The organism is Amycolatopsis alba DSM 44262, assembly GCF_000384215.1.
Lineage (GTDB): Bacteria > Actinomycetota > Actinomycetes > Mycobacteriales > Pseudonocardiaceae > Amycolatopsis > Amycolatopsis alba.
In genome coordinates this window covers 860368-916838 of sequence record NZ_KB913032.1, presented here as the reverse complement: position 1 = coordinate 916838, position 56471 = coordinate 860368, and the positions used below count along the sequence as shown (strand labels likewise).

The following is a 56471-nucleotide window of genomic DNA, read 5'->3' as shown; positions in this document are numbered from 1 at the left end:
ACGCTCGCGTTCGCCGCGTTACTGCTCACCGCGGGCGCGTTGTCCGACCGGCTGGGCGCCAAACGGTTGTTCCTGGCCAGTTCCGCGGCCTTCGCGCTGATCTCGGCGTTGTCGATCTTCGCGCAGAACACCGGCACACTGGTCACGCTGCGGGTCCTGCTCGGCATCGTCGGCGCCGGATTGCTGCCCACCTCGATGGCGCTGTTCGTCAACGGCTATCCCGATCCTGCCCGCCGCGCCAAGGCGATGGGCGTCTGGGCGGCCATCACCGGCGTCGCGCTCGCGGCCGGACCGCTGGTCGGCGGGCTGCTCACCGACACCCTCGGCTGGCAGGCGATTTTCGCGATCAACATCCCGGTCGCCGTGCTCAGTATCGCGCTCACCAGGAAGTACGCGCCGCCGACGGCGCCGAACCGCGCGCGAAGCCTCGACCTGCCGGGGCAGTTCACGGCCGTGGCGGCGCTGGCGTTGCTCACCTACGGGCTCATCGCCAGCGGCACCAGCGGATTCGGTGATCCGGTCGTGTACGGCTCGCTGGCCGCGGCTGTTCTCTCGGGTGTCGCGTTCGTCCTGATCGAGAAGCGGCGCCAGGCGCGCGGAGACGATGCGATGCTGCCGATGTCCTTGTTCAAGGCACCCGTGTTCTCCGCCGGGCTGTTCGCCGGTCTGCTGGTCAATTTCGGGTTGTCCGGGGCGATGTTCGTGCTGTCGCTGTTCTTCCAGACGGTCAACAAGGCCAGCGCGATCGAAACCGGGTTGCTGTTCCTGCCACTGACTCTGCCGACGGCGTTCAACGGCGCGTACGCGGGCCGTCTCGTCGCGAAGATCGGGCCGCGTGTCCCGGCCACGCTCGGATTCGTGCTGATGGGTGCCGGAACAGCCGTCCAGGTGCCGTTCATGCATGCCTCGGCGCCGATCGTGGTGACGATGGCGGGGCTGCTCCTGCTCGGATTCGGGATCTCCTTCGCGATGCCGTCGCTCATCACCGCGGTGATCGGCTCCGTGCCCAAGGAACGGGCGGGGATCGGCGGCGGCGCGCTCAACGCGTTCCGGCAGACCGGCGCGGTGCTCGGCGTGGCCATCCTCGGCGCGATGATCGGTTCGAGCGCCGACGCGGCGGAGAACTACGGTCCCGCCATGGCGATCGCCGCGGCCCTGCTGTTCATCGGCGCGCTGGTCGTCGCCGGCTACGTCGGCCGGAAGACCGCGAAATCGTGACAGGCAGCTGGATCCGCCGGTTCCATCCGAACCAGGGCGCCGAAGCGAGGGTCGTGTGCCTGCCGCACGCGGGCGGCTCGGCGAACTTCTTCCACGGCCTGTCCGGTGCCCTCGCTCCGGCCGTGGAGGTGCTCGCCGTCCAGTACCCCGGCAGGCTGGACCGCAGCCGTGAGCCGCTCGTCGACGACATCGGGGTGCTCGCGGACGAGATCACGGCCGCACTGGGGGAGTGGGCCCAGAGTCCGCTGACCCTGTTCGGGCACAGCATGGGCGCGACCGTCGGCTTCGAGGTGGTGAGGCGCCTGGAGCGTGACGGCGGTCAGGTGCGAGGCCTGTTCGCCTCCGGGCGGCGGGCGCCGTCCTGCGGGCACGAAACGCCGCTGCATCCGGGTTCGGACGCGGAAATGCTGGACTCCCTCGTCGCCCTCGGCGGGATCGAACCGGAGCTGCTCGATTTCGAGGATCTGGTCGCCATGGTCGTTCCGGTGCTCCGCAACGACTATCGCGCGATCGAGCGCTACCGGGCGGACCCTGGCGCGACCGTGCGGTGCCCGCTGACGGTGCTCACCGGCGACAGCGATCCCGCCGTGGACGACGAACAGGCCCAAGCGTGGGCGCTGCATGCCACCGGTGGCTTTACCAGGCGGACGTTCCCCGGCGGGCATTTCTACCTGAAGGACCACTGGCCCGAGATCGCCGGGATCCTGACCGGGCACGTTCGCGCCGCGGCGGTGGGATCGTGAATTCGGCACTCGACGATCCCGAGCTGACGCGTGTTCTCGACAAGATCTACGCGCGGTCTTGGCGAAGCGACGCACGGGTGATGCGCCGGGCCCGTGCGGCGTCGCGGCGCTCGACCCCGAGCGCCGCCCAGTTCGCCGAACTCTGCGGTGACGCCGCGCTGCCGGTCGACAGAGAGGTCGGCAGGCTGCTGTACACCCTGGTCCGCACCGCACGGCCGTCCACCGTCGTGGAGTTCGGCACTTCCTTCGGCGCCTCGACGATCTATCTGGGTGCCGCCGTCCGGGACAACCAGGCGGGCCGGGTCCTCGGCGTGGAACTGAACGCGGGCAAGGTCACCGCCGCCCGCCGGAACCTCGCCGACGCCGGGCTGGCGGAATTCGCCCAGATCGTGGAGGGCGACGCACGGGAAGTGCTGGCCGACGTCACCGGTCCGGTCGACTTCGTGCTGCTGGACGGCTGGAAGGAACTGTATCTCCCGGTTCTCCGGCTCCTCGAACCGAAAATGCCGTCCGGTGCCCTCGTGGTCGCCGACAACCTGCCGATGCTTCCCCCGGAGTACACCGACTGGGTGCGAGACCCGTCCAACGGGTACACGTCGGTCACCAAGGACTGCGGCGGCGGAATCGAACTCTCCGTGCGTTCGGCCGGGTGACCGCCCGGCTCAGGAACTGCCGAAACAGACGAAAGGCATCAACGGCTCGCCGGCAAGGGCGTCCGCCAGGGCACGTGGCGCCACGACCCCGCGAGCCAGCGATCGATGGTAGGCGTCCATGACCTCGACGGCCGCGTGGTCGTCGACCCTGGCGACACTGGACACCACCGTTTTACAGCCGCTGTAAAGAAGTGCGGCGGTGAACCCGAGTATCTCGTCGCCCGCCCGGACGACGGCTTGCCCGACATCGCAAGCGGACAGGACGACGTGCTCCGGAACTGATTCGAGCCGATGGACGTCGTAGGCGATCAACGGACCGTCCGCCAGGTCGAGCCGGGAGAAGAGCACGTTCTCCTGCTCGTGATGACCGTGCGCCGCGAAATGCGCGATGGTCGATTGATCGATCGCTTTCAGTGTCGCTTCCACGGTGGCGTCCCGGCCGTGCAGAACGATTCCGTCCGGATAGATCGACGCGAGCCGTTCGGCTTCTTCCTTCGCGTGGTCGAGCGCGGGCCCGGCGACCACGAGCGCGCGTCCGTCGCGTGCCGGTTCACGACTCCAGGCTTGCCTGGCCGCGAGCCAGGCCGAGGGGGACGGAGTCACCGTCACCGGACGGCCGCGCAGCAGGGGGAACAGTCCCCACGGGACCGAGGTCAGGATCCCGGTGGGTACCAGGACCACGTCGAGATCGCCGAGCATCGGCAGCAAGGGACGCACCAGCTGCTGCTCCAGCACGGCCAGCTGCCGCTGGATCGAAGCGCGGATCACCTGATCGAGCGCGGACGGCAGGACACGCCCGCACGAGGCGTTCAGGTCGCCGCGCAAGCGGGCGAGTGCTTCGGAGACCGTCGCGAGGTCACCCAGGCGCAGCAACGAGTGCGAGCCGCCGCCGGTGACCAGTCCCCGGATTTCGCCGCGGTCCACGAGAAAGCTGACCATGACACTGTCCGCGTCGGACAGCTCGGACAGCACCTCGTCGTAAGTGGCCTCGTGGTGGAACTCGCCGGTGCCGTCGGTCTGCCAGTCCTTGGCCTTGATTTCTCGTTCCAGTTCGGCACACCGACGCAGGGTCACCGGGTCGCCGCGGCCCGCCAGCTCCGCGATCCGGGCCTGGTGCGTGAGGTGGCGGAGTTCGGCGACGGCGTCCAGCGTCCCGTCGTCGGCTCGCGCGTGCGCGGGTCGGACCCGGAAGGCTTGCGCGCGCGATCGGTCCACCCAGCGCAGAATGACCCGCGCGTTCCCGGTCTCCATCGCCGCGGCGAGGCCGATGCCTGCGAGTTCCCCGCCGAGCGAGGTCATACCGGTTCGCAGGTCGAGGCTGCCGAATTGACCGCGGTGGCCACGAAGGAGCGCCAAACCGGCTTGGGCCTGTGCGAACGCCTTGCGCCGGTTGCCTTGCGCGGCACCGAGTTCGGCCTGCACCAGGCGTCGCAGCAACCGGGTCATCAGCGGTGCGCCGGGCCGCTCGCCCCGCGTCAGCTGGCTCGTGGCCGTGCCGTGGTCGTGCAGGGAGATGTGCGCCGACGCCGACAGCAGCAAGGCGACGTCGGCGTCGTTGTACAGCCCGAGCACGCGCAGTCGTTTGTCGAGCGCGGCCCCTGTCGCGGCGACGGCCGCCAGGCCCCTGCCGGTTTCGAGATCGGCGCGCAGCACCGTCAAAGTGGCGATCGCGGCCCAGGTCTCGTTCCTGCGCCGGTGAAAGTGGCGCTTGGCCCGCATCGCCCATTTGCGGGCCTCCTCGTGCTCACCGGCCGCCAGCGCCGCGCACGCGCGGGTGAGTTCGGCTTCGGCGTGTTCCTGGTCCATTCGCGACGCGGCGAACCGGGTCAACGCGGAGTCGAGTTCGACGGCGGCGTCGCTCGGCAGGCCGACAGCCAGCAGCGCCCGTGCCTTGTCCACCGCGAGCGGGGCCAGCATGCCGTCGGATACACGCTCGTAGGCACGCCCTGCCGCGTCGAAGTCACGCAACGCTCCGGGGATGTCTCCGGTGAGCACCTTGCACTGACCGCGACCGTGCAGGGCTTTCGCGACGAGGCCACGTTCGGACTCGTGGTGCCGGGCGATTTCCGTGCACCGGTCGAGATCCGCCATCGCCGGACGGACCCGCCCGGCGACCTGATGCAGGAGCGCGCGATTCAGCAACGCCCTCGCCAGCACGACTTCCTCGCCAGCCGCGGAAAGCAGGGGGATGGCGTCGTCGAGGCAATACAGCGCTTCGGGCAGGCGGCCGACCAGCACCAGCAGGAGACCGCGTTGCTGCAGAAGCAGTCCTCGACCGTCTTGTTCGACCATCGCGTCGGCCGCGTCGAGGAGTTCGAAGCCGTGCTCGGTGTTGCCGAGCACGACCTCGACCCCGGCGAGACTGTTCAGCACCCGCACGACCTGCGCCGGTTCGCCAACGGCCGCCTGAGGCCAGCCCAGCAGCCGCAAGGCGGTGAGCAGCATGCGCCTGCCCGCCAGCGGATCCCCGTTGTTCGTCGCTTCGACCCCGGCGACATGCAGGGTCTGTACCCGGTCCGTCAGATGCGGTGCAGCCAAGCCGGATCTCCCCTCACAGCTCGATCGTGGGCGTGACGAAAGTGCGCGGGGACACGCTGACGATCAGCTGGGCCGGGCCGCTGAGCACGGGCTGGACGGCGAATCGCCCACCCGCGTCGGCTTCGGTCTCCAGTGAACCCGTCGAAGTGCGCACCTCGACCCGGTGGCGACCGGGCGGGGTCAGCCAGCCGTCGACCCGGACCGTCCCGTGCCCGGCGGAGGTCAGGTTCACCATGACCGTGAGCTCGTCGCAGGTGCAGGTGAAGGTGCGCTGCCGGACAGGCTCGTCACCCCGCGCGGCGGCGTGCTCCGGGGCGTCCGCCGGACGCAGCACCGCGATATCCGCACTTTCGATCTCCGCGGCGAAGCGGATGCGATCGATCAGGTCCGGCGGCAGCGGATCCTTGGCCTCCCACAGTTCCCTGACTCTCCTGAGGATCGCGAAATCGACCTCGTCCACTCGTTCGCCGCCGGACGGCTCCCGGAGGTTCATCACGGCACCCCACCCTGGTCGGTGGTCAGCAGACGCCGCAGCTCGGTGAGGCACCGGCTCCTGGTCGGCCCGATACTGCCCCGTTTCATCCCGAGCGCGGCACTGACCTGGTCGTAATGCGGACGGTGCACGAACGCCACGATGCGCAGCAGTGACTGGCATTTCTCCGATAACCGGCTCACCGCGGCCCAGAGCAGGACCTGGCTTTCCTCGGTCAGCGCGCGCTGCTCCGGTCCTGGCCCCGGATCGGGCTCCTGGCGCAGCTCCGACTCGTCGAGCCGCCGGTGGGCGCGGTGCTCGGTGCGCACCCGCCACGCCTCTCGCTTCGTCACCGTGACCAGCCAAGCGGTCAAGGCGCCCGGCGAGCAGACCTCCGCGAGTGAACCGAGCAACGTGAGCCAAACGGTCTGAACGACATCGGCGCTGCTGTCCCGGTCGAGCCCCTGAGCACGGGCCACCTGCCACAGCACGGGGGTCAGGATGCCGATCAGTTCGTCGAACGCGGACCGGTCACCATCGCGTGCGGCGAGGAAGACCGCGGCGAGATGCTCGTGATCCAGCGTTCCCGAGGATGGCCGTCCAGTGTCGGCGATGCTCATCGATACCTCGCGCGCGCCCTCTCGAGCGCTTCGCGTGCGCGCTTCACCGTGCTTTCCCTGTCAAGGTCCGTCAGCGCGAGGTCTGCGTCTTCCTCGGCGACGTTCATGAGTTCTTCGGCGAGTGCGGAAGCGACCAGTGGGGTGGCGAACGAGGTGCCGCTCCACATCGCGTACCCGCTCGCGAAGTTGTCCGGGTCGTAGCCCCATCTCTCCAGCTTCGCCACACCCGGCGGGTTGAACGGCCCGTTCACCTGCGGCGGGTAGGTGCTGATCACGGCGACACCGTCCGCCCAGCAGTTCACCCAGGCGGCCTCGTTCGAGAACAGGGATTTGGTCCCGTCCGGGTTCAGCGCGCCCACCCCGATCACCTGCGGTCCCGAGCCCTCGTCAACGGGTCTGGTCGACAGCGCGGCAGGGTAGAAGCGCTGGTCTGTCGCGTCGTTGCCCGCCGCGGCCAGCACGAGCACGCCGCGCGCGGTCAGCTCGTCGATGACCTTGACCAGCTGCTTGGTACCGGGCCATCGATCGGTGTCGGCGTAGTAGCCTGCCGAGAACGAGACGATGTCCACCATCCCCAGCCTTTTCACCTCGTCCTGGGGCCTTTCCTGCGCTGCCTTGACCCTGTTCAGGATGCCGTGCAGCGCGATCAGCGCGTCTCCCGCGTAACCGACCCTGTCGCTGTTCACCGCCTTGATCGCGAGGACCCGTGCCGCCGGTGCCGCCTGCCGGATGATCCCGGCGATGAACGTGCCATGCCCGAACGCTTCGTCGACCGTGCCGTTCAGCAGGTTCGACGGCCTCTCTTCATGATCTTTGAACCGCATCGTGCAAGCGGTCGGCGCCTTTCTGTGGCTGCTGAAGATCGCGTTCTGGATATCCGGTGCGACCGTGATGAACTGATCTTCGAAAGGGGCCCCGTTCACTTCGAAGACGTCCAAGTCGGGATGCGGTACGAGGCCCGTGTCCACCACGGCGATCACGGGTCTCCGCCCGCCGCGAGGGCCGGGGCGCGGAGGCAGTCCGGCCAGGACCTTGACCGCGACTTTGCCGTAGGCGCCGGGCTGGGGGCCGAACTGCCCGACCGGGTCGACACTGATCGCCCAGGGCACGAGCGTCAGCGCACCGGCCATGGTGGTGATCAGGGGCTCGGGGTGGACCTCCGCCGCGGTTTCCGGGGTGAGCTCGGACGCGTCGTCTTGAGCGGCCTTGTCCAGCTGCTCCAGTGCTTTCGAGGCGTCGACGGGTTTTCCGGATTCGTCGGGGTTCACCGTGACCCGGATCGGCGCGCCCTCGATCTCGGTCGCCGCGTCTTCGGCCACCATTCCCGCGTCTTTCAGCGTGGTTCGGATGGCGTCCTGTTTCGCCTGCACGTTCCACGTGTCCGCGTCTATCAGCAGCGCGTTCCGGCGGTATGCCGTTGGCCGCCTCTCCGCCGTGTCGAGTACCGGTCCGGCGGTGGTCCGGGCACCGTGTCGTGTCAGCAGTTCCTGAAGAATCGCCGGATCGTAGCCCGATCTGGCCTCGTTCGAATCAGCCTGTTCTTCCGCATTCGAGTCAACGAATCGAATCGTCATGTGGCCTCCCATTCCCGTCGTCACGCCGCTTTGTCCACGGGGCGGCTCGCTGACAATGTAGGCCGGAAGCCGCCGCAGATACATCGCGACGTCTCGCATCGGTAACGGCAGAAAATTCTCGATACGCGTTCTGATTTCGCCGAAGAATCACCGTCGTCGCGACGGTATCCGCGATCTCCACCGCGGCCGGTTCATTCGGCATGGCTATGACCTCCCCGCAACCGATGGTGACATATCGCGCCTCGGGCAGGGTTGCCGGTCACCTAAATGCAGTAACTGATGCAAAGGCATCAGTCCGGGTGTCCGCGTCAGTTTTCGACCTTGACGTACAGTCGCACCGATCCGCCGCGGTGCGTGCGGAAATAGTTCTGGAGCTGCGCGCTGCTCGCGATACATCCGGCGGTGGTGAAATCATTCTCGGCTGTCCGGGACAGCACGACGGAACACTGGGCGAGATAAGTGAACTTGTCCGGCCACAGAACGAAGAAGGTCGCGGTTCCGGATCCCGTCCCGCCGTTGTTGCGGAAAACGGCGCTCATCGAGCACGCAACGTCGTTGCACGGTCCGTTCCATTGCGAGGAGCGCACCTGGAACGCGGGCCGGGCGGGCGGTGTCGTCTCGGTGGACCGGGTGGTGCTCGTCTCCGCCTCTTCGGTGGTCGTTTCCGGTTCGTCAGTGGTCGTCTCCGCGGTGGTCCGGGTCGTTCGCGGCGCGCTCGTCTCCGCGGCGAGCGGCCGCGAAACCGTCGGATCGGGGGTTTTGGAAGGCGCGAGATCCTGCAGCGGATTGAACCCGATCAGCGTATTGAGTGCCGCGAGAATGGCGAATACGGCACTGATCGTGCCGACTATGACGCCCCACTTCTTGTAGTCCGGCTCATCCCCCGCCATGGTTCCATTCTAGGGGACCGGCCCGGAATGAGGATCGCTCTCGGCAGCATCCTGCCGATGCCGCGACACGGTGTTGCCTCGGGCGCTAGGTTCAGGGGTGAAGACCCGTTGTCCGACATCGGAGAACAGTTGATGCAGCCGTCGAATGTCCCGCGGACCGAGGCCGCCCCCGGACTGACGCTCGCCGACGGTCGTTACCGGCTGGTCAGGCAGCTGGGACGCGGCGGCTACGGCCGGGTGTGGCTGGCGGAGGACAGCGCGCTGGGCGTGGAAGTCGCGGTCAAAGAGGTGGCGGTTCCGCCGGGAAGCAGCGCCGGGGTGACCGCCGAGATGATCGAGCGCGCCACTTCGGAGGCTCGTAACGCCGCTCGGCTGCGGGACCATCCGAACATCGTCACCGTGCACGACGTGCTCGTCGAGCGCGGAGTGCCCTGGACGGTCATGCAGTACGTTCCCGGCCGGTCTCTCGCCGACGAGATCGACCTCGGCGGGCCGGTGCCCGTGCCGGCGGCACAGCGCATCGCGGTGGCGATGCTGTCGGCGCTCTCGGCCTGTCACGAGGCGGGCGTCATCCACCGTGACGTCAAGCCGCACAACATCATGCTCGCCGCGGACGGCACACCGATGCTCACCGACTTCGGTATCGCGAAGGCCGCCGGACAGGCGACCATGACCGCGGAGGGCATGGTCGCCGGCTCGGTCGCCTACATCGCGCCGGAACGGGCCAAGGGGGAGCGGGCGACATCCGCCTCCGATCTGTTTTCGCTGGGCGTGACCCTGTACCACGCCGTGGAAGGAGCTTCGCCGTTCGACCGGGGTTCGGGGATGGCCACCCTGGCGGCACTTCTGCTGGAGGACCTGCCGGAGTCGGTCAGGGCGGGCGCTCTGGCGCCGGTCATCCGGGGCCTGACGGACAAAGACCCGGCCGAGCGCCTGACCGCCGAGCAGGCCACGGCGCTGCTGGACGGGCGGCAGACCGTGCCACAGGAGTCCGCGACCCGCCGTGAGACAGCGGTCATCGACCCGCGCCTGCCGATGAGACGGCACACCGTGGTGGCGTTGTCAGCGCTCGCCGCCGCGTTCGCCGCGCTTCTGGTCTGCGGGATCATCGGCCTCGCCGGTGGTGACTCCCTCGTGGTCGCCACCCAGCTCGCCATCGCCCTCAGGGCCGGGGTCATCGTCGACGCCGTGCTCGTCGGTGTGTTGTGCGCCAAGGGGGTTCGACATTTCCGGGCGGGCTCGGGGCGGGCCGCCGGTATCGCCGCGTTCCTGCTCGGTGCCGGTGTCACCATCACGACCCTGCTGGCCGCGCTGGTCGCTTTCGCGGATTTCGAACGCATACCGGGCATGCCCGTGCACGTCGAGCTCGAGTTCTCCGACGCCTTGGCCGTGGTGCTCGGCGTCTTCCTGCTCGCCGCACTGCTGCTGGCGCGCTGGACGTGGGCGGCAGGCAGGTCGCGGCATCGTCCCGGATACGGGAGGCCGTCTCGCCGCGCGGTTCTCACCGTCGATTCCCTGGCGCTGATCGGGGCTCTGCTGGCGTGGGGACTGTGGCCTGCGCCGATGGCACCGGCGCCGCCGACGGTCGCCCAAGTCGGTGAGCTGCCCGGTCCCGCGACCGCGTACAGCGTGCAGAAGGTCAAATTCAGCCCGGACGGCCGCACCTTGGCCACCGTTTACGGCGACCAGACGGTTCAGGTGTGGGAGGTGGCGGGACGTCGGCAGATCGGCCGGCTCCTCGGGCCGTTCGGTACCTACAGCTGGGACGTCGACACGGCGTTCAGCGCGGACGGCCGCATCCTGACCACGACGGAGGTCGACAACGGGACCTGCGTCGTGCAGTCGTGGGAAGCGGCCACCGGCCGCGCGGCCGGTCAGCTTCGCGTCGACCCGGCCAAGGAGGGCACCGTCGAGAAGGTGTCACTGAGCGCGGACGGCCGCGCCATGGCCGTCACACCCGCCGAGGATTCCGCGGACCTCGGCGTGCGTCTCTGGGATGTGCCCGGTGACAGGGAGATCGGCGGAATCGGCGCCACGTCGGACGAACACAGCGTCAAGCTCAGCCCGGACGGCCGGGTCGCCGTCACCATCCGGATCGATCCCGCCACGGGCACCCACCTGACCTTGTGGGACGTCGACGGCCATCGGCAGATCGGCGACCCGATCACCTTGTCCGCCGGTGACGAGCTCCAGGAATACGAGTTCAGCCCGGACGGGCGGCTGCTCATGACCGCGACCTCGCCGCCCGACGATTTCATGCCGACGACGGTCCGGCTGTGGGACGTCTCCAGCCACAACCAGGCGCGTCGACCCATCACCGTCCCCTACGCGGTCGCCTCGATCGCGCTCAGCCCGGACGGCCGCACCCTGGCCGCCGTCGGAGGTGCGCTGGGGCTGTGGAACATCGACACCGGGCAGCAGATCGGCGCCGCCACGGGCGGCACGGGCGCGGCCCTCACGTTCAGCCCCGACGGCCGCACTCTCGCCGTCAGAGGGAAAGGCAGCACGCTGCGGTTGTTGAACGTTCCCGCGAGCTGAGGTGTCCGTGAAGGCCTCCTTGAGGGACTCTGAGTCCCTCAAGGAGGCCTTCACGGACTAGGACACACGTTCGGCGGCATCACAGAACCTCGACGGTCACTTTCCACGGCTGGACGACTTGCGGGCACTGGCTTCCGGGAGCGGGATGGCAGCGCCGGACGGCGGTGATGTCGCTCAGGCCGGGCCCGGTCACGCGAAAGACCGCTGTCGCGTCCCCGTTCGGGGACAGACTGCCCCCGATCCGCTCCAGCGTGCCGGGCGACCCGGCCTTCGGTTCGGACCACGTCCAGGTCACTCCCTGCCCCCGCGTACCCGTGAGACGCACGTGGACCTCTTCACCGGCGCGCACGGATACGGCGCGGCCGTTGTCCGCGTTGGTGAGCGTGACCCGCGCGGCCGAAGCGGAAGCGGACATCGCTGTCGTGGTCGCCGTCAAGGCCAACACCAGTGGAACGAGCACGTACCTCACGGCCTTCACGGCTACTCCCAAGGATCGTCGGTGAGCACAGTGACCCCACCGTCACACGTCTACGACGCCCGAGGAATGCCCTTGCCCGAGAACCACCTGAACCAGCGAACCACTGACCGGATGACGATCACTTTTCGAACTCACGTTCCGCGAGAGTGAAAGTCGCGGTCTCGAGGAAGGGTTTTCCCGACTGCAGCAGCCATCGCTCCAGTTGTCGTCCGGGGTCGGTGCGGAAAACGGTTTCGCCGTCCTTGACGACCTTCACGGTCCCGCGTTGTACCTGCGCGGTCGTCGGGCCGGTGCGCACGACGAAACCGCGATAGCCGAGGTTGTTGTCTATCCGGCCGCCGGAAGTCTGCGGCAGGGACTTGAGTTTGCGCTGGAATTCTGCGGCTTCGGCGGCCTGCAGGGTCCAGGCCGGGTTCGGCACCCCCGAGTAGATGTCGAGCTCGACGGCTACGTTGTCTGTCACGGCGGTGTTCCCTCCTGACGTCGTCGGCCCCGTGCTGCACGCGCAGAGGACGAGCGCCAGGAGGATCCACCGGAGACCGGACTGCACGGCGATGGCTGCTCCTAGGCGACTAAGGCGGTGCTGTTGTTCTGGTAGAAGTATCCGCAGAAGTCGGTGTAGTTCCCCCGACAACAGTTGTTGGGAGCGTATCCCTTGCCGTTGTACTGGTAAATACTGTGGCCGCAGTCATCGGTGTACTTGGCGGGGGTCCCGCCCGGCTTGTGGCCCCACCACCAGTACGGCGCGTCGGTGACGAGCCGGTAGAAGTGGTAGTCGCGGTTCGGCCAGATCACCAGCACGATGGTGAGGCCGTTGGTCTGGCAGCCGTCCTTCCAGCCGTCGGCGTAAAGACCGTTGGTCACGCCGCCGCAGGTGATCGAGGTCGCGGGCCGTCCACCTCGTCTGCCCGGCAGCGCGTAGCGCACCCCCGCCAGGTGGTTGCTGGCGAAGCAGTAACAGTTGTTCCTGCCGACGTTTTCAGGTTTGTTGAACAGGTCCGCGTTCGCGTTGAAGTAGTTGGAATTGCAGTCCCACCATGTCGCGCCCTCGCTGTGCACGTCGCCCGGTTCGTTGGGGGCGTGCGCACCCTCGCCTTCGAGGTCGAGGGCGGTGGCGCCGTCCGCGTGGCGGCTGACGAACGCGGCGGGATCCACCGCGTCGAAAGACGACTGGATCAAGGAAACCCCGTTCGATGCGACTTCGCGCAACTCGTCGTCGACCCCGGCGTCCGGATACGCTTCGGAGGTCCGCAAGAGCCACTCGGCGGCCGGTTCGGTCGCGGGTCTGCTGCCGATCCGGAATTCGCTGGGGAGCGTGGTTCCCCAGGCGGACGCGCGTTCGTTCCATGGTCCGTCATCCGTCTTGGCCAACCGGACGAGGAGCCCCCGGTAGCCGAGGCTGAACTGTTCGTCCTGAGTGAACGCGGGCGATACTTGGGCCGGATCGGCCGAGATTCTTTCGATGAGTTCCTGTTCTTCTCTCCCCGAGAGGGTCCAGGTCGGATTAGGCATACCTGAGAAGATGTCGAGTTCGACTTCGAGCACGGTCGCACCTCACCTTTGGCATGGGCTCTTCCACGAAAAGGGAGTGATGCCTCCCTCCCCTGATCCTGTGTACTCCGGTACGAAGTACTCGAATAGGGACTTAATGCTCCTGATGTGCTTTCGGGAGTGCGTAAAGATTTCCCGAAAATACGCCCTATTGGGCAAGCGGTCCGCGTGCCGACTTGCGGTCCGGTGCCGTCCTGTCTCCAATGGACACATGAACGGCGTTGAGCAGCGAGAGGACACGTACAGCCTGTGGACCTGACCCTCGTCGTCGTGCTCGGCGTCATCAGCATCGTGTTCGTGGCCGCGTTCTCCGAGCGGCTCAACCTGGCCGCGCCGCTGAGTCTCGTGCTGGTCGGCATCGGCCTGAGTTTTCTGCCGGGCGTCCCGCATCCGGAGGTCGAACCGGAGCTGATCCTCGCCGGGGTGCTGCCGCCGCTGCTGTATTCCGCGGCGGTGAACATGCCGATGGTCGACTTCCGGCGGAACATCCGCCCGATCACCGGGCTCGCGGTCCTGCTCGTGGTGGGGTCGACCCTGGGCGCCGGCTGGCTGTTCCACTGGCTGGTGCCGGATATCGGCTGGCCCGCCGCGTTCGCGCTCGGCGCGGTCATCAGTCCCACCGACGCCGTCGCGGCGACGTCCGTCGGACGGCGGCTCGGCCTGCCGCCCCGGCTGCTGACCGTCCTCGAAGGCGAAGGGCTCGTCAACGACGCTTCCGCGCTCGTGCTGCTGCGGTCCGCTGTCGCCGCCGTCGCCGGGTCCGTGTCCGTCTGGGGCATCGTGGGGGAGTTCGCCTTCGCGGTCGTGGTGGCGGTGGCGATCGGGATCCTGGTCGGCTACGTCAACGTCCGGGTGCGCGCGCTGCTGGGCAACGCGGTGCTCAACACCGCCATCTCCTTCGTGGTCCCGTTCATCGCCTTCCTGCCTGCCGAAGAGTCCGGCGCCTCGGGTGTCCTCGCCGTCGTCGTCGCGGGCCTGGTGACCGGTCACCTCGCACCGCGGCACCTGCGCGCGACGGATCGTCTCGCCGAGACCGTCAACTGGCGCACCGTGGCCTTCCTGTTGGAGAGCGGGATGTTCCTGCTCATGGGGCTGAGCGTCAAAACCCTCGTCGACGAGGTGCACAAGGACGGTTCGAGCGCTTGGCACGCGCTCTACATCGGCCTGGCGGCTTCGGTACTCGTCATTCTGGCGCGCATCGTCTTCGTCGGACCGCTCGTCGCCGGCCTGTACCGCGAACAACGGAAAGCCGCGCGATTCAAGCCACGCCTGGAATCGACGCAGGCGGTCCTGCGGGGCGACAAGGACATCCCCGCCGTCACCGAACGTCTGGACAAGGCGTCGCCGCGGCGGGTGGCGCATTTCCGGAAACGGCTCGATCGCGCCGCCGCCGACGTCGAGTTCCGGCTCACCGAGACCCTGGGCTGGCGCGGCGGGGTGGTGCTCGGCTGGGCGGGGATGCGCGGGGCGATCACCCTGGCGGCGGCGCAGACCCTCCCGCAGGACACCCCGGACCGCGCACTGCTGGTCCTGATCGCCTACGTGGTGGCGACCGTGACACTGCTGGTCCAGGGATTGACGCTCCCGGCGGTCATCCGCGCGGCACGCGTGCCCGAGGAAGACCCCGGCAAGCTGCGCCGGGAGTACGTCCGTCTCATGGGGGAGTTGAACGACGCGGCCAGATCGCTGTTGGACGATCCTGCCCTGGAGGACCCTGGAAACGGGCCGTTCAGCGACCGGGTACTGGACCGGGTGCGCTCCGACGTCCGTGTCCCGGCCGAAGCATCGGCGAACCGCCCGGCACCCGATCATGCCGAAAGCGTGTTCCAGTACCTGCGGCTGAGGCTGCGTGTCCTCACCGAGCAGTCCGGGCGCCTCCAGCGGGCCCGGTCGAGCGGCCAGTACAGCTCGGAGGCCTTGGGCCGCGCGCAGACTTCCTTGGACGTGGAGACGGCCCGCCTCGAGCAACTGGCGGACCGGTAAAGTACCCGTACTCCGGTTTGCCGCCTGCGAAGATCTTGAGGTCGAGATGAGCATGGACGAGGCCGCACGGTTGAGTGCGGCGGTGGACAAGGTCTCCGTGGGACGGGTGTACGACTACCTGCTCGGCGGGACGCACAACTACGCCGTCGATCAGGCTTTCGCCGAGAAACAGCTCGCCGTGCTGCCGGAGATCCGCGATTTCGCCAGGGCGAACCGGGCGTTCCTCGGCCGCGCGGTCCGGTTCATGGTCGGACAGGGGATCCGGCAGTTCGTGGACATCGGCTCCGGTCTGCCGACGCAGGGCAACGTGCACGAAGTGGCCGACGAGGTGGCCCCCGGTGAATGCCGGGTGGTCTACATCGACAACGAGCCGATCGCCCGCGCGCACGCGCAGATCCTGCTCGAACAGACCGCGGACCCGAACCGGCACGCCGCGCTGGACGCGGACTTCTTCGATCAAGGCCAATTGTGGGAACGCGTGCTGGACACCGGCCTGATCGACCGGACCCAGCCTGTCGGGCTGCTGCTGGTGGCCCTCCTGCATTTCATGTCCGACGAGCAGAACCCGCACGCCACGCTCGGTTTCCATCGCACGATGCTGCCGCCGGGCAGTTTCCTCGCGGTGTCGCACATTCACGTCGCGCCCGAGGACGTCGAGACCCAGAACGCGGGCAAGCGGGTGGCGGAGGAGTACGGCCGCCGGACCAACCACACCGCGATCATGCGGTCACGTGAGCAGATCGCCGGGTTCTTCGGTGATCTGGAGCTGGTCGAGCCCGGTCTGGTGTGGCTGCCCCAATGGCAGCCCGGCGCCGGGGACTTCACGGACGAGGCCGCCCGTTCGCGCGGGCTGGCCGGGGTGGCCCGCACCCGCTGACCGGACGGTCAGGCGGTCCGATCGTCGGTCTGGCGCTTTTCGAGTTCCCGCAAGGAAAGCGTCGACCGGCGCAGGGTGCTGCGAGCCTCTTGCAGTGTGTGCTCGTCGAGGTCGGCGGCCGAGGTGACCCGGTCCAGAGCCGGTCGAGCAGAGCGCGGCCCGCCGGGGTGACACCGACCTTGGGCGACCCGCCCGACCCGACGGGGTCGTCGACGACGCGCTGCACGCCTTGGCGCACCTGCCCGAGCCTGCGCGCTGTTTCCGGCACGGCGGCCGGTTCCACCGATGCCTAGACTCGTTCGTGATCGATCGTGCGTTCTGCGGACCACTCCGATGTCGCTTAGCGTTGGTTATAGCTTCCCTTCAGGTGGTGAGGAGCTGACGACGCCGACACGGAGGAAAGGTCTATGACGCGACCCGAAGCAGCCACGAAAGACCCGGACAAAGGGTACGTAGCTCTTTTGGGATGGAGCCTGAACGCTGTCGAGGCACTCGACCGGTTCGATCGGCGCTACGTCGTCGTCGCGCCGGACTGGGCCGAGAAGTACTGCGCGGAACACGCTATCCCTTATCTACCATGGAATTTCGAGCGGCTCAACGACCGCTCGCTGGAGATCGCCGAGACGCTGCAACGCGAAGGCGTCGACGTCGCGATCCCGCTGTTCGAGGAGACCGTGGAGTGGGCAGGGGCGATCAACGCCGTCCTGCTGGACAATCCGCGCCTGTTCGGTCAGGCCATGCTGCTGCGGGACAAATCGCTGATGAAGCGCCGGGCGCAACTCGGCGGGATCCGGGTCGGGATCTTCGAAGAGGCGCACGACCGGGACGACGTGATCCGTTTTCTCAAGCGCGTCAATCAAACGCTGCTCAAACTGGACGGTGATCCGAACGATCCGATCCACCTCAAGGCCTTCGACAAGGCGGGCTGCCTCGGGCACCGCGTCATCCGCACGCCGGACGACGTCGACGCGATCCCGGAGGAGGAGTTCCCGGTACTGATGGAGTCGCATCTCGACGGCTGGGAGTTCGCCGTCGAGGCGTGGATCCACCAGGGAAAGATCAAGTTCCTGAACATCTCCGAGTACGTCACGCTGGGCTACTCGGTGTTCGTGCCTGCCACCCCGGAGCTGGAGCGGTACCGGCCGCAGATCACCGCGCAGATCGAAAAGCTGATCAAGACCTTCGACATCGAGTTCGGTTTCGTGCACCCTGAGTACTTCGTCACCAACGACGGCGAGATGTATTTCGGTGAGGTGGCCTACCGGCCGCCGGGTTTCAAGGTGTTCGAGCTGCTCGAACGGGCCTACGGGTTCAACGCCTACCAGGGACTGGCGCTGGCCTTCGATCCGAAGACGACCGAGGAGGAGATCGACGCGTTCTTCCCGAAGGAGGTCGACGACGCCACCGGGGTCGCGGGCTGCTTCGGGGTGTACCCGCGCCGCCGGGTGGTCAGCGAGCTGCGGATTCCGTCGGAAACCGAGGATCACGACTACTACGAGTCACATGATCTTTCGGCGCCGCTGGAGGAGACCGTCACCAAACGGACCGCGTTCGGTACCCACTGGGGGCTGCTGTACTTCTTCGGTGATGATTCCTACCGGATGCGCGACCTGCTGAAGCAACAGGAAGAGTTCGACTTCTACGTCTGAGGGGCAGCCCCGCGCGCAGGAGACCGACCCGAGGGATGCTTTTGAAACCGACCGTCGATGTTCATGGCGCGTCCGCCACGCTGGACAAGCGCGTGGCCTCGCTCGACGACGCCATCAGGGTGATGGCCGAGACCCGCGACTTCGGCAAGCACACCAAGCTGCGCCGGATTCTCGAGGCGTTGCGGCGGGTGCTGGTGCAGCCGGGTGGTGCCGCGGCGGTCCAGGCCAGGGCGCGGGCGCTGGAGGAAGCGGGCCTGTTCCTGGGAACGGACTGGGCCACCCCGGAGATCCTGATCCCGGCGCTGGTCGGGCCGGGGCTGCACGCGGGTGACGCGGACACCGTGGTGATGGAGGCGTGCAGCGAGCTGCGCACTCTCGCCGTGGCCCGCGGTGACTACGCGCATCCGACGCTGTCCGCCGAGGATGCCCGCGAGTTCCTGTCCCAGGTGCTCGCGTTGAACCTGGAACTGCTGTTCACCCCGCCCACCGAGGCGGAGCGGAGCAGGCAAGGCCGGACCGCGCAGCTGATCAGGGATCTGTTCCGGCACGTCGCCGACGAGATCGGCTACGAGAGCGTGCTGGACAAGCTGGTCGAGGAGATCTGGCGGATCCTGCGCCAGCGTCCGATCCAGGTCGACCAGGTGCAGTCGCTGATCACCCGGATCGCGATCTATCGCGGGGATCCCGAGGGAGACCTCGGCAACGCCCCCGGTCAGGGCATCGACCGGCTGATCAGCGCCCTGTTCGGCACCACGGAGGCCTGCCGGGAGGACCCCGGCGTCGAGGTCTTCCGGGCCCGGCTGGAGGCGATGGACGACGGTGGCCTGCAGTACGAGGCCACCGGGTTCGCCAGGGCGATGCACGACACCGGACTGGTCTCGCCGTATCACGCCGAGTTGCTGCGGTTCCTGCGGCACAAGAGCGATTACCTGCTCGGGGAGGCGCTCGGCCTGTCCGAAACCGGCCGCAACAGCCTGCTGCGTCATCGCGACCTGATCCACCGGCTGATCGAGGTGGCGGTGCACACGCAGACCGCACAGTGCGTCTACGGGCTGGCGCTGCTACTCGACCGCGGCATCCTCCACGCGGCGCCGATGGTGCCCGCGCTGTGGCGTCAGCTGGGGCTGGAACTGTCCGAAAAGTCCCGTGAGCGGCTGACGGCGGTGTTCGGCGACGAGCCGGGGCCCGAGGCGAGGCTGATCGCGGGTGTCCTGTCGATGCTGGGCCTGCCGCTGGGCGTCGGGCAGGGGGACAACCCGACCTGCCAGTCGGCCCGCGCGCTGTCGATGTGGGCGTACAACGACCCGGACTACCTGCTGCAGATCGTGGTCTGGGCGGCACGGGACGACGAGATCGTCATGCATTTCGAAGGCCAGCCGATCTCGTCGAACGACAGCGCCGGCGGCGTCGCGAGCACCCCGCAGACGGATCTGGACCCGGTCTCGCTGCTCGTGGTGCCGCATCTGGACCGGATCTACGCCGAGATGGGGCGCCGCTGCATCGGCAGGCCCGGCGATCCGCATCGCTGGGTCAACCCCGAGTTCCACGGCTGGTGGGCCGCACGCGGTTTCCGGATCAACGTCGACGTCGAGACCGGGAACCTGATCGACCTCGACAACTTCCTGCGGCAGTTCCACGTCAGCTATCACCCGGCCTACAACGGCGGGCAGCCGCTGATCCACCCGCAGCCCGCCGGTGTCGCCGTCACCGACAGCGCGGCCCGCTACGTCGGCTGGCACGCGATCACCATCCTGCGGGTCACCGCCGACCCGCAGGAGGTCACCAGGGTGTACTTCTACAACCCGAACAACGACAGCGGACAGGACTGGGGAGACGGCGTCGTGGTGTCGACCGCGGGCAACGGCGAGCGGTTCGGCGAGGCGTCGCTTCCGTTCGACCAGTTCGCTTCGCGGCTCTACATCTTCCACACCGACCCGCTCGAACACGGCGAGCCGGAAAAGGTACCGGCCGAGGACGTCACGCGGATCATCGACTACATCGAACGCAGCTGGGGAGCGAACCGGCTGCCGGGTGGCACGCTCCAGGCTTCGAAAACCCCGCGCACCTGACCCCGGCTCGGATCTCTCGTGACCGGCGCTGTCCGGTGTTGTGCGGGGTTGTGAAAGCCACTTTCGCAACCTTCAACGTTGTGAAAGTGGCTTTCACAACGTCAGCGGGAAGCGGGAAGCGGTGGTGGGCGGCCGGTCCGGCTGGGTTGTGAGTGGTAAGGACGGCCAGCGCTGACCCGTGTTTTCCCACCCGCGCCTGATCTGCGCGAGGGTGGCGGTTCCGCGGGTGTAGGGCTTGACGGTGAAGGAATCAGGACGTTGAACGTCCTGATTCCTTCACCGTCGAGCGGGTCGCCCGGTCTTGAATCTTGATCAACGTAGGATCCGGGACATTCACCGTCCCGAATCCCTCATCACCGAGACCGAGCGTGGAGGATTTGGGACGTTCAACGTCCCAAATCCTCCACACTCGACCGCCAGTCGCGCCAGTGGGTAGGCAAATACGGGTCCTTACCACTCACGTGACCCGCCGGACCGGGATGTCAGCCGGTGACGTCCAGATGCGCGGGCACCGGGGTGGGCTTGGGGGCCTTGCCGCCGGGCTGGGGCTTGTTGCCCGGCTTGGTCGGTTCCGGAGTGTCGCCCTGGGACTTGGCGCAGGTGGCCGACGCGATGTCCAGGGTCTGCGTCCGGCCGAGCAGGCTGGCCGAAATCGCGGTCACGGTGAGCGTTCCGTCGGCGTTCTTGGTCTGCTTGTTCACCGTCAGTTCGAGCAGCGAGGCCACCGGGACGGTGGTGTTCGGCGCGACCTGGTCGAGTTTGATCGTCTTGCCGCCGACCTTCAGGTTCGCGATCGACACCGAACCCTTGCCGTCGCGGCAATCCGCCTCGATCACCTCGGCGCTCAGGCCGGGCAGAGCGGCTCCGGTGGGCAGCAGGCCGAGGTTCAGGGCGAGTCCGGCGACACTGGACTCGGCGTGACCCGGCTTCACCGCGGCGTTCAGCGCCTTCGCGCCGACCAACGACGGGCCGGGGGTCGGCAGCGCCACCGAGGCGAGGGATTCCTTGCCCGCCCCGGAAACCGAAGGCGTGCGAGGGATCTTGACCAAACCGGACGCGGCGATGGCGTACGCGGATTCGGCGGGGGCGGCCGTGGCGGGAGCGGCGGTGAGGACAAGACCGGCGGCCGCCGTGCAGGCGAGCACGCCCATGGTGCGTGGGGACAAGGAATTACCTCCGTGATTGGGTTTCAGGCGATGTGCACGACGGTGCCGAGCGGCAACTCGACGAGGCGGTTCAGCGCCTCGCGGGTGACCCGGATGCAGCCGTCGCTGGTGGCCTTGCCGACGAAACTGTTGTCAGGCCAGGTATGCAGGCCGACCGTGCCGGGTCCGCCGCCGAAGGTCTCGTGCGAATCGGAATGACTGCTCAGTGGCAGCACGATCGGGCTGTAGGTGTTCACGCTCTCCTTGATCGAGGCGAGAATGAACGCGCGGCCGGTGGGCGTGGGGTGCTCGGGCTTGCCGGTACCGATCTTCCATGAGCCGGTCGGCTTGCCCGCTTCGAGGATTTCCAGGCGGAATCCGGCGAGGTCCACGCGGACCTCGAAGTCGTTGTGCGCCGATTCCACGGCTTCCGGGGTGGCGTGCAGCCAGCCGCTCGCGCCGTTGGGACGGGTGGGGAGCAGCACCTGCGCCCACTCGCCTTGCCGGGCGATCACCGGGACCCACGTCGGGGAGCCGATCTGCGTCTCCGGGAGCCGGGCGATCGGCTCGGCGCCAGGGACGCGGTAGATCGCCGCGTCCGCCTTCGGGTGCAGTACTTCGCCGCTCGCGGGAGCGGACGGGTCGGCTGGCGCGTTGTTCAGTTCACCGAAGGTGTTCGCCTCGGGCAACGCGGCCAGTGCCTCCGGCGACGGCGATCGCGGGGCGACGGCCGCGGCGGCCCCGCCACCTTCGGCCTGGGGAGTGCCGCAGCCTGCCAGTGGCAGCGCCACCAGGGCCAAGGCGAGAAGCGCGGCAGCCGCCTGAGGGCGTGCGCCACCGCAAGAGGTCTGCAGTCGGGTCATTCAAGGCCTGTCCATGCGCAGGGTCATTCGCAACGGGATGCGAATCCGGGATGGCTATCTCTAACAGCAAGGCAGTGCGCCGATCAATGTGCGCGACGGTTCTTCAGAGCTAATCTGCCTGCGGTTTTACCGCGTTTCCGCAGTTCAGGCGCATGCTCCGGGTTTCACTCGATCGAGGCGAAAATGCGATTTCGGTAACGCGGAGAAAAACATACTCTGCGTATTTCCGCCTGCGGCCATTCGGTGGAGAAAGGACAGTGTGGCCCTCGTGATGATCACGCGGAGTGCCCGGCGGAGATGCCCGCGGCCAGGGCCAAGGCCGCGGCCTCGCCACGGGAGCCGACGTCCAGTTTCCGCAGCACCCCGGTGACGTGGAACTTCACCGTGCTTTCGGTGATGCCGAGCGTCGCGGCGATGGCTTTGTTGCGCTGTCCCCGCGCCACGAGCCGCAGCACTTCGAGTTCGCGGCGGTTGAGCTCGGAGAGCACGGCCTCGCCGGACCGGTCCGACTCCGGCTCGAAAGGGAGGACGACGGTGACGCGGCTGCCCCAGCCGGGAACGGCGTCGACCTCGACGGTGGCTCCGAGGGTCTTCGCCCGCCCGTCGAGTTGCAGGCGCAGGCCCGCGACGTCGAGGTCACCGGATTCCTGGTCGCGAACGTCGAGGTGCAGCGCCGTTTCGTCGCTCGTCCACGCGACCCGGAGCCGGGTCAGTTCCGGCTGGGTGGTGAACGCGAGCACGGCGGTGCACGTCATCGCGCGGGCGGCGTGGGCGACCTCGCCGGACAGCGGCCGCCCGTCCTTCGGCGGCGCGACGAACTCGACTTCGGCGCCGTGGTGCCGCATCACCTGCCGGACCTCCCGGCGGAGCCTGCCGAACGCGGTGTGCGCCTGTTCCTCGGACAGCGCGAGGTCGGTCCGGTGCGCCGACCGCAGCGCCACCAGCGCGGCGGAGGCGGAGTCCGTCGCGACGTGACGGGCGCGCTGATCGTCCAGCCGGGTGGAGCGCAGCGCGGTCAGGATCGTGACCAGCGCGGTCTCGTGCGCGGCGGCCATCTCCACGATCGTGCGCGCTCGCTCGCTGGAGGCCGCGCGTGACTCGGCGAGGTAGTCAGGGCTGGCCTGGGTGACCTGCTGGCGGATCGACGTCGCGACGATGCCGAAGATCTCCGCCAGCCGCGAGGGCCGAGGAAAGCGTTTGCGGCTGGCACGCGGAACGAGCACGAGCAGCGTCCCGCCCGGATCACGCACGGCCCAGAGCGTCCTGGTGGTACCGCCGAGGGTGGCCGTCGTGGTCAGATGCCCGCCGGGTTCGACGCGCGCCTTGATCGCCTCCAGTTCGCGGATGGCGACCTTGTCGGCGATCTCCTTCACGCCGGTGACCTTGCGCGGCCTGCCCGTGCATTCCAGGGTGAAGATGACGAGTGCCTGATGCGGCCAGTCTTCGGCGAGCAGCCGTGAGAACCGGACGGCGATCTCGGCCAGCGGGCCTTCGACGACGTCGCGCAGTGCGGTCAGGTCGGCGGATTCGGGCATCGCCGTCAGCGTAGCTCTCCACCCGACCCGGTCGAAAGGCCAGGTTTTCCTCGACCGACGGTCAGGTCGCGGCCGGTTCCGTCCCGGTCTAGCCTCGCGTGAGGCATGCGTTGCCGCGCATGCCTTCGTCGTCGAGCGGAGGAAACAGGGAATGCCACAACAGGTGCGCGGGGTGATCGCCCGGTCGAAGGGGGCGCCGGCCGAACTGGTGGACATCGTGATTCCCGACCCCGGCCCCGGCGAGGTCGTGGTGTCGATCGCGGCCTGCGGGGTCTGTCACACCGATCTGACCTATCGCGACGGTGGCATCAACGACGAATTCCCCTTCCTGCTCGGCCATGAAGCGTCGGGCACGGTGGAAAGCGTCGGCGACGGCGTCGATTCCGTGCGGCCAGGGGACTTCGTCGTCCTCAACTGGCGCGCGGTGTGCGGGCAGTGCCGGGCTTGCAAACGAGGGCGCCCGCAGTACTGCTTCGACACTTTCAACGCGGCACAGAAGATGACGCTGACGGACGGCACGGAGCTCACGCCCGCGCTCGGCATCGGCGCGTTCGCGGACAAGACGCTCGTCCACGCCGGACAGTGCACGAAGGTCGACGCCGCCGTGGACCCCGCGGTCGCCGGCCTGCTCGGCTGCGGCGTCATGGCCGGTCTCGGTGCCGCGGTCAACACCGGCGGGGTCGGCCGGGGTGACTCGGTGGCGGTCATCGGCTGCGGGGGAGTGGGCGACGCCGCGATCGCAGGCGCCCGCCTCGCCGGGGCGGCGACGATCATCGCCGTCGACCGAGACGAGCGGAAACTCGAGTGGGCGCGGGGGCTCGGCGCGACGCACGCGATCAACGCGGCGGAGACCGACCCCGTCGCCGCGATCCAGGAGCTGACCGGCGGCTTCGGCGCCGACGTCGTCATCGACGCGGTCGGCCGTCCCGAGACCTGGAAGCAGGCCTTCTACGCGCGTGACCTGGCGGGCACCGTGGTGCTGGTCGGCGTGCCGACGCCGGACATGCGGCTGGAGATGCCGCTGCTGGACTTCTTTTCCCGTGGCGGCGCGCTGAAGTCGTCCTGGTACGGCGATTGCCTGCCGGAGCGGGACTTCCCGATGCTGATCGACCTGCATCTGCAGGGCAGGCTGCCGCTCGACCGGTTCGTGTCCGAGCGGATCGCGCTCGGCGACGTCGAACAGGCGTTCCACACCATGCACGCGGGCGAAGTGCTGCGTTCGGTGGTGATCCTGTGAGCGGCGGCCCGCGGATCGACCGGGTCGTCACCAGCGGTGTCTTCGAACTCGACGGCGGCTCATGGGCCGTCGACAACAACATCTGGCTCGTCGGGGACGACGACGAGGTCGTGATCGTGGACGCCGCACACGACGAGCACGCGATCACCGAGGCCGTCGGCGGCCGCCGCGTGGTCGCCGTCGTGTGCACGCACGGGCACAACGACCACGTCACCGTCGCCCCGCAGCTCGGTGCGCGTCTCGACGCGCCGGTCCTGCTGCACCCCGGCGACCGGGAGCTGTGGGAGATGACCCATCCAGGGCGCCGGTTCCGGAATGTGGAGGACGGTGAGCGGATCGCCGTCGCGGGCACGGATCTCGAAGTGCTCCACACCCCAGGGCACTCGCCCGGTTCGGTCTGCCTGCATCTGCCCGAGGCGAAGACCCTGTTCTCCGGTGACACGCTGTTCGCGGGCGGGCCGGGGGCGACGGGGCGTTCGTTCTCCAGCTTCCCGACGATCATCTCGTCGATCGAGGGGCGGCTGTTCGCGTTGCCGGAGGACACCCGTGTCCACACCGGCCACGGTGACGGGACCACCATCGGCACGGAGGCGCCGCACCTGGCCGAATGGATCGCACGGGGCCACTGAGCCTGCTCAGGGAAGGGCGCCCGCGTACGGCCGGAGTCCGGGCAGCAGTGCCCGTCGTTCGAAGAGAAGGTCCTGGGCCGCGTGCAAGCGGACGCCGAACAGGTGCATGATCGCGGGCAGCGGGCCGATGATGTTCGGCGCCGCGATGATGGCGTCGTCGATCATCAGCCAGCGCTTCGCTTCGTCCCCCTCGCGGCCGGCGAGCACGACGGCCCGGAGACGTTCGGCCTCCGCCAGGAGCCGATGTTCAGGGTGGGTCTCGGATTTCCCGTGACCGTCCCGCCGCGGGAGTTCGAGCTCGTGCCGGAGCCATTCCCTCAGCGCGGCGAGTTCCGGCGGGGAAGACGGCAGGTCCAGGATCTGCTCCTGGAGCGCGGCCGGTGTCCGGGCGTCGAGTGGCCGGTGAGCCTCGGCGCCCGGCGCGGGTTTGTCGAGAGCGCTCAACGGTGCGATGAAGCCGAAGCGGAAGTCCCGGATGAGTACGTCCCGGACCGCCCTGGGGATGGTGTCGGACGTCCAGAGGGTGTCGCCGAACTTGCTGATCACGATGTCGACGGCGGGGTCGGCGAGCGACAGCCGCCCTTGGAGCTGCCCGTCCGGTGCCCGCGCCTCGGCCACCGGCCCGAAGTCTTCGCCCAGCCGCCGGGCCAGCGCGTCGAATCGTTCGCGCGCGACGTGCTCGTCGAAGTCCGGTGGCCGGATGAACCGGTCCGGGTCTTCGACTTCGCGCAGCACCGCGCACAGATCCTCGAGAGCCTTCCCCATGGCGCGGATGGTTTCACAGGACGGGAAGGGCCCGCGACGAGATTTCCTCGTGGGTGGGTTGAGGGTGCGTTGCGAAAGTGGCTTTCGCGACATCCGAAGCCGACCCGTAGCCGAGCGACCCGACACCTTCGCCTTACCCCTCGATAACCCGAAACGCCACTCGTGAGGCTTTCACCCGGCGAGACCGGTGAGGATCGCGTCGACGCCGAACAGGAAGGCCTCCGCCGATTCCCGCTCGTGCGCGGGCTCAACGTCGACGATGCCCGCGCGGACGAGTTCGGCCCGGTTCTGTTCTTCCGCGACGAAGCCGAGTACATAGTGGACGATCGTGCGGGCGGCCCATTCGGCTTGGCGGGGGCCGAACCGGTCGGTGAACAACCGGTTCAGCGCACCTGTCGGGGTCAGGACGTCCGGCCGGTACGCCTGCACGAAGGACACGACCTCGGCGCCGTCGCGGACGCGAAGCAGCGCCGCGCGCAGGTCTTGCGCGGCGCTGCGGGGATCTGCGGGCGAGGCCGGGAAGTCGGCGAGAACGCGGGCGGCGACCACGGCGAGCAGTTCCTGCTTGTTGGCGACGTGGTAGTACAGCGCGCCGGGCTGCACGCCGAGGTCCTGGGCCAGCCGCCGCATGGACAGGCTGCTCAGCCCTCGCTCACGAAGCAGCTCGTACGCGCCGTCGACGATCTGCGCTCGCGTCACCTTCACCGGGCCATTGTGCCCGCTCGCACCGGGTGGCCTTGCGCGGGCCCGTGCGTCCGATCTAGGATTTGAAAGGTGTTCAAAACAGTGGATGACCTGGCGTCGCGCCAGTTGGCAGGCGGTGTCCTCGATCGCGAAGACGCCCGCGCGGTCCTGAATACGCCGGACGACGAGGTGTTCGGCCTGGTCGTCGCGGCCGGGCGGCTTCGGCGCGCGTACTTCGGTGATCGGGTCAAGGTCAACTACCTGGTGAACCTCAAGTCGGGACTGTGCCCGGAGGACTGCACGTACTGCTCGCAGCGGCTCGGCTCGTCGGCGCAGATCCTCAAGTACTCCTGGCTTTCGGCCGAGGAGACGGTCAAGCAGGCGACGGCCGGGATCGAGGGCGGCGCGTCCCGTGTCTGCCTGGTCGCGAGCGGGCGCGGGCCGAGCGACCGCGACGTGGACCGGGTCGCCGGCGTCGTCGAAGCGGTCAAAACCGCCCACTCCGGCGTGGAAGTCTGTGCCTGCTTGGGAATTCTCAAGGACGGCCAGGCCGAGCGACTTCGCGACGCCGGTGTCGACGCCTACAACCACAACCTCAACACGAGCGAGTCCCGGTACTCGGAGATCTGCACGACGCACGATTACGAAGACCGCGTGGCCACCGTCGAAAAGGCCAAGGAGGCGGGGCTTTCCCCGTGTTCCGGGCTGATCGTGGGCATGGGGGAGAGCGACGACGAGCTGATCGACGCGATCTTCGCCCTGCGGGACCTGGACAGTGACTCGATTCCCGTCAACTTCCTGATGCCCTTCGATGGCACGCCGCTGGCGGGCACCTGGGAACTGACGCCGTTGCGCTCGCTGCGGATCCTCGCGCTGGCACGGCTGGCCTGTCCGGAAAAGGAGATCCGGATGGCGGGCGGGCGCGAGATGCATCTGCGCTCGCTGCAGCCGCTCGCGCTACAGGTGGCCAATTCCCTGTTCCTCGGGGACTACCTCACCAGCGAGGGGCAGGCCGCGAAGGCCGACCTCGACATGATCGCCGACGCCGGATTCAAGATCCTCGGCGCCGACGAGAGTCCACATCGGACGGACGTCGCGGTCCGGGCCCGTGGTGCCGGTACGGCTGTCGCGCCCAACGCATGAGCAGCCTGACCGAGTGGCTCGTCAGCGTCGACGAGGACCGTCGGCGGGCAGGCCTGGTGCGCCGGACCGATGCCCGGCGCGGCACGGGATCCCGGCGTGGTCTGCTGGATCTGGCTTCGAACGACTATCTCGGGCTCGGCGACGACCCTCGTGTCCGCGCGGCCGCGGCAACGGCCATCGAGACGTACGGCGCCGGTGCGGGCGCGTCGAGGGTCGTGACCGGGACGACGGCGGGTCACGAGGAACTGGAGCGGGAACTGGCCGTCCTCACCGGGCAGCCGTCCTGCTTGGCGTTTTCCAGTGGCTACGCGGCCAATATCGGTCTGCTCACCGCTCTGGGTTCCCCGGACACGCTGATCGTTTCCGACGAGCACGTGCACGCGTCACTGATCGACGGCGCCCGGCTGTCCCGTTCACCCGTGCGGATCTGCCCGCACAACGATCTCGCCGTGCTGGAGGAGCTGCTCCGGGATCGCGAGCAGACCCGTGCGGTGGTCGTCGTCGAGTCGATCTATTCCGTGCTCGGGGACGCGACCGATCTGGCACGCGTCGCGGCGCTGTGTGTCACCTACGACGCTCTGCTGGTCGTGGACGAGGCGCACGGGATCGGCGTGGCGGGCCGGGGGAGGGGCGCGGTCCACGCCGCCGGTCTGTCCGGCGCGCCGCACGTCGTCGTGACCGCGACGCTGTCCAAGGCGCTCGGTACCCAGGGCGGCGCCGTGCTCGGGACACCGCTGGTGCGTGAGCATCTGGTCAACACCGCCCGGACGTTCATCTTCGACACCGGGCTCGCCCCCGCCGCGGCCGTGGGAGCCGCGGAGGCCTGCCGGATCATCGCGGCGGAACCGGGACTGGCCGACGAACTGCACCGGATCGCGGCGGTGATCGCCGTCGCCGCGGGGGTGCCGCACGCGCCGGGCGCGGTCCAGTCGATTCCCGCGGATTCAGCGGAGCACGCGGTGACCGCCGCGGACCGGCTGTTCGACGACGGCGTCGTGGTCGGCTGCTTCCGGCCGCCGAGCGTCCCGGACGGTGTCTCCCGGCTGCGGCTCGTCGCCCGTGCCGGCGTCGACCCCGAGCGGGCCGCGCGGGCGGCACGGCTCGCGGCGCGCCTGTCCCGCGCGGAGGCCCGGCTCGGGTGATCCGCTACCGCAACTGGTCGCGGCGGCGGGTCAGATAGGCCGTCTCCGCGGTGTTGCCCGCCAGCTCGATGGCTTCGTCGTAGGCCGCTCGCGACTCGGCGCTGCGGCCGAGCCGTCGCAACAGGTCGGCGCGGGTGGCGTGGAACGGGTGATAGCCGGACAACTTGCCTTCGAGGCGGTCGACGGCCGCCAGCGCCACCTCCGGGCCGTCGAGTTCGGCGACCGCGATGGCCCGGTTGAGGGCGATGACCGGCGAAAGATCGAGGCGGACGAGCTGGTCGTACAGGGCGAGGATCTGCGACCAGTCGGTGTCGCGGATGTCGCGGGCCGAGGTGTGCACGGCGTTGATCGCGGCGAGGATCTGGTAGCGGCCCGGAGCCACCCCGGCGGCGGCAGCGGCGAGGCGTTCGCGCACCAGCCGGTGGCCTTCGGCGATCAGCTCCGCGTCCCAGGCGCCACGGTCCTGCTCGTCGAGGGCGACGAGCTCGCCGGTCGCCGAGACGCGGGCGGAGCGGCGGGCCTCGGTGAGGAGCATCAGCGCCAGCAGCCCGGCCACCTCACCGTCGTCCGGCAGGAGGGCCCGGATGAGCCGGGTGAGCCGGATCGCCTCGGCGGTCAGGTCGTGACGCAGGGGATCGGTGTCGGGCCCGGTGGCCAGGTAGCCCTCGTTGAACACGAGGAAAAGGGCGGCGAGCACCCCGGAGACGCGGGCCGGGAGATCCTCGGCGGACGGCACGCGATACGGGATGCGAGCCGCCTTGATCTTGGCCTTCGCGCGGGTGATCCGCTGCCCCATGGCACTTTCGGCCACCAGGAAGGCGCGGGCGATCTCGGGCACGGTCAGGCCGCCGACCATGCGCAACGTCAACGCCACGCGGGTTTCCAGCGCCAGCGCCGGGTGACAGCAGGTGAAGATCAGCCGGAGCCGGTCGTCGTCGATCACGCCGGGCGGCTCGGGCGGGTCGTCGTCGTACACCATCCGAGCCTCCTTCTGCTTGTCGTCGCGTTTGTTCTCGCGCCGGATCCGGTCGATGGCCTTGCGGTTGGCGGTGGTGGTCAGCCAGGCGCCGGGGCCGGGCGGCACGCCGTCGGACGGCCACTTCTCGACGGCGGTCGCGAAAGCCTCGGCTGCCGCTTCCTCGGCGATGTCGAGATCGCCGAAACGCCTGGTCAAGGTGGCGACCACCCGTGCCCACTCGTCGCGGTGGGCCAGGGTGATCGCCTCTTCGACGTCGCTCACCGGAATGGCCGGACCTCGATCTTGCGATCGCAGATCTTCGACGCCTCGGTGGCGAGCTTGAGCGCCACATCCAGGTCGGGGGCCTCCCACACCCAGACACCGGCGAGGTACTCCTTCGACTCCACGAACGGCCCGTCGCTGATCACCGCCTGCTCGCCGCGGTTGTCGATGACCGTCGCCGAGTCGGTGTCCGCGAGCCCGCCCGCGAAAACCCAGTGGCCCTCGGCGATCAGCCGTTCGTTGAACGCGCTGATGGCGGGCTGCCGGTCCGTACTGCCGGGATCGCTCTTGTCGTCGATCACGGAAACCAGGTATTTCATCCGAGGATCATCTCCCGTGCTGTCAAGGACTTCAGGCGGTCGCGTAGTGCGGGCGCCCGGCAGGCCGCAGGACCTGGATCGTCACGCCTTTCGAATCGGTCCGCGACTCGACCAGGTCGAGGGCGAGATCCGGACCGGTCTCCGGGAACAACCTCGCGCCCTGGCCGAGGATCACCGGGACCACGATCAGCGTCATTTCGTCGACCAGGCCGTTCTCCAGCAGCCACCGGATCAGGACGCTGCTGCCATGGACCTGCAGTTCGCCTCCCGGCTTGGCCTTCAGATCCGCGACGGCGGCCGCGAGGTCCCCGGACAGCACGGTGGTGCCTGGCCACGCCGGATCGGTGAGCGTGGTCGAAGCGACGTACTTGGGAGCCTCGTTCAAGGCCGCGCCGACCGGATGTGCGAGCTGAGGCCCCCAGGCCTCGGCGAACAGGTCGTAGGTGCGCCGTCCGAACAGGAACGCGTCGGCGCGCTGGTAGGTCCGGGTGATGAACGCCCTGGTCTCGTCGTCACCCGCGCCCCGTGCCCAGCCGCCGCGTTCGAATCCGTTCCGGCGGTCCTCCTCCGACGCTCCGCCGTTTCCCTGCGTGACCCCGTCGAGGCTGATCTGGGTCATGGTCGTCAGCTTCATGGTGGCGATTCCCTTCACCGCGGCGCCGCCCCTCGTGGGCGGCTCCACCCTCGCTACGAACGCCGTCACCCGGATCCGACATCGCCTCCCGGATTTCTTGCGAAAAGTTTCCGGAAGCCCGCTTAGAGCGACGCTCGCACGGCGGCGCCGACGCAGGTCACATCGAGGTCCACGACGGCCTCGTCCTTCTCCCAGCGGCCGCGTTCCGAGATCGCGAGGCCGATCAGGGCCAGATCCCCGGCTCGATCCCGCAGGGCGTACTGCTCGTGGGTCTCCTCGCCGATGTCGCCCAGCTCGTCGCGATCCCACGCCGCCACCGCTGCCTCGGCCAGTGCCTTCGGCAGCCGCACCGTGAGCCGGGTGACCTGGGTGTCGACACACGCCCCGATCGCCGCCAACACCTTCGAGTCTTCCCGGTACCTGCCGTACTGCCCTTGCTCGTTCACAGGGCGAGGGTAATCACGGCCTCTCGCGTTGTCACCGGCATTGATGGCGCGGCTGTGACGAGGGCGACAAGGATACCCCATGGGGGTACTTGCGCCCGCGTGACAGCAGGCTTACCTTCATCTCCGTCAGATACCCCATGGGGGTATCAATATCCGGAAAGGACGGACGACATGGCGGAGACAAGCCCGGACCCACGACGCTGGTGGGCGCTGGGACTCATCGCATTGGCCCAGTTCATGGTCATCATGGACACCTCGATCATCGGCGTCGCGCTGCCCGCGATGCAGCAGGACCTCGGGTTCTCCCCTGGAGACCTGTCGTGGGTGTTCAACGCCTACGTCATCGCGCTCGCCGGGCTGCTGCTGCTCGGCGGACGGCTCTCGGACCTGTTCGGCGCGCGGAAGATGTTCAGTGCGGGCTGGGTGGTCACCCTCGGCGGTTCCGTGGTCGCCGCGGTCGCGAGCACCGCGTGGGTGGAACTGCTCGGCCGGGTCCTGCAGGGCGCGGGCGCGGCGCTGATCGCCCCGTCCGCGTTGACCTTGCTGATGATGCTGTTCGGCGCGCGCCCTCGTGAGCTGACCAAGGCGCTCGCGCTCTACGGGGCGGCCGCTCCCGCCGGTGGCACCGCCGGGGTGTTCCTCGGCGGCGTGATCACCGAATGGCTGGCCTGGCCGTGGATCTTCTGGCTCTACGTCCCGATCTCGCTCGTCGCGATCCTCGCCACCGGCAGGCTGATGCCGTCCGCGCCCGCGCGGCGTGGTTCGGTCGACCTCGCCGGCGCCGTCGCGGCGACCGCGGGTCTCGGGCTGACCGTGTTCGGCGTCGTCCGCGCGCCGGAAGCGGGCTGGGGCTCGGCGGGCACGGTGGGCGCGCTGGCCGGTGGCGTCGCGCTGCTCGCGGTGTTCGTGCTGATCCAGCGGAAGCGCGAGATCCCGTTGGTGCGGCTGGGGATCTTCCGCACGCCGAACCTCGGTGGGGCGAACCTCGCCCAGTTCCTGCTCGGCGCGGCGTGGATCCCGATGTGGTACTTCCTCAACCTGTACCTCCAGCAGGTCCTCGGGTACGGGGCCTTCGCCAGTGGGGCGGCGCTGCTGCCGATGACCGTGCTGATCGTCGTGCTGATGGTCGCCGTCGCGCCGCGGCTGATCGGCCGGTTCGGGCCGAAGAAGATGATCATCGGCGGCCTGTTGGCGCTCGCGGCGGGGCTGGTGTGGCTGTCGTTCGTCAGCCCGACCGGCAACTTCGCCGTCGACGTCCTGCCCGCTTCGCTGGTCGCCGCGCTCGGCCAGGCGCTCGCGTTCATCCCGTCGCTCGGCACCGCGATCTCGAGCGCGAAACCGGAGGAAGGCGGGCTGGCGTCGGGGATCGTGAACACCTCGTACCAGATCGGTTCGGCGCTCGGTCTCGCCGCGATGACCGCGGTCGGGGTCTCCTTCGGCGCCGGCCGGATCGGTGACCCGGTCGCGTTGACCGGCGGGTACTCGGCCGCGTTCCTCGGAGCTGCGGGGATCGCGATCGCCGGTGGCTTCCTGGCCATGGCCACCCTGCGTGTCCCCAAGGCCGAGCCCGCCTTGTCGCGATGACCGGCTGTAGGACCGCGTGGCGGGCGAGAGCTGCCCTCCACGCGGTTTTTCACTTCTGTGGCAACGGCTTTCCGGCTGTCTCGCGCATCGTGAAGGCCGCGACGAGCCCGGCCGCGGCGGCGACCATGAGGTACGGGCCTGGGACGAGGGTGCTGCCGGTCGTGGAGATCAGGACGGTCATCAGGTACGGCACGGTGCCCGCGAACAGGGCGGCGGTGAGGTTGTACGCGATCGACAGCCCGCCCTGGCGGGTCCTGGTCGGGAAGATCTCCGCGGACCACACGGCGTAGGTGCCGAGGATCGCGGCGAGCACGACGCCGAGCGTGAGCCCGCCGATCCACGTTCCGGTGAGCCCTGTGCGCATCACGAGATACGCCGGGGTCGCGAGGACGAAGAGCGCGATGCCCGCGCCGAGCAGGACCGGCCGTCGCCCGACCCGGTCGGAGAGCCGCCCGAAGGTGGGGACGAGGACCAGCGCGAGGAGTGAGATCACGGTGGAGAGCAAGGCCGCGCTGCCGGAGGAATGGCCGAGATAGTCGGTCTGATAGGTGACCAGGTAGGTGAGCACGGCGTAGAACGGCACATGCATCATGGTCATCAGGCCCGCCGCCTGCAGCAGCTGCTTCCTGTTGGTGCGGAACAGTTCCCGCACCGGGCTGCGGGGAACGTCACCGGACTCCTCCAGCGCGCGATACTCCGGGGTGTCCTCGATCTTGGAGCGGATGACGAAACCGATGATCCCGAGCGGCGCCGCGAGCAGGAACGGGATCCGCCAGCCCCAGGACGCCAGTTCGTCCGCCGAAAGAGTGATCGACAGCATCAGGAACACGAACGAACCGGCGAGGAATCCCAGCAGGGAACCGACTTCGAGCCAGCTGACGCCGAAACCGCGGCGACGGCGCGGCGCGTATTCGGCGAGGAAGCTCGCCGCGCTCCCGAACTCGCCGCCCGCGGCGAAGCCTTGCAGCAGCCGCAGGAAGACCAGCAGCAGGGGAGCGGCGATCCCGATCGTCGAGTATCCGGGCAGCAGGCCGATCACCAGGGTGGCGCCGGACATCACGAAGATGACGATGGACAGCGTGCGTTTGCGGCCGATCCGATCGCCGAGCGGGCCGAACACCAGCGCCCCGATCGGCCGGATCCCGAAGGAGACCGCGAAAACGCCGAAGACGGCGAGCAGACCGGCGGTGGCGTCGCCCGCGGGGAAGAACACCGACGCGATGGTGCTCGCGAGATAGGCGTAGGCGGCCCAGTCGAACCAGTGCACGAACACCCCGACGGCTCCGGCGGCGATGCTGCGGCGGAGCATCGCCGGGTCGTCGGCGGTGGTGACGATCTCGCCGGGGCGAGAGTCCTGTGTGGTCATGATGCCTCCTTGAACCATGTCACGCGTCAGACGGCCCGGTCCACCCCGGTCCAGGCCAGGGCGATCGCTCCGTCCAGCAGGGCGCGTTCGGCCTCGCCGCCGACGCAGTGCGCGGCGAACTCGCGCTGGTGGTTGAGCGCGGGCAGCGAGCCGATGCCGATGTAGGGGTGGATGGCGGGGACGACCTGCGAGACGTTGCCCATGTCGGTCGACGCCCGGTTCATCCGGGACGCCGTCCCGTCCGGCGCGAATTCGCGGCCGAGTACGAGCGCGTTGGCGCGGTAGGCGGCCAGCGCGGTCTCGTCGGCGCGGAATTCCGCGTACGGCCTGCTTTCCGGCTCGATGGTCAGTTCGCAGCCGGTGGCCAGCGCGCCCGCTTCGAAGGCACGCATCACGCGCGGTTCCAGCGCGGCGAGTTCCGACAGCGTCTCGGCGCGCACATACCAGCGGCCGGTCGCGTGCTCGGGGATCGCGTTCGGCGCGTCGCCTGCGTGGGTCACGACTCCGTGCACGCGGGCCGACGACGGCAGCTGCTGCCGGAGCAGCCCGATCGCGACCTGGGCGACGGTGAACGCGTCGGCCGCGTTGATCCCCGCCTCCGGATACGCGGCGGCATGCGCCGACCGGCCGCGGTAGGAGACCTTCGAGTGGCTGACGGCGAACGGGCGCGCCTCGGCGACGTCCACGGGCGCGGGGTGGACCATCATCGCCAAATCGACATCTCTGAACGCGCCGCGGTCGAGCAGCTCGATCTTCCCGCCGCCGCCCTCCTCGGCCGGGGTTCCGTAGACCTCGACGGTCAGTCCGGCGTCATCGGCGACCGCGGCCAGGCCGAGGGCGGCGCCGACCGAGCTCGCCGCGATGAGGTTGTGACCGCAGGCGTGCCCGAGGCCGGGCAGCGCGTCGTACTCGGCGCACAGCGCGATCCGGGTGGGGCCGTCGCCGAAGCTCGCGTAGAACGCGGTGTCGAGGCCCAGATAGCCGGGGGTGACGGCGAAACCGGCGCTGTCGAGCAGTTCCGGCACCATCGCGGCGGCCCGGTGCTCCTCCCAGGCGGTCTCGGGGTCGGCGTGCAACCGGTCCGAAAGCCGGATCAGCGCCTCGGCGTGGCGATCGACCTCGGCGCGGGCCGCGTTCTTCGGCGTCGTCATCATTCGTCTCCCGGCACGCCGTAGGACGGCGCCGTGCTGGGGGCGAGCGCGCGGGTGACGTAGTCGTCGCGCTGGGGGAGCCAGACATCGAGCAGTTCGGCCAGCCTGTCGACCGGGTCGTCGGCCCAGTCCACGCGGAGATCGGTGACCGGCCAGTCCACATCGGACACCACGACCAGCCCGGCGGACCGGACCGGTCCCTCTTCGCCGCCCGCGGCGAGGCCTGCCCGCAGCGCGGAGACGAGTCGCTGCTCCAGCTCCCCTGCCGAGGAGAGAAAGGCGTCCACAATGGACTGCGGAACATGTTCGCCCGACAGCATGTTCCCCGCCGCCACGACGCCGTCGGCGGTCGCGGTCGCGTGCGTGCCGAGCGTCCCGGTTCCGCTGTAGGCGAAGCCGGGTCCGTCCAGGCCGAGCACGGTCAGCTGCCGGTACTCGATATCGGACGTCGCGGAGACCACTTCGGACAGCGCCCGTTCGGGATCACCGTGCTCGGCCAGCCGGTCGAGCAGGCGCCGGCCGAGCCGCGGGTCCGTCACGTTCTGCGAAGCGGCCGCCCCGACGCCGGGAACCAGATGCGCGACACGGGCGACCACGGCGGGACTGGACGAGCTGGCCGCGATACCGAAGCGCACAGTGTCGCCGAGGATCTCGCGGCCCACGATCGAAAAGGTCATTTCCCCTCCTCCGGGATCACCGCGACGGCGTCGATCTCGCACAGCCATTCCGGCCGCGCGAGCGCGGACACCACCACGCCGGTCGAGATCGGGTGCACGCCCTTGGTCCAGCGGCCGACGGCGCGATAGACGTCTTCGCGGTAGCGCGGGTCGATCAGGTAGATCGTGAGCTTGACCAGGTGCTCCATCCGGCTGCCCGCTTCTTCGAGCAGCAGCGCGATGTTGGCCATCGCCCGCTCCGCCTGCGCGGCCGCGTCGCCGATCCCGACGGACTCGCTGGTGTCGAGGTCCTGGCCGATCTGGCCGCGGACGTAGACCGTGCCGTTGGCGACGACGGCCTGGCAGAGGTCGTTGTCGAGGTTCTGCTCGGGATAGGTGTCGCGCGTGTTGAACGGGCGGATGCGCCGGTGGACGGTCACTGCTCAGCCTTCCCTGGAGAGGGTGCAGCCCGCCGGACACGGGCCCCGTCGCCACAGCGTGACGGCGGACCGGTGTTCTGTACAGAAGATGTTTCAGGACCAATGCATCGAAAATTCAGATGCAGTCCAGGTCACGTTGGATCTGTAAATCAGATCTTGAAGGGCGGAAACATCTGTTGGACAAAGACAACACTCCGCCGCCACGATCCTGAGGAACAGGATGTCGAACGGAGTGGAGGTCGGGATGCCGAGCCAAGAGGTGGAAGCTCTCGTCGTGGGCGGGGGCCAGGCCGGTCTGGCGATGAGCGAGCACCTGAGCGGCCACGGGGTCCAGCATCTCGTCGTGGAGCGGAACCGGATCGCGGAACGCTGGCGTTCGGAGCGGTGGGACTCGCTGGTCGCGAACGGCCCCGCCTGGCACGACCGCTTTCCCGGCCTGGAGTTCGACGGCCTGGGCCCCGACGACTTTCCCACCAAGGACCGGGTCGCCGAGTATTTCGAGGCCTACGCGGAGAAGATCGCCGCGCCGATCCGGACCGGGGTCGAGGTGACGTCCGTCCGGAAGAACGAAGGACGCCAGGGTTTCCACGTGGAGACCTCGGACGGGACCATCGAGACGCGGTACGTCATCGCGGCGACCGGGCCGTTCCAGCGTCCGGTTTTCCCGCCGATCGTGCCGGAGGACGCCGGGATCGCGCAGCTCCATTCCAGCGGCTACCGCAATCCAGGGCAACTGCCCGAAGGCGCGGTGCTGGTGGTCGGGGCCGGGTCGTCGGGGGTGCAGATCGCCGAAGAACTCCACCGCTCCGGGCGGCGCGTGTACCTCTCCGTCGGCCCCCACGAGCGGCCGCCGCGCCGGTATCGCGGACGCGACTTCTGCTGGTGGCTGGGCGTCATGGGCAAGTGGGACGCCGACATCCCGCCGCAGGGCGCGGAGCACGTCACCATCGCGGTCAGCGGTGCGCGCGGCGGGCGAACGGTGGACTTCCGGGCCCTCGCCGGGATGGGGATCGAGCTCGTCGGCCTGACCTCTTCGTACGACGAAGGCGTTCTCCGCTTCGCGCCGGATCTCGCGGCCAACCTCGCCCGCGGCGACGCGGGCTATCTCGCGGTCCTCGACGAAGCCGACGCCTACGCCACGCGCAACGGGCTGGATCTGCCCGAGGAACCGGAAGCCCGTGTGCTGGGCCCGGATCCGGAACGTGCCACCGACCCGATCCTGGAACTCGACCTCGCCGCGGCCGGGGTCCGCTCGATCGTCTGGGCGACCGGTTTCGCCGTCGACTACGGCTGGCTCCAGGTCGACGCGTTCGACGAGAACGGCAAACCGGACCACCGGCGAGGGGTGTCCTCCGAGCTCGGCGTGTACTTCTTGGGCCTGCCATGGCAGGTGCGCCGCGGCTCGAGTTTCATCTGGGGGGTGTGGCACGACGCCAAACTCGTGGCCGACCACATCGCGACCCATCGCGCCTATCTGCGGTACCGGTGACCTTCAGCGAGTGTACTGGGTGCGGCACAGCTCCCGGAACTCCTGCGCCCGCCGGGTGAGCCGCGCCCCGCGCATCGAGGCGACGACGATCTCCAGCGCCGGGACGGCGTCGGTGAGCGTGAGCGGCACGGCCTTCGCGCCCGAGTACGTGGTGTCGTCCGGCGGGCGCTGGTTGAGGAGGGCGAAACCGTGGCCGGACGCGACGAGCGATCGGACGGTCTCGTAGCCGGTGCTGCGGTGCCGGATCCGCGGTTCCACCCCGACGTCACGCAGGACGGACTGGAGGTACTCGCGGCTGTGTGGCAGGTCGAGGAGCACCATGGGCTCCTCGGCCAGCTCCCGCAGCGACACCCGGCGGCTCTTCCGCCGGGCGAGCCAGTGGTCCTCGGGGACCAGGGCATACGGCGCCGCGCTGCCCACGACCTGGCTGTCGATGTCCTCGTCGAGGTCGTAGCCGTAGAGCAGGGCGAGTTCGGTGCCGCCTGAACGAAGGGCCGTCTTCAGCGCTTGGTGTTCACCTTCGCGCAGGGACACGTGGACCTGGGGATGCCGGGCCTCGAATTTCGCCAGGAGACTGGGCAACCGGAAGGGCGCGAGAGTGGCGAAACAGCCGACCGTCAGCGTCCCCACCAGCTCCGTGCCGGACTGCCGCGCCGTCTCGACCAGTTCGGCACCGTGGGCGAGGAAGTTCAGCACCCGCTTGTAGAACGCCTCGCCCGCCGTGGTCAGGCTGAGCCCGCGGGCGTGGTGGCGCAGCAGGAACTGCACGCCCATTTCCTTCTCCAGCTGCGCGATCGCGGTCGACACGGCCGACTGCGACACCACCAGCTCCTTCGACGCGGCGGTCATGCTCAAGTGCCGGGCCGCCGCCTCGAAGTAGCGCAGTTGCACGAGGGTGAACGACGGTTCGGGCATGCCGAAATCCTACATACAGGGACGCTGATCGCAGTGTCGGGAACGCGCCCGCACGATGTCGCTCGTGACGGTGGCCGGACCGCTCGAACCCGATCTGTCCACAGTGGAACAAGTCCAGTTTCGGCGCCGACTCCAGTGTGCGATCGGAAGTCCGTGAAGGCCTCCTTGAAGACCAGTATTTGCTTACCCGTTGGTGCGGTTGGCGGTCGGGTGTGGAGGATTTGGGACGTTCAACGTCCTGGATCTTCCACGCTCGGTCTCGTTGATGAGGGATTTGGGATAGTGAACGTCTCAATCCTTCACAGGCGGGCTCTGGTCGACGGGGGAGGATTCCGGCCGTTGAACGTCCGGAATCTTCCCCCGTCGGGTTGTCTGCCACAGGCATGGCGGGCACGACCTTGATCAACGGAGGATCGGGGACGCTGAGCGTCCCGGATCCTCCGTTGATCAAGGTCTGTGACCGGAATACACCCGCGCACCTACCACCCTCGCGCAGGTCAGGCACAGGTGAACAAATACCGGGCCTGCCATGCCAAACCTCGCCTAGTTCTTGGAAAGGAAGAAATACGCGTAACGCTCGTCGAGGTCGTTTCGCGGCACCAGCCGGACCGCTCGCGGAATGAAGCCGCAGCGTTCGGCGAGTTCCCAGAAGCCGTGGATCGGATACGTCGTCATGTTCGCCAGGCCGCGCCGGTAGGAGCGCCGCCGGGATTTGGTGCGCCAGTAGCCGGTGTCGTATTTGACCTGGATCAGGGCGAGACCGCCGGGGGCGAGGAGGTCGCGGGCGATGCGCAGCAGCCGCTCGCCGTATTCCGGCGAGGGGATCAGCTCGAAAACATAGAAGGAGAGGAACACGTCACAGACGCCGTCGATGTCCCCGAGCGCGGATTCCGGTTCGGCGACATCGACGGCCACGGGCAGGAACGGCGTGTCACAGACGCTCGCGATCTGCCCGCCGCACTCCTCGAGCGAGTCGCGGGAGATGTCGACCCCGATGAACTCCTTGGCGCGCGGTGCGAAATGCACCGCGTTGGCGCCCCCGCCGCAGCCCCATTCGATCACCCGATCCCAGGACCGGGTGAACTCCGCCATCCGTGCCCCGGCTTCGAACATCGCGAGGTGCTCCGCGCCGATCCGGTCCCAGAGGTCGGTTCCCCGGAACACCGGGGCGTCCCGCCAATGCGAGTCGGCGGCCCACCGTGATCCGCTCGGCCGCCGCCAGTAGTCCTGCGAGTCGGCGGCGATCGTCGAGTCGGGCTGCCGGAGGCCCGCGGTCGCCAAGGCGCGCTGCAGGAGGTCTTCCGCGGTGACGGCGAGGCGTTTGCCGTGGGTGACGGCGACTTCCCAGGGGCTTTTGCTCGTGCCGCTCGGGTCGGGTCCTTCTGGCATCGGAAAGCCTTTCGCTGAAGGGACGCGGGCGCGGATACCGGACGAAGATCCGCGTGGTGCGGTGGTTCGTCAGACTGTTCTGGCGCGACGGGCCGGCCGCTTCGACCGGGGCCGGGGTCAGCAGGAACCCGCGGGAAAGCTTGCGAAAACCCTGCCACGCAACCATCTTACGTGGCCGGGCGGAGCAGGGGGTTTCGCGAATTGTTGCCCTGGCGCGGTTCTGGTTGGGCAGTATCGGGCATGGCCCGCCGGTCGCCGGTTTCTTCGTTACTGCCTGTGCGGTGGGGCGCCACCGCTGCCGAGGCAGATGAAGGGGCGGCGCAGGGGATCCCTGCCGACGACCTCGGCGAGCGCGGTCGCCATGGACAGGCCCCGCCGGAGAGCGTCGTGGAGCTCGACGGACACCGAAGCGGCCGCGCGTTCGCCGACCCTGCTGACCGCCCCGACGATCGTCGCCGAGCCGGACGCGAGCAGCGCGCCCGCGAACCCGAGTGCCTCGTCCCCCGGTCTGATGCGGGCGAGGGCGAGTTCGCTGGAGGCGAGGACGACCTGTCTGGGCGGGCGACGCAGGTTCGCGAGCTCGTGGGCGTACAACGGTCCGTCGACGAGTTCGAGGCGGGAGAACAGCGCGTTGTCGGGCACGTGCTGTCCGAGTGCGGCCACATGCGCGAGTTCGGCGCCGTCGAGGGAATTCAGGACGCCCATGACGGTCGCGGCCGGACCGGTCAACGTTCGCGCACGGGGGTGCATGACGCGGAGGTCCTTGAGTTCTCCCATCGCCGTGCCGAGTCCCGGACCGGCTGCCAGCACGATCGACCCGCTACCCGGCCGGGCGGCGACGTCTTCGGCGGCCAGCCAGGCGGTCGCCGACGGTGCGACGGTGACCGGGACGCCTGCCAGTGACGGGAGCGCCCCCCAGTGCACCGCGTACAGGCTGCCGGTCGGCACGATGACCAGTTCCCGGTCGCCGATCATCCGGGCGATCGGCGCCAGCAGCCCCTTGTCCAGCTGATCCGCGCGTCGCGAAGCCGATTCGCCGATGACGTCGGCGAGCGGCCGGGGGAGACCGTCCGGCGCCAGCGCGTCGAGGTCGGCATGCAGCATCCGCGCCTGTTCGTCCACTTCGGACGCGGCGCCCAGTTCGACGAGCCTGGTTTCACCGCCGGCCACGACGACGGCGGAGAGGGTCTCGCCGAAGCGGGCGAAGCTGACAAAGGCGCGATCTCCGAGCCGATCGGTGACGCTCGCGATGTCGGCTGTCGGGCGGGGCCTGCCCCAGGGGCTCGAATACCGCGAGAGCCGCGTGATGTCCTGCTGCAGAAGGGAAAGCCTGGTGGCCACCTTGGTGGCCGGTTTCCCTTCCTGTCGCGCCGCGTGCAGCGTCCGCGCCAGGGACCGCATCTCCTTCACCTTGCCGTGCAAGTCCGGATCATCGAGGTTCGGCAGCGGACGATACCGGTAGACCTGTGCTTTGGTCTGTTCCAGGACCCGGAGCAGGGTCCGTGGCTCGCCGTGCCGCAGGGCGAGCCCGACCGCCAGTTCGCCGAGTTCGCGGCCGTGCGCGGCGGCGCCGGACACCACGTCCAGACCGCCTTCGTGATCCCTGATGGTGCTGAGTTCGGTCAGGCCGCGCCGCGCTTCGGCGATGGCTTGCCTGGTGTCCGTGACGGCCGCGAGCTCGGTGCGGGCCAGGCGCCAGAGCATCCGCCGGTCGATCGTGGAATTCTTGCCAGGACGGCGAACACGGCCCAGCAAGGTCTCGGCGATGTCGATCTGTCCTTTGTGGATGGCGAGCCGGACGCCCAGCAGCATCGCGGTCGCGGACTCCTCCGCGAGGCCGTGCCCCTTCAGCCTGTCGGCGAGGGCGGCGGCTTTGGCGGCCGACGCGGACCTCGACGGCGTACCTGCCAGGACGAGGGCCGTGTCCACCCGCATCCGCATCAGCCTGGCGATTTCGACCCAGCCCGCCTCTCGCCGCCGGGCGAAGCGCCGTTGCGCCGAAGCGGCGAGCCGCCTGGCCTGCTCCGGATCGTCCTCCAGGAGTTTCGTGGCGGCGCCGATGAGTTCGGCCTGTGCCAGTTCGTGTCCCGAGCTCTGCCTCCGCAACGCGGGCAGGGCCTCCTCCAGGACGGCGTCGGCCTCACCGGACAGCCCGGCGTCGAGCAGGGCCCTCGCTTGATCGAGCTGCGTCGCGGGGACCAGGTAGGGCGCCTCCACGGCGTACAGGCGGAGGCAGAGTTCGTAGTGCCGCAACGCTTTCGCGATGTCGCCGGTCCGCCTCGCCAGGATGCCCATACTCCGGTGGACATGTGCCTCCAGCAGCGGCTGGCCCTGTTCGTATGTCAGGTGCAGGCTGCCGGACAGATCGCGCTCCGCCGCCGCAACGTTGTCGAGCGCCAGATGAGCGCGGCCCCGGTCGAGCAGGAGCGGCGCGATCTGCCCGCCTTGGCCGATCGCGCGGTCGTAGTGCGGAAGTGCTTCGGCGGGCCGTCCCGATCGGTGATGGTTTCTCGCCAGTTCGGCTTCGAGCGCCGCGGCCTGCCCGCCGACCGGAAGCGTGGAGTGCGGGGAGGCGGTGGCTTCGGACTGGTGATCCCGGTACAAGGCGGATTCCGCCTCGGACTGGTACGACTCGACGATTTCGCGTGCCGTCGCGTCGTCCTGTTCGCCGAGCAGTTTCGAGACCTGCGAGCCCAGCTGGAGCCTGCCGCGGGCGGTCAGCTCCACCATGGCGAATTCGGCGAGCTCGGTTTCCGTGCCCGCGAGGCCGACCCGGCGAAGCGCCGCATCGAGCAGCCGGGGTGACCGTTCCCCCAGCTCGGCCGCGAGATCCCGCAAGAGGCCGGGAACGGTGCTGATCTCCTTGATCGGCAGCCGATCGGCGACCTCCACGGCTTCCGCGCTCAGCTCTTCGACCAGACCGTCGCCGAGCGGCAGCCCGTACCGCCGTAGCCGGAGCAGGCACACGATGAGCCCGACCCTGCCGAGCAGATGCTGAGGTGTCGGCGGCAGGCGACGGCATTGGGTGAGCGTTTCGGTCAGATAGGGCTTCGCGGCGGCGGCGTTGCCGAGCCGCTCGTCCATCCGCGCCCTGTGCAGGGTGAAGACGACGAAGTCCTGCATCGCTCCGGCGTGTGCCAGGTGTTTGCGTTCCTCGACGGCGACGGACAGCGCCTCTTCGAAGCGGCCGAGAAGCTCCAGTGCCTGCACCCTCAGCCCGCTCAGCGCAGGGGACCGGTCGGAGGTCCGGGAGACATGGTCGTCGAGTTCCCGTAGCGCTTCTGTGCCGTCGCCCGCGCTGACGAGCTCCGCGGCCCGGCGGATGACCAGCCGTCTCCCGACCTCGATGTCGGCCTGCCGGAGGTCCTCGTCGGAGACCGACAGCGTCGGGGATTTCGCGGCCAGGTACGCCTTGGACGCGGGCGGGAGGTCGTCCAGTGACGGCAGGAGATGAGCCAGGACGGAGTCGTCCCATCGCGTGTCGAGGGTTTCCCGCCGTTGGCCGAGCATCAGGCGGTGGTAGATCTCCTCCGCACGGGCGACGACCCCGCCGCGGCCGTTGTAGTACCGCACGGCGGCTCGGTGGATCCGTTTCGCCACGACGGTTTCGTCCGCGGCCAGCCTGCGCAGCATGGTCTGCCGCACGTCGGTGCGGTGGACCACCGCCTGCCCGTCGGGTGTCCGCGTCACCAGCATCGCTTCGCGCGCCAGGCCGTCGAACAGGGAGCAGGCACGTCCGGCGTCCGGTACGTCGACGAGGCACGGCTTCGCGAGGACGTCCTGGATCAGCTCGGGAGTGACCCGGCGCAAGGTCAGGCCCGGATGGGCGATCCGGCGGACGTCGGGGTCCTGGATGTGCCCGAGCAGCCGCCGGTACAGCTCACCTTCGATCGTCCCCCGGTGCACGGCGATGTCCTGCAACGCCTCGTCCAGCGGGGCCTTGCGCAGCACACCCGCCGCCAGGTGCAGCGCGAGCGGGCTGGTGCCGACCAGATCGACGATCCTGCGCGCGTCCGACGGCGGATGCGCGGGCAGGAGCTTCAGCAGCAGGTCGACGGCTTCGCCGCGATCGAGACCGGTCAGCCGGATCTCGTCGAGACCGAGCTCGGGAGCGGGTGACCGGCCCGCGAGGATCACGGACGGCTGGTCGAGACGGCGGGACAGCTCGGCGAGGAACTCCGAGAACCGGCGCTGAATGGGCCGGTCGCGGCGTTGCACCTCTTCGAAGGTGTCGAACACGAGGAGCAGACGGTCGCCGTCGACAGCCTTGGCCAGCTCGTCGAGCAGGTCGTCGTGGGGGACCCTGGCGGCGCTGCCCGCGCTCGGGGCCTCGAGGGCGCGATTTCCCGCGCGCAGCCGTTCGTGGCATTCCGTGGCCAGCCTGGCGGCGGCGTTGGGTCCGGCCGGTCCGTCGATCTGCACGGTCACCTGGCGGGCGATCGCCGCGATCAGGCTGACCGGTTCCGCCGGGTCGATCGCGCTGTGGTCGAAGTTCAGATAGCCGACCAGTGCCCGCCGCCGGCCCGCGAGATCCAGCAGGTGCCGGACCGCGACCGCGGATTTCCCGATCCCGCCGAGACCGTGGATGAGCACGGGCGCCCTCGGCTCACGGAACCGGTTTTCGAGTTCGCCCAGCACGTCGCCGCGGCCGACGAAGTGATCACCGGCGAGCGCGCGGAACGGTTCGAGCAGCTCGCCGATGCCGAGCTCTTTCGCCAGTTCGTCGCCGGCGGGCAGATGTTCGGCGACCCCGCCCAGCCAGCGGGCCAGCCAGGCGACCGCGCGGAGCCGGGGCAGGCTCAGCGAATCCAGGTCGACCGGGGTACCGGCGCCGATGTACTGGTCGATCGCCCATTGCCGGTCGTCGGCGGGCCGTCGCGGGATCCTCGCCCAGGCGGCGCGCAGTTCGGCGAAGTCCGCCTGAAGGACGAGCGACCGGCGCACTGTGTCATTGAGACGCCAATGCCGCTGCCCGTCGCCGGTCCGGACCCTGGTCGAATCCGGGAACAGCGTCGGGCCGATCGTCTCGGTGAGTTCGGCGCCGACCCCCAGCCACGGAAGTTCGTAGTGCGAAAGCAACGTGGCGCGTAACCGCAGTTCGCGCATGCCGGGCGGCGAAGTCGTGGTCATCGCGCACCGGCCGGGGTGAAATGCAGGTGCGCGGCGCGGCACGCGGCTCGCCCGAGGACCTGGAGATCGTCGAGGGCGGCCTCGGCGAGCACCTGGTCGACGAGGTCTTCCAGCGCTTCGTCCGAGAGAGGCTTGCCCACGTGCTCCGCGAGCCCGCGGAAGAACCCGTGAAGATGCGAGGTGGTGACCCCGGTCAGTTCCTCGTGCCGGAGCACCTCCAGCACGGCCGGGGCGAAGTCACCCGGATGGCCGGTCACGATGAGCCTGGTATCGGGGAGCTGCCCGGCCTCGACCTCCTTCGCCAGCTGCGCGACGACCATGTGCACACCCGGCGCGACCTGCGGGCGGTCGAGGCCGTCGATGAAGATCCAGCGCAATCTGCCCGGCAAGGTGGTGAACCGGCCGACGAAGAGGTCCACGAGCTCGCGCACCGTGCGGGCCTGCTCGGTGTGCTCGTCGACGTCGAACCGGGTGGGCAGTCCCAGCCTGGCCGCCAGGGTCGTCATGAAATCGGTCGCGCCGACGTGGTCGTAGAAGTCGTCCTCGACGTTGATGATCTTGAACTCGCAGTCGAGGACGGGATCGCCGGCCATGTGCTGGATGAGGTGGCGGCTGTAGGACTTCCCGCTGCCGGGCTCGCCCGTGATGGTGAGCACGGGAAACTGCCGTTTGACCAGATCCACCAGATGCGCGCGCAGTTCCCGCCGGTCGAGGAGGGCTCGCTGGCAGCCAGGGCCCAGCAGCAGTGACAGATGCCGTTCCCTCGCCGAATACCAGGAGATGTCGGTGTTGTGCGCGGACAGGACGACGTCCAGATCCGGCGCGACGGCCGGGCACCGGTGCCGGACCAGCAGGATGAGGTTCTCCAGCCTGCCTGCGTCGGCGGTGTCACGCGTGATGGTCGGCCACAGCTGGGCCGCCGGCTGGTTCCAGTCGATCTCATGCGGCGGCAGACCGGCGCCGCAGTAGAGCTCGATCAGGTCTTCACGCAGATAGAACGCCTTGTTGAGGGTGTCGTGCAACAGGCGTGCCGTGTTGTCTCCCCAATCGGGGAAAAGGATCCATCGGACCATGTCACTCCTGGTCCGGGGCCAGGCCGAGTGCGCGAAGTCGTTCGACGATGCGGCCGATGGCCCGTCCCTGATTGCGGTAAGCGACGCCGTCCTCGGCCGTCGACCTCACCCATTGGTGGTGCAGCGCGACGACGCGCCAGTGCCGGTCGAACACCGGAGAGCCCGACGAACCGGTTTCGGTGTCGGTCCAGTACTGCACCACGTCCTCGTCGACGTGGCGCACGAGGTTGTGGTGCAGCGCGATCTTCTTCGGCAGGCCCCGCGGATGCTGGATGATGTAGACCCGATCGTCCTCCTTGACGTCGGTGACCGCGGGGAGGGGCACGATCGGCACGTCCTCCGGCAGCGGCGCGGAGGTGGTGATCACCGCGAAGTCGTGAGCCTGGTCTCCGGCGATCGACGCGGGATCGCACGGGATCACGGTCGATGCCCGCAGCGCTCCGGTGAGGTCCAGCTCGTAGTGGAATTCCGCCTGTACGGCGATCGCGGGCCGGTCGCTGGTACGCCAGTCGTGCAGCACGTGGTGGCTCGTCAGCACGGTGGCCGGGCCGATCCGGAAGCCGGTGCCATGGCAGCCGGACCGGCCGTGGGACACCTTCAGCCGGCAAACGGATTTCGCGCGGTCCAAGCCCTGTCCCAGGAACGCGACGTCCATCAGCGTTTCCTCTCCGGCGAAGACCTGCAGCTCGTTGCCGCCGCCGAAGTTCTTCCACCGGACGTCATCGGGCGACAGCGCGGGAGGGTGATCGTCGGGGATCCGCGCGGTGAGAAGCGGTGCCGCGGCCGACAATTCGCCGATGCGGGCGGCCAAGGCGGGTTGCCGCTCACCGACGTCGGCCAGCAGCTGTTTCACCCGAACGTGTGCGGCGGCTTCGTTGAGGACGTCGAACCACAGGTGATCGGCCTGCTGGCCCCATCGGATCCGGCCAGGGGGAACACCCGCTCCGATCGCGACGACCTCGATCTCCCGCTCCCGGTAGATCGCCGCGCTCAACGTGTTCCGCAGTTCCTGGAGGCGGCTGTCGGTCCAATCGAGCGGGAAGGAATCCGGAATGGGTGTCATCCGCGATACTCGCCCCCTCTCGATGCAGATCTCGGCGCCCGGCCCCCTCGGGTGGAGTACTCATCACAATAGCCAGCCCGGTCCGCCCGCCGCTGAGCCCGCGGACGAGCACCTGCCCTTTGGGGTCGAAGATCCTGCCCGCCGGGGTGGACAGGTCGCGAATGTTCATATGCGACAACCAGTTGGTCGAACGTCTCGACTGCGTCGAAGATGCTTTCGGGCTGGGCGAAGGATCGCCGTCACCGGAACGGGCTCACATTTCCTGTGGCTGCGTCGTCGTGTGTGCAGAACAACCACAACGGCAAAGGAGATCGTGATGAACGCCCGGCTCGACTATTTCGGCAACCCTGTCGGCGGAAAGTTCATGAAAAGCATCATCTCGGCGGGGAAGGCGCTGATCGGCTCACCTCTGCCGATCACGATCCAGGAGCTGGTGCGGATGCGTGCGAGCCAGATCAACGGCTGCGCGGTATGCCTGGACATGCACACCAAGGAAGCCGCCGCGGCGGGCGAGTCGGCCGTGCGGATCAACCTGGTCGCGGCCTGGCGGGAGGCGACGGTCTTCTCCGACGCCGAGCGCGCCGCGCTCGAAGTGACCGAGCAGGCGTGCCGTGTGGCCGACGGCGGAGGTGTCACCGACGAGGCGTGGGCGAACGCCGCCCGGCATTTCGACGAGGACCAGCTCGCCGCGCTGGTGGGGGTGATCGCGCTGATCAACGCCTTCAACCGGGTGAACGCCATCGTCCAGAACCCCGCGGGCGACTACCGGGTGGGGCAGTTCACCTGACACCGACCGGCGGGCCGGGCTCCGGGTCGTCGGGCTCGGGCCCGGCCCGCCACCGAACTTCTGGGGAGAAACCATGACCACCACCGAGAAAGCACGCAATCTGGCGGCGTTCACCCGCTTTCACGAGGCGACCGGCTCCGGCAGTTTCGAGGTCGTCGCGACGATGATCGACGAGGTCGTCGAGCCGGACGTGGTGTTCCACGCGCCGGTTCCGATGGATGCGACAGGGGCGGAGGCGTTGAAGCAAGTGTGGACGGTGCTGCTCCGCGCGTTCCCCGATCTGCGGGTCGAAGCCGAAGACGTGCTCGCCGACGGAGACAAGGTCGTCTGCCGGAACATCGTCACCGGTACCCATCGAGGCGAGTTCAGGGGACTTCCGGCCACCGGGAAGACGGTGTCCTACGGCGAGATCTTCATCTTCCGGTTCGCCGGTGGGCGGATCGCCGAGATCTGGGGTGTCGTCGACGTACTCACCCAGCTGCGGCAACTCGGCGCCCTCACGGGGTAGCCGGTCACGCGTCGGTCCAAGGCCGGAGCTTCTCGGGGTTCCGCACACCCCAGATGTGCCGGATTCGGTCGTCGGCGACGTGGAACGCGAACACCGCGACGGTCAGCCCGGCCTGCTGGAGCACGAGGCCGGGCCGGCCGTTGACGGTCCGTTCCAGAAGTTCGAAGCCGGACGCCCTGTGCGCCACCTGCAGGAGATAGGTCGCGACCTGTTCGCGGCCTTCGAAGGGGTGGAGCGCGGCGCTGACGAGTCCTCCGCCATCACCGACGGCCTTGACGTCGGGATCGAGGAGGCCGATGAGCGCTTCGATGTCCTTGGCCTCCCAAGCTTTCTTGAATTCCTTGACGAGATCGGCCTCCCGTGCGATCGGGGCGGGGGAAACCCGCATCGCGCGGATGCGCCGTCGCGCGGAGGACGCCAGCTGGCGGCAGGCGGCCGGGGTACGGCCGACGATCTCCGCCACCTCGGCGAAGGTGTAGCGGAAGACTTCGTGCAGGACGAACGCGACTCGCTCGGCCGGGGTCAACGACTCGAGCACGACGAGAAACGCCATGTTGATCGACTCGTCGAGGGTGATCCGGTCGGCCGGGTCGGCGGCGGCCGGTCGTCCGGACGTCCAGCCGAGCTGACCCGGCAGCGGCTCGGGGATCCATTCGCCGACGTAGCGTTCCCGCCTCGCGCGTGCCGAGCCGAGGAGATCCAGGCAGATCCGGCCGGCGACCGTCGTCAGCCAACCGCCGGGGGAGCCGATCGCCTCCCGCTGCGCGGGGGACAAGGCGTACCAGCGGGTGTAGGTCTCCTGCACCACGTCCTCGGCCTCGGAAAGGGAACCGACCAGGCGATACGCGAGCCCGATCAGCTGACGCCGCTCGCTCACGATCGCCCGCAGGCCAGGGTCGAGAGGATCGTGTGCCTGCTCGGATGGATCGTTCATGGGATCTGGCCTCCCGGTCGCGTGCGGTGTCCCGTGTACGACGAGAGAGCGCCACCGGATGTGAGGTCGCCTCGGAACTCTCGTCCGGCGACGGTCGTCTCAGGCCGTCACGGCGCGAGGGAAGTCCTTGCGCTTGATCTTGGCCCGGCGCCCGTCCGGATGATGGAAGACGATGCCCTCCGCCAGATGGCCGGGAGAGAACTGGCTGTCCAGTGTGACGAGGAAGTCCCGGAGCCCGTCATAGCTGCGCGGCGCCTCGGGCAAGGCCGGTGCCTGGAAGTTGAAGGGGATGCACCGATGATCCTCCAGTCCCAGGGGGTTGCCTTGAATGCGGGGCCCGAGTGCCTCGCTCGGGTGCTCCCCGTCCGGCCAGGCGGACACGTCGGTGTTCGCCGCCGCCGCGAGGATCCACTTGTCGTCGGCGGACCCGCTGTCGGTGTCCACGTACCAGCCGTCCACGATGCCCTGTTGTTTCTGCTCCTTGCTCGGGTTGCGTCGCTTCTCGACCCGGACCAGCTGTCCGGCGCGCACGGTCAACCGGATGTTGGTGCCGTCCAGCTTCTCGGTCCCCACCCCGGCGCCGTCGAAGACCCACGCGCACTCGGCGCGAGGTCTGTCGATGACGTGGAAGCGCTCATCCCGCTCGAAAAGCGTGGGGATCTTCTCCATGACGGCCTTCCCTTTCACGACGTGCCCGATGAGTTCATCGGCGGTGATGACGCCGCCTGCCAGCCCGCCGGCGAGCGCCCGGATCAACTCGGCCACGGGGACGTCGGCTTCGACCGCCACATGCTTCAGCGCCTTCTTCTCCTCCGGAGAGATCCAGGCGACCAGCCGCGACCACCCCTCGGGAGGGGTCCATCGGGCCAGCGTCGCCGGGTCTTTGCGCGGCCTGCCTCGTCCTCGTGCCCGATCCACGGCTGAACCGTAGCCACGCTCGACAACTTGTGTCAATTGGCATAACGGAAAATAGGTGGGTCAGTGCGCACCCGCCTCTCGGAGGATCCGGGCGACGGCCGTCTGGCCCTTGGACCGGGCGTGGGCAAGGGGAGTGACGCCTTCTTTGTCGGCGAGGTCGACGTCCGCGCCGGCGGCGACGAGCGCTCGGACCACCTCCTGATGGCGCGGCCCGCCGTCGCCGAGGATGACCGCTTCCAGTAACGCGGTCCAGCCGAGGTCGTTCACGTGGTCGACGTCGATCCCGCTCTTCGCCACCAACCGCACGTACTCGACGTGCCCGCGTTCCGAAGCGGGGATCACCGAGACGCCGCCGAACCGGTTGGTGATGGTCAGATCCGGCTTCGCCGCGAGCAGTACCTTCGCCATCGGGACACTCCCGGTGACACCGGTGACCAGCCACGGTGTGTCGTGCCGCCCGTCGAGCGCGTTCGGGTCGGCACCCGCCTTGACGAGGATCTCGGCGACCTCGACCCGGTCTTCGGTGACGGCGACGAGCAGCGGGGTCCGGCCGCGATCGTCCCTCGTCTCCAGGTCGGCACCGGCTTCGACGGCCTTCCTCACGAGGTTCGCGTCGGCGGCGAAAAGGTGATTCACGGGGACTCCTTGGCGGTGCGGCTGGGACTCGGCCGGTGGGGGTGGAGCGCTCGGTGCCTGTGGGGAGCAGGCACCGAGCATGAGGGCGGCGAGCAGGGCCGCGATCACCCGCCCGCCGATCATCAGCGAAGTTCCCCGATGGCGCGCAGGCCCGCCGCGGCGAACTTCTCGTCGAGGTCGCCGCTGGGCGCGCCGCCGACCCCGATCCCGGCGATCGGGCCGCCGTTCACGGCGACCGGCACACCGCCGGCGAGGAAGAGCGTGCCGGGGATGTCGCGGACGGTCGGACCGGTGCCCTGGGCGTTCTTGTTCAGCGCCGATGTCGGCTGCCCGAAGGAGACCGCGGTGAAGGCCTTGCGCTTGGCGGACTCCTCGGTCTGCGGCCCGGCGCCATCGCCCTTCAGCAGGACCCGCACGTCACCGGACCGGTCCAGCACGGCCACGGTGACCCGCTGGCCCTCCTTCTCGGCGGCGTCCAGCGCGGCCTGCGCGGCGCGGGTGGCGGCGTCGACGCCGAGCACGCTGGTCTGCACGACGGACGGCGGGGCGGGCGGCTGCGGCCTGCGGTCCTGTGCCTGCGCCGCGCCCAGCCCGGTGGCGAGAGCGACGGTCGCGAGACCGGCCGTCATACCCAGGACGAGGCGGGTGCGAGGGAGCTTGGCGTTCATCGGAGTTCCTTTGCCGTGGAGGGGGTGTTCGTTCTCCACCGACTCTCCCGCCTGGCCGGGCCCGGCGAATCGGGCGTGTGGACCTTGATCGGACGCCGTGCGATCGGTGCGGGCATCAACCGAACGATTGATGTGGGAGGGCCCTCCCGCCCGCTTACGATCATCGGCGACGAAGGGAGGACCGGGATGAAGCCGAACATCGGCGCGGTCACACGGCTGAACGCCGCCATGCACGCCGGGTTCTTCCTGTTGCTGGCCGCATCGGTGGCCAGGTTCGTCGCGGGGCATGGATTGAGCGGCGCGACACCGCTCATCCTCGCGCTCACCGGCGCACTCGCGCTCGTCTATGTGGCGGGGGTGCTGAGCTGGGCCGTGCTCGGCCGGTGGCGTCCGGTGTGGCTGGCCGCGGTGATCGCGGTCTGGCTGGCGCTGGTGGTGGCGGCGCCGAGCTTCGCCTGGTGCGCTGTACCGCTGTTCTTCGTCTGCCTGCAGGTGCTGCGTCCGCTGATCGTGATCCCCGTGGTCGTCCTGCTGACCGTCGCGACCATCCTCGCCCAGCTGAGGATCGCGACCGAATTCGATCCGAGCATCGTGCTCGCACCGGTGGCGGTCGCGCTGATGGCCACGATGACGTTCCTGCAGCTCGAACGGGACCGGAAAGAGCTCGTGGAGGCCGTCAAGGCACTCCTGGACGCCAGGGTCGATCTCGCGCAGAGCCAGCGGCTGGCCGGGATGGTGCAGGAACGGGAGCGGCTGGCGCGGGAGATCCACGACGCGCTCGCGCAGGGGCTCTCGAGTATGCGGATGCTGCTGCAGGCGGCGCAGCGGTCGTGGGACACGGATCCGGAGCTGGCCAAGGGCTATGTGAACCGCGCCGCCGAAGCCGCGGGGGACAACCTCGCCGAAGCGCGCCGGTTCGTCAAAGGCCTCGGGTCGCCGCGGCTCGAGGCCACCGACCTCGGCGAGACCCTGAGAGAGCTCGCCGAGCAGGTCATGTTCGCCACCACGCACCCGGTGCGCTTCGAGATCAGCGGCGATCCGTATCCCCTGGAGTCCGAGGTGGAGGCGGGGCTGCTCCGGGTCGCGCAGGGAGCGCTGGCGAACGTCAGTGAGCACTCCCGTGCGACGAAGGCCGCCGTCACGCTGACCTATCTGGCCGACAAGGTCCTCCTCGACATCCGCGACGACGGCGTCGGCTTCGACCCGGCCTCGCAGCGTACGAGCGGTTTGCGGGGGAACGGGCTGCGGATGATCAGCGAGCGGCTCGCCGAACTCGATGGTGAGATGGTGGTCGAGAGCGCACCGGGAGAGGGCACCGCGCTCGCTGTCGCCGTGCCCACCAGGGAGGTGCGATGACCATCCGGGTGCTGATCGTCGACGACCATCCGGTGGTTCGGGCGGGAATCGCCGCCCTGCTCGCCGGGGAGCCCGACTTCGAGGTGATCGGCGAATGCACCGGCGCCGACGAAGCCGTGCGGTTCGCCACGGACCGGAAGCCGGACGTCGTGCTGATGGACCTGCAGCTCGGCGACGGCCCCGACGGGGTGAACGCCACCGAGCGCCTGACAGCGCTGCCGGACGCCCCGAAGGTGCTGGTGCTCACCACCTACGACTCCGATCTGGACATCACCAGGTCGGTGGCGGCGGGCGCCACCGGCTACCTGCTCAAGGCGGGACCGCCCGATGACCTCTTCCGCGGCATCCACGCGGCAGCGCGCGGCGAGACCGCACTGGCGCCCCAGGTCGCGGCCCGGCTCGTCGGGCATATGCGCGCACCGGCGCCCGCGTTGAGTCCTCGTGAGACCGAGATCGTGCGCTTGCTGGCGGAAGGATTGATGAACCGGCAGATCGCCACGCGCCTGTTCATTTCCGAAGCGACGGTGAAGACACATCTGGTCCACATCTACGACAAACTCGGTGTCGACAGCCGTGCCGGTGCGGTCGCCGTAGCCACGGAACGGAGGATCATCCGCAACTGAAGGCCGGACAGGACAATGCCTAGGGCTTGCGGCCCACGGCGGCGACGATGCAGTTGCCCGCCGCCGGCATCGGTTCCGTCCGGGGGCCTGTGGGCCACCACTCGTCGTTGACCACGATGCCGGGGTCCATGAGTTCGAGGCCGTCGAGCATTTCCTCGAGTTCGCTCCGGGTACGGAAAAAGCCCCGGCTGATGCTCTGGTTCAGGATCGCCTGCACACGGTGGGCGATGGGGCTGTGCTCGTTCTCCGGATCGAAGAAATGCGAGAACACGACGTAGGAACCGGAGGGGATCGCGTCGATGTAGGCCTGCAGGACCCGCGCCGGTGGCATCCCTTCGGCCTCGCTGTGGTGGTGCAGCGTGGCCACGTGCATCAGGGCCAGCGGGCGGCTGAAGTCCAGGGTGGTGGTGACGACGTCGTTCTTCAGGACCTCGTCGGGCTCGAAGATGTTGGCGCCGATGAGGCGTGTCCTGTCGTTCTCTTCGAGCAGCGCGCGGCCGTGCGCGAGCACCACGGGGTCGTTGTCCACGTACACGACCTGCGCGTCGGGGTTGATGCGCTGCGCGACCTGATGGGTGTTCTCCGCCGTCGGCAGGCCCGAGCCGCAGTCGAGGAACTGGTCGATCCCCGCTTTGCCGGCGAGGAAACGGACCGCGCGGGTCAGGAAGGCGCGGTTGCTGACCGCGATGATGTTGACCTCGGGTACGGCCGCGTTCAGCTGCGCGAGCAGTTGCCTGTCGACCTCGTAATTGTCCTTGCCGCCGAGGGCCGCGTCGTAGGCGCGCGCCACGCTGGGCACGGTCGTGTCGATCCTGTTCGAAGGAAGATCGACCTTCCCATTGTCCTGGCCCACGGTAAACCCCACAGGTAATCAGACGGTCACTCAACGTCGGATGGATGCTACCAGCGAGTCGGTTCCGCTCCACGGCGAGGACGTCGTGCGGTGTGGGCACAATTCAGGTCACGCCCCGACGAGGTGTCTCTAGGCTGATCGTTCAACTGGGGGGAGCCAGGTGACCAAGAAGCGCATGACGTGGAAAGACGATCTGGCACTGGGATTCCTGATGGGAGCCGTGCTGGTGACCCCGGCGACGGTGGCGGTGTCCGCCTCGACCGGAGACTGGCTGTGGACCATTCTGGCGATCCCCGGCGCCGTGGCGGTGGCCATGATCATCGGTGGTGCGGCCAGAACCCGCGCGGCGGCCGCGGCCGGCTCGCTGGGCCGTAAAAAGGGTGTCGCGAACACTTTCGCGGTGCTCGGACTGGTCCTCGGGGCCGCTGCCGGTGTCGCGCTGATCTGGTTCGGGATCTCGCTCAACTTCCACGCGGACACCTGTGATCCGGAGCGGACCACCTGTATCGCCGTGGTGAACGGGGTCGCCCGTGGTGAGTCCACCGAGTCGGTCGGCAGCCAGCAGTTCAAGACCTTCCTGTTGTCGCTGATCGCCGTCGTCCCCGGTGTGATGCTGCTGTTCGCCGTCGTGCGTGGAACGCTGTCACTCCGCCGGAAGGCGAAGCGTTCCGGCTAGCACCGTCCGGGCGCGATCCAGCGGCCGTTGCCATCGCGCCGGTTCGCGAAACACACGGACCGGTCCTGGCCCGTCTATGCCTTACCTCTCAACAGTTCCAGGGTGCAGCATTTGACGCTCCCGCCGCCTTTGAGCAGTTCCGACAGATCGGCCCCGATCGGTTCGAAGCCCCGCTCTCGTAGCTGTGCGATCACTCCTGTCGCGGCCTGCGGCAGGATGACGTGCCGCCCGTCGGAGACGGCGTTCAGCCCGAACGCCGCGGCGTCGGTGGCCGAGGCGAGGACGGCGTCCGGATACAGTTCCTTGAGCCGTCGTCGGCTGCCTTCGGTGAAGGCGTCCGGGAAGTACATGATCATGTCGTCGTCCAGGACGGTCAGTGCCGTGTCCAGGTGGTAGTAGCGCGGGTCGGTCAAGGCCAGTCCCACCACCGGTACCCCGAAGAACTCCGCGGCCTCGGCGTGTGCCCGCGGGTCGGTGCGGAAGCCCGAACCCGCCAGGATCCGGGAACCCGCGACCAGGAAGTCTCCTTCGCCCTCGTTGTCCCACTTGGCCTGCTGGACGTCGGGGTAGCCGTGCTCGGTGAACCACTTCAGGTGCGCCGCCGATTCCGGGCGGCGATG

Annotated in this window: 51 protein-coding genes (2 of these 51 only partly in view); 19 read left to right on the top strand and 32 right to left on the bottom strand. The window is 68.9% G+C overall.

The window, feature by feature from the left end; translation table 11 throughout:
* The 3 genes in view from AMYAL_RS0104055 to AMYAL_RS0104045 are tightly spaced (each overlapping or abutting the next) and all read left to right on the top strand, a layout consistent with a single transcriptional unit that may run on beyond the window.
* On the top strand, window positions 1-1218 hold the 3' portion of the coding sequence (locus tag AMYAL_RS0104055; RefSeq protein ID WP_020630030.1) for an MFS transporter. It extends 198 nt beyond the left edge of the window; 1218 of the gene's 1416 nt are visible here — the last part of the coding sequence; the start codon falls outside the window, past its left edge; it ends in the stop codon at window positions 1216-1218.
* Window positions 1215-1961, top strand: a complete 747-nt coding sequence (locus tag AMYAL_RS0104050) for a thioesterase II family protein (RefSeq protein ID WP_020630029.1) — start codon at window positions 1215-1217, stop codon at window positions 1959-1961. The genes AMYAL_RS0104055 and AMYAL_RS0104050 overlap by 4 nt, the downstream gene beginning before the upstream one ends.
* A complete protein-coding gene (locus AMYAL_RS0104045; RefSeq protein WP_020630028.1) occupies window positions 1958-2614 on the top strand; it encodes an O-methyltransferase in 657 nt (218 codons plus the stop codon). The genes AMYAL_RS0104050 and AMYAL_RS0104045 overlap by 4 nt, the downstream gene beginning before the upstream one ends.
* 9 nt (window positions 2615-2623) lie before the next feature.
* Here the strand turns inward: AMYAL_RS0104045 and AMYAL_RS0104040 are convergent, their stop codons facing one another.
* The 5 genes from AMYAL_RS0104040 to AMYAL_RS0104020 all read right to left on the bottom strand — a co-directional run bounded on the left by AMYAL_RS0104040 (window position 2624) and on the right by AMYAL_RS0104020 (window position 8708).
* Entirely contained in the window at window positions 2624-5152 is a 2529-nt protein-coding gene (locus AMYAL_RS0104040; protein ID WP_020630027.1) for a CHAT domain-containing protein, read from the bottom strand.
* 13 nt (window positions 5153-5165) lie between these two features.
* Window positions 5166-5645 carry a hypothetical protein gene (locus AMYAL_RS0104035; protein ID WP_020630026.1) on the bottom strand — a complete coding sequence of 160 codons (480 nt, stop codon included), beginning with the start codon at window positions 5643-5645 and terminating at the stop codon, window positions 5166-5168.
* Window positions 5645-6244, bottom strand: a complete 600-nt coding sequence (locus AMYAL_RS0104030) for an RNA polymerase sigma factor (RefSeq protein ID WP_020630025.1) — start codon at window positions 6242-6244, stop codon at window positions 5645-5647. The genes AMYAL_RS0104035 and AMYAL_RS0104030 overlap by 1 nt, the downstream gene beginning before the upstream one ends.
* Window positions 6241-7818, bottom strand: a complete 1578-nt coding sequence (locus AMYAL_RS47735; protein ID WP_020630024.1) for a S8 family peptidase — start codon at window positions 7816-7818, stop codon at window positions 6241-6243. Before AMYAL_RS47735 ends, AMYAL_RS0104030 begins: the two co-directional genes overlap by 4 nt.
* 308 nt (window positions 7819-8126) lie before the next feature.
* The gene (locus AMYAL_RS0104020) at window positions 8127-8708 is read right to left on the bottom strand and encodes a hypothetical protein (RefSeq protein WP_020630023.1); all 582 of its coding nucleotides are present in this window, start codon (window positions 8706-8708) and stop codon (window positions 8127-8129) included.
* A gap of 108 nt (window positions 8709-8816) precedes the next feature.
* Between AMYAL_RS0104020 and AMYAL_RS47730 the strand changes: the two genes are divergently transcribed.
* Window positions 8817-11246: a WD40 repeat domain-containing serine/threonine protein kinase gene (locus AMYAL_RS47730; RefSeq protein ID WP_051137503.1), complete on the top strand. Its 2430-nt coding sequence runs from the start codon at window positions 8817-8819 to the stop codon at window positions 11244-11246.
* A 79-nt stretch (window positions 11247-11325) separates the two neighbouring features.
* Here the strand turns inward: AMYAL_RS47730 and AMYAL_RS0104010 are convergent, their stop codons facing one another.
* The 3 genes from AMYAL_RS0104010 to AMYAL_RS0104000 form a co-directional block, all read right to left on the bottom strand.
* The gene (locus tag AMYAL_RS0104010; RefSeq protein WP_020630022.1) at window positions 11326-11724 is read right to left on the bottom strand and encodes a hypothetical protein; all 399 of its coding nucleotides are present in this window, start codon (window positions 11722-11724) and stop codon (window positions 11326-11328) included.
* Window positions 11725-11842: 118 nt separating this feature from the next.
* Window positions 11843-12187, bottom strand: a complete 345-nt coding sequence (locus AMYAL_RS0104005; RefSeq protein ID WP_143267668.1) for a hypothetical protein — start codon at window positions 12185-12187, stop codon at window positions 11843-11845.
* Between the two features lie 101 nt (window positions 12188-12288).
* Window positions 12289-13236, bottom strand: a complete 948-nt coding sequence (locus AMYAL_RS0104000; RefSeq protein ID WP_245192783.1) for a hypothetical protein — start codon at window positions 13234-13236, stop codon at window positions 12289-12291.
* 288 nt (window positions 13237-13524) lie between these two features.
* Here AMYAL_RS0104000 and AMYAL_RS0103995 point away from each other — a divergent pair, with 288 nt between their 5' ends.
* The 4 genes from AMYAL_RS0103995 (at window position 13525) to AMYAL_RS0103980 (ending at window position 19853) form a co-directional block, all read left to right on the top strand.
* Window positions 13525-15258 (top strand): cation:proton antiporter, encoded by a 1734-nt coding sequence (locus tag AMYAL_RS0103995; protein ID WP_020630019.1) that lies wholly within the window; start codon window positions 13525-13527, stop codon window positions 15256-15258.
* A 52-nt stretch (window positions 15259-15310) separates the two neighbouring features.
* Window positions 15311-16135, top strand: a complete 825-nt coding sequence (locus tag AMYAL_RS0103990) for an SAM-dependent methyltransferase (RefSeq protein ID WP_020630018.1) — start codon at window positions 15311-15313, stop codon at window positions 16133-16135.
* Window positions 16136-16542: 407 nt separating this feature from the next.
* Window positions 16543-17784, top strand: a complete 1242-nt coding sequence (locus AMYAL_RS0103985) for an ATP-grasp domain-containing protein (RefSeq protein ID WP_026466722.1) — start codon at window positions 16543-16545, stop codon at window positions 17782-17784.
* Between the two features lie 35 nt (window positions 17785-17819).
* Complete coding sequence (locus AMYAL_RS0103980; RefSeq protein ID WP_020630016.1) at window positions 17820-19853, top strand: hypothetical protein; 2034 nt, start codon at window positions 17820-17822, stop codon at window positions 19851-19853.
* A 482-nt stretch (window positions 19854-20335) separates the two neighbouring features.
* On the opposite strand, the gene AMYAL_RS0103975 is transcribed toward AMYAL_RS0103980, so the two are convergent.
* From AMYAL_RS0103975 to AMYAL_RS0103965, 3 genes are all read right to left on the bottom strand, one after another.
* On the bottom strand, window positions 20336-21019 hold the full coding sequence (locus AMYAL_RS0103975; protein WP_245192781.1) for a choice-of-anchor P family protein: 684 nt from the start codon (window positions 21017-21019) through the stop codon (window positions 20336-20338).
* 23 nt (window positions 21020-21042) lie between these two features.
* Window positions 21043-21861 (bottom strand): L,D-transpeptidase, encoded by an 819-nt coding sequence (locus AMYAL_RS0103970; protein ID WP_051137502.1) that lies wholly within the window; start codon window positions 21859-21861, stop codon window positions 21043-21045.
* A gap of 275 nt (window positions 21862-22136) precedes the next feature.
* Complete coding sequence (locus AMYAL_RS0103965) at window positions 22137-23396, bottom strand: helix-turn-helix transcriptional regulator (RefSeq protein WP_020630013.1); 1260 nt, start codon at window positions 23394-23396, stop codon at window positions 22137-22139.
* Between the two features lie 151 nt (window positions 23397-23547).
* On the opposite strand from AMYAL_RS0103965, the gene AMYAL_RS0103960 reads away from it, so the two are divergent.
* Window positions 23548-24633 (top strand): S-(hydroxymethyl)mycothiol dehydrogenase, encoded by a 1086-nt coding sequence (locus tag AMYAL_RS0103960; protein WP_020630012.1) that lies wholly within the window; start codon window positions 23548-23550, stop codon window positions 24631-24633.
* Window positions 24630-25262, top strand: coding sequence for an MBL fold metallo-hydrolase (locus AMYAL_RS0103955; protein WP_020630011.1), 633 nt, complete (start codon window positions 24630-24632; stop codon window positions 25260-25262). Before AMYAL_RS0103960 ends, AMYAL_RS0103955 begins: the two co-directional genes overlap by 4 nt.
* Window positions 25263-25268: 6 nt before the next feature.
* Here the strand turns inward: AMYAL_RS0103955 and AMYAL_RS0103950 are convergent, their stop codons facing one another.
* On the bottom strand, window positions 25269-26027 hold the full coding sequence (locus tag AMYAL_RS0103950; protein ID WP_020630010.1) for a hypothetical protein: 759 nt from the start codon (window positions 26025-26027) through the stop codon (window positions 25269-25271).
* Between the two features lie 171 nt (window positions 26028-26198).
* A complete protein-coding gene (locus tag AMYAL_RS0103945) occupies window positions 26199-26732 on the bottom strand; it encodes a TetR family transcriptional regulator (protein WP_020630009.1) in 534 nt (177 codons plus the stop codon).
* A 69-nt stretch (window positions 26733-26801) separates the two neighbouring features.
* On the opposite strand from AMYAL_RS0103945, the gene bioB reads away from it, so the two are divergent.
* Together bioB and AMYAL_RS0103935 are read left to right on the top strand one after the other, a co-directional pair.
* A complete protein-coding gene (gene bioB, locus AMYAL_RS0103940; protein WP_026466721.1) occupies window positions 26802-27854 on the top strand; it encodes a biotin synthase BioB in 1053 nt (350 codons plus the stop codon).
* Window positions 27851-28996, top strand: a complete 1146-nt coding sequence (locus AMYAL_RS0103935; protein ID WP_020630007.1) for an 8-amino-7-oxononanoate synthase — start codon at window positions 27851-27853, stop codon at window positions 28994-28996. Before bioB ends, AMYAL_RS0103935 begins: the two co-directional genes overlap by 4 nt.
* Before the next feature lie 4 nt (window positions 28997-29000).
* On the opposite strand, the gene AMYAL_RS0103930 is transcribed toward AMYAL_RS0103935, so the two are convergent.
* From AMYAL_RS0103930 to AMYAL_RS0103915, 4 genes are all read right to left on the bottom strand, one after another.
* Window positions 29001-30236, bottom strand: coding sequence for an RNA polymerase sigma factor (locus tag AMYAL_RS0103930; RefSeq protein WP_020630006.1), 1236 nt, complete (start codon window positions 30234-30236; stop codon window positions 29001-29003).
* Complete coding sequence (locus AMYAL_RS0103925; RefSeq protein WP_020630005.1) at window positions 30233-30556, bottom strand: YciI family protein; 324 nt, start codon at window positions 30554-30556, stop codon at window positions 30233-30235. The genes AMYAL_RS0103930 and AMYAL_RS0103925 overlap by 4 nt, the downstream gene beginning before the upstream one ends.
* 31 nt (window positions 30557-30587) lie before the next feature.
* Window positions 30588-31190 carry a dihydrofolate reductase family protein gene (locus AMYAL_RS0103920; RefSeq protein WP_026466720.1) on the bottom strand — a complete coding sequence of 201 codons (603 nt, stop codon included), beginning with the start codon at window positions 31188-31190 and terminating at the stop codon, window positions 30588-30590.
* A 122-nt stretch (window positions 31191-31312) separates the two neighbouring features.
* Entirely contained in the window at window positions 31313-31636 is a 324-nt protein-coding gene (locus tag AMYAL_RS0103915; protein ID WP_020630003.1) for a hypothetical protein, read from the bottom strand.
* Window positions 31637-31807: 171 nt separating this feature from the next.
* On the opposite strand from AMYAL_RS0103915, the gene AMYAL_RS0103910 reads away from it, so the two are divergent.
* Window positions 31808-33220, top strand: a complete 1413-nt coding sequence (locus AMYAL_RS0103910; RefSeq protein WP_026466719.1) for an MFS transporter — start codon at window positions 31808-31810, stop codon at window positions 33218-33220.
* 49 nt (window positions 33221-33269) lie between these two features.
* On the opposite strand, the gene AMYAL_RS0103905 is transcribed toward AMYAL_RS0103910, so the two are convergent.
* The 4 genes from AMYAL_RS0103905 to AMYAL_RS0103890 are packed head-to-tail and all read right to left on the bottom strand — an operon-like array spanning window position 33270 to window position 36833.
* A complete protein-coding gene (locus tag AMYAL_RS0103905) occupies window positions 33270-34586 on the bottom strand; it encodes an MFS transporter (RefSeq protein ID WP_020630001.1) in 1317 nt (438 codons plus the stop codon).
* A 26-nt stretch (window positions 34587-34612) separates the two neighbouring features.
* Window positions 34613-35737: a M20 family metallopeptidase gene (locus AMYAL_RS0103900; protein ID WP_020630000.1), complete on the bottom strand. Its 1125-nt coding sequence runs from the start codon at window positions 35735-35737 to the stop codon at window positions 34613-34615.
* Window positions 35737-36414, bottom strand: a complete 678-nt coding sequence (locus AMYAL_RS0103895; RefSeq protein ID WP_020629999.1) for a DUF1028 domain-containing protein — start codon at window positions 36412-36414, stop codon at window positions 35737-35739. Before AMYAL_RS0103895 ends, AMYAL_RS0103900 begins: the two co-directional genes overlap by 1 nt.
* On the bottom strand, window positions 36411-36833 hold the full coding sequence (locus AMYAL_RS0103890) for a RidA family protein (RefSeq protein ID WP_020629998.1): 423 nt from the start codon (window positions 36831-36833) through the stop codon (window positions 36411-36413). The genes AMYAL_RS0103895 and AMYAL_RS0103890 overlap by 4 nt, the downstream gene beginning before the upstream one ends.
* A gap of 220 nt (window positions 36834-37053) precedes the next feature.
* Here AMYAL_RS0103890 and AMYAL_RS0103885 point away from each other — a divergent pair, with 220 nt between their 5' ends.
* Window positions 37054-38322, top strand: coding sequence for a flavin-containing monooxygenase (locus tag AMYAL_RS0103885; RefSeq protein ID WP_020629997.1), 1269 nt, complete (start codon window positions 37054-37056; stop codon window positions 38320-38322).
* A gap of 3 nt (window positions 38323-38325) precedes the next feature.
* Here the strand turns inward: AMYAL_RS0103885 and AMYAL_RS0103880 are convergent, their stop codons facing one another.
* The 5 genes from AMYAL_RS0103880 to AMYAL_RS0103860 form a co-directional block, all read right to left on the bottom strand.
* Window positions 38326-39237: a LysR substrate-binding domain-containing protein gene (locus AMYAL_RS0103880; protein ID WP_020629996.1), complete on the bottom strand. Its 912-nt coding sequence runs from the start codon at window positions 39235-39237 to the stop codon at window positions 38326-38328.
* 543 nt (window positions 39238-39780) lie between these two features.
* Window positions 39781-40626: a class I SAM-dependent methyltransferase gene (locus tag AMYAL_RS0103875; protein ID WP_020629995.1), complete on the bottom strand. Its 846-nt coding sequence runs from the start codon at window positions 40624-40626 to the stop codon at window positions 39781-39783.
* Between the two features lie 267 nt (window positions 40627-40893).
* Window positions 40894-45756, bottom strand: coding sequence for a CHAT domain-containing protein (locus AMYAL_RS47725; protein ID WP_093976428.1), 4863 nt, complete (start codon window positions 45754-45756; stop codon window positions 40894-40896).
* Entirely contained in the window at window positions 45753-46829 is a 1077-nt protein-coding gene (locus AMYAL_RS0103865; RefSeq protein WP_020629993.1) for a P-loop NTPase family protein, read from the bottom strand. Before AMYAL_RS0103865 ends, AMYAL_RS47725 begins: the two co-directional genes overlap by 4 nt.
* A 1-nt stretch (window position 46830) precedes the next feature.
* Window positions 46831-47892, bottom strand: a complete 1062-nt coding sequence (locus AMYAL_RS0103860) for a trypsin-like peptidase domain-containing protein (RefSeq protein ID WP_020629992.1) — start codon at window positions 47890-47892, stop codon at window positions 46831-46833.
* Between the two features lie 316 nt (window positions 47893-48208).
* Here AMYAL_RS0103860 and AMYAL_RS0103855 point away from each other — a divergent pair, with 316 nt between their 5' ends.
* Together AMYAL_RS0103855 and AMYAL_RS0103850 are read left to right on the top strand one after the other, a co-directional pair.
* A complete protein-coding gene (locus tag AMYAL_RS0103855; protein WP_020629991.1) occupies window positions 48209-48679 on the top strand; it encodes a carboxymuconolactone decarboxylase family protein in 471 nt (156 codons plus the stop codon).
* A gap of 73 nt (window positions 48680-48752) precedes the next feature.
* Window positions 48753-49187, top strand: a complete 435-nt coding sequence (locus AMYAL_RS0103850) for an ester cyclase (RefSeq protein ID WP_020629990.1) — start codon at window positions 48753-48755, stop codon at window positions 49185-49187.
* 4 nt (window positions 49188-49191) lie between these two features.
* On the opposite strand, the gene sigJ is transcribed toward AMYAL_RS0103850, so the two are convergent.
* The 4 genes from sigJ to AMYAL_RS0103830 all read right to left on the bottom strand — a co-directional run bounded on the left by sigJ (window position 49192) and on the right by AMYAL_RS0103830 (window position 52343).
* Entirely contained in the window at window positions 49192-50121 is a 930-nt protein-coding gene (gene sigJ / locus AMYAL_RS0103845) for an RNA polymerase sigma factor SigJ (protein WP_020629989.1), read from the bottom strand.
* A 99-nt stretch (window positions 50122-50220) separates the two neighbouring features.
* On the bottom strand, window positions 50221-51039 hold the full coding sequence (locus AMYAL_RS45570; protein ID WP_026466716.1) for a DNA ligase-like domain-containing protein: 819 nt from the start codon (window positions 51037-51039) through the stop codon (window positions 50221-50223).
* A 60-nt stretch (window positions 51040-51099) separates the two neighbouring features.
* The gene (locus AMYAL_RS0103835; protein WP_026466715.1) at window positions 51100-51675 is read right to left on the bottom strand and encodes an ankyrin repeat domain-containing protein; all 576 of its coding nucleotides are present in this window, start codon (window positions 51673-51675) and stop codon (window positions 51100-51102) included.
* A gap of 122 nt (window positions 51676-51797) precedes the next feature.
* Complete coding sequence (locus AMYAL_RS0103830; protein ID WP_020629986.1) at window positions 51798-52343, bottom strand: GlcG/HbpS family heme-binding protein; 546 nt, start codon at window positions 52341-52343, stop codon at window positions 51798-51800.
* A gap of 186 nt (window positions 52344-52529) precedes the next feature.
* Here AMYAL_RS0103830 and AMYAL_RS0103825 point away from each other — a divergent pair, with 186 nt between their 5' ends.
* Window positions 52530-53699 carry a sensor histidine kinase gene (locus tag AMYAL_RS0103825; protein ID WP_020629985.1) on the top strand — a complete coding sequence of 390 codons (1170 nt, stop codon included), beginning with the start codon at window positions 52530-52532 and terminating at the stop codon, window positions 53697-53699.
* Entirely contained in the window at window positions 53696-54322 is a 627-nt protein-coding gene (locus tag AMYAL_RS0103820; protein WP_020629984.1) for a response regulator, read from the top strand. The genes AMYAL_RS0103825 and AMYAL_RS0103820 overlap by 4 nt, the downstream gene beginning before the upstream one ends.
* A 19-nt stretch (window positions 54323-54341) precedes the next feature.
* On the opposite strand, the gene AMYAL_RS0103815 is transcribed toward AMYAL_RS0103820, so the two are convergent.
* Entirely contained in the window at window positions 54342-55175 is an 834-nt protein-coding gene (locus tag AMYAL_RS0103815) for an SAM-dependent methyltransferase (protein ID WP_020629983.1), read from the bottom strand.
* Between the two features lie 160 nt (window positions 55176-55335).
* Between AMYAL_RS0103815 and AMYAL_RS0103810 the strand changes: the two genes are divergently transcribed.
* A complete protein-coding gene (locus AMYAL_RS0103810) occupies window positions 55336-55851 on the top strand; it encodes a hypothetical protein (protein WP_020629982.1) in 516 nt (171 codons plus the stop codon).
* 74 nt (window positions 55852-55925) lie between these two features.
* On the opposite strand, the gene ddaH is transcribed toward AMYAL_RS0103810, so the two are convergent.
* On the bottom strand, window positions 55926-56471 hold the 3' portion of the coding sequence (gene ddaH / locus AMYAL_RS0103805) for a dimethylargininase (RefSeq protein ID WP_020629981.1). 255 nt of this gene lie beyond the right edge of the window; the window shows 546 of its 801 coding nt (coding positions 256-801); its start codon lies beyond the right edge, outside the window; the stop codon is at window positions 55926-55928.

What these genes read in the sequence shown, in the direction of transcription:
- AMYAL_RS0104035 (WP_020630026.1), bottom strand. Translation starts at nt 5,645, where the DNA reads ATGAACCTCCGGGAGCCGTCCGGCGGCGAACGAGTGGACGAGGTCGAT.
- AMYAL_RS0104030 (WP_020630025.1), bottom strand. Translation starts at nt 6,244, where the DNA reads ATGAGCATCGCCGACACTGGACGGCCATCCTCGGGAACGCTGGATCAC.
- AMYAL_RS47735 (WP_020630024.1), bottom strand. Translation starts at nt 7,818, where the DNA reads ATGACGATTCGATTCGTTGACTCGAATGCGGAAGAACAGGCTGATTCG.
- AMYAL_RS0104020 (WP_020630023.1), bottom strand. Translation starts at nt 8,708, where the DNA reads ATGGCGGGGGATGAGCCGGACTACAAGAAGTGGGGCGTCATAGTCGGC.
- AMYAL_RS0104000 (WP_245192783.1), bottom strand. Translation starts at nt 13,236, where the DNA reads ATGCCTAATCCGACCTGGACCCTCTCGGGGAGAGAAGAACAGGAACTC.
- AMYAL_RS0103990 (WP_020630018.1), top strand. Translation starts at nt 15,311, where the DNA reads ATGGACGAGGCCGCACGGTTGAGTGCGGCGGTGGACAAGGTCTCCGTG.
- AMYAL_RS0103985 (WP_026466722.1), top strand. Translation starts at nt 16,543, where the DNA reads ATGACGCGACCCGAAGCAGCCACGAAAGACCCGGACAAAGGGTACGTA.
- AMYAL_RS0103980 (WP_020630016.1), top strand. Translation starts at nt 17,820, where the DNA reads ATGCTTTTGAAACCGACCGTCGATGTTCATGGCGCGTCCGCCACGCTG.
- AMYAL_RS0103970 (WP_051137502.1), bottom strand. Translation starts at nt 21,861, where the DNA reads ATGACCCGACTGCAGACCTCTTGCGGTGGCGCACGCCCTCAGGCGGCT.
- AMYAL_RS0103965 (WP_020630013.1), bottom strand. Translation starts at nt 23,396, where the DNA reads ATGCCCGAATCCGCCGACCTGACCGCACTGCGCGACGTCGTCGAAGGC.
- AMYAL_RS0103960 (WP_020630012.1), top strand. Translation starts at nt 23,548, where the DNA reads ATGCCACAACAGGTGCGCGGGGTGATCGCCCGGTCGAAGGGGGCGCCG.
- AMYAL_RS0103950 (WP_020630010.1), bottom strand. Translation starts at nt 26,027, where the DNA reads ATGGGGAAGGCTCTCGAGGATCTGTGCGCGGTGCTGCGCGAAGTCGAA.
- AMYAL_RS0103935 (WP_020630007.1), top strand. Translation starts at nt 27,851, where the DNA reads ATGAGCAGCCTGACCGAGTGGCTCGTCAGCGTCGACGAGGACCGTCGG.
- AMYAL_RS0103925 (WP_020630005.1), bottom strand. Translation starts at nt 30,556, where the DNA reads ATGAAATACCTGGTTTCCGTGATCGACGACAAGAGCGATCCCGGCAGT.
- AMYAL_RS0103920 (WP_026466720.1), bottom strand. Translation starts at nt 31,190, where the DNA reads ATGAAGCTGACGACCATGACCCAGATCAGCCTCGACGGGGTCACGCAG.
- AMYAL_RS0103910 (WP_026466719.1), top strand. Translation starts at nt 31,808, where the DNA reads ATGGCGGAGACAAGCCCGGACCCACGACGCTGGTGGGCGCTGGGACTC.
- AMYAL_RS0103905 (WP_020630001.1), bottom strand. Translation starts at nt 34,586, where the DNA reads ATGACCACACAGGACTCTCGCCCCGGCGAGATCGTCACCACCGCCGAC.
- AMYAL_RS0103900 (WP_020630000.1), bottom strand. Translation starts at nt 35,737, where the DNA reads ATGACGACGCCGAAGAACGCGGCCCGCGCCGAGGTCGATCGCCACGCC.
- AMYAL_RS0103895 (WP_020629999.1), bottom strand. Translation starts at nt 36,414, where the DNA reads ATGACCTTTTCGATCGTGGGCCGCGAGATCCTCGGCGACACTGTGCGC.
- AMYAL_RS0103885 (WP_020629997.1), top strand. Translation starts at nt 37,054, where the DNA reads ATGTCGAACGGAGTGGAGGTCGGGATGCCGAGCCAAGAGGTGGAAGCT.
- AMYAL_RS0103880 (WP_020629996.1), bottom strand. Translation starts at nt 39,237, where the DNA reads ATGCCCGAACCGTCGTTCACCCTCGTGCAACTGCGCTACTTCGAGGCG.
- AMYAL_RS0103875 (WP_020629995.1), bottom strand. Translation starts at nt 40,626, where the DNA reads ATGCCAGAAGGACCCGACCCGAGCGGCACGAGCAAAAGCCCCTGGGAA.
- AMYAL_RS47725 (WP_093976428.1), bottom strand. Translation starts at nt 45,756, where the DNA reads ATGACCACGACTTCGCCGCCCGGCATGCGCGAACTGCGGTTACGCGCC.
- AMYAL_RS0103865 (WP_020629993.1), bottom strand. Translation starts at nt 46,829, where the DNA reads ATGGTCCGATGGATCCTTTTCCCCGATTGGGGAGACAACACGGCACGC.
- AMYAL_RS0103860 (WP_020629992.1), bottom strand. Translation starts at nt 47,892, where the DNA reads ATGACACCCATTCCGGATTCCTTCCCGCTCGATTGGACCGACAGCCGC.
- AMYAL_RS0103855 (WP_020629991.1), top strand. Translation starts at nt 48,209, where the DNA reads ATGAACGCCCGGCTCGACTATTTCGGCAACCCTGTCGGCGGAAAGTTC.
- AMYAL_RS0103850 (WP_020629990.1), top strand. Translation starts at nt 48,753, where the DNA reads ATGACCACCACCGAGAAAGCACGCAATCTGGCGGCGTTCACCCGCTTT.
- sigJ (WP_020629989.1), bottom strand. Translation starts at nt 50,121, where the DNA reads ATGAACGATCCATCCGAGCAGGCACACGATCCTCTCGACCCTGGCCTG.
- AMYAL_RS0103830 (WP_020629986.1), bottom strand. Translation starts at nt 52,343, where the DNA reads ATGAACGCCAAGCTCCCTCGCACCCGCCTCGTCCTGGGTATGACGGCC.
- AMYAL_RS0103825 (WP_020629985.1), top strand. Translation starts at nt 52,530, where the DNA reads ATGAAGCCGAACATCGGCGCGGTCACACGGCTGAACGCCGCCATGCAC.
- AMYAL_RS0103820 (WP_020629984.1), top strand. Translation starts at nt 53,696, where the DNA reads ATGACCATCCGGGTGCTGATCGTCGACGACCATCCGGTGGTTCGGGCG.